This is a genomic window from Sphingomonas quercus (assembly GCF_018863195.1).
Lineage (GTDB): Bacteria > Pseudomonadota > Alphaproteobacteria > Sphingomonadales > Sphingomonadaceae > Solisphingomonas > Solisphingomonas quercus.
This window is the reverse complement of record NZ_JAHKRT010000002.1, coordinates 278,253-333,862: the sequence shown is the minus strand read 5'-3', so window position 1 is coordinate 333,862 and position 55,610 is coordinate 278,253. Positions and strand designations below refer to the sequence as shown.

The window sequence follows — 55,610 nt, the reverse complement described above, 5'->3', positions numbered from 1 at the left end:
CCTCGAACCCGATCGTCTCGCGCACGACATAGATCGGCCGGCCCTTCACCTCGACGAGGATGCGCCCGATATATTCGCCGAGCACACCCAGCGAGATCAGCTGCACCCCGCCGAGGAACAGCACCGCGACCATCAGCGAGGGGTAGCCCGGCATGTCCCGCCCGAACAGCAAGGTACGCAGCACCACCACCCCGGCATAGAGCAGCGCCAGCAGGGCGACGCTCGCCCCAAGATAGCTCCACACCCGCAGCGGCACGGTGGACCCGGAGGTGATGCCGTCGATGGCGAGGCGCCACAGCTTCCAATAGTTGAACTTGGTGGTGCCGACGGTGCGCTCCGCGCGCTCATATTCCACGCCCGACTGGCGGAAGCCGGACCAGGCGAACAGCCCCTTCATGAAGCGGTTGCGCTCCGGCATGCGGCGGATCACCTCCACCACCCGGCGGTCGAGCAGGCGGAAATCGCCGGCATGTTCCGGGATCTTGTCGGCCGAGAGCCAGTTGTGCGCGCGGTAATAAAGATCGGCGGTCAGCCGCTTGGGCAGGCTGTCGCTGCGCCGGTCGCGGCGCACGCCGTAGACGACCTCATGGCCTTCCCGCCAGCGCACCACCATCTCGGCGATCACCTCCGGCGGATCCTGCATGTCGACGTCGATCGGGATGACGGCATCGCCGCGCACATGATCGAGGCCGGCCGACAGAGCCGCCTCCTTGCCGAAATTGCGCGACAGCGAAATGGCGCGCACGCGCGCATCGTCGGCATGAGCGGCGAGGATCGCGGCGAGCGTCGCGTCAGTGCTGCCATCGTCGACGAACAGCACTTCCCAGGCGCTGCCTGCGACGCGATCCAGAATCGGCGCGATGCGTCGCATGAAGGGGGCGATGCCGGCCTCTTCGTCCTTTACCGGGACGATCACGGACAGCACCGGCGGCGCCTCGGCCTCAACCATGTCAATGCGCTGTGTCAGCATCGCCCCCATTTCCTGCCTATTCGCCTAGACGATAGGCTGATCCGCGCCAAGCGGCTTCCGGCGGGGCGATGCTCCCTATAAGGCGTCGGCACGCGGTACAGACGGGCAAGGGAGATGATGATGGATCGGCCGACGGTGATGGTGACGGGCGGCGCCGGCTATATCGGCAGCCATGCCGTGCTGGCGCTGAGGGACGCGGGCTGGCCGGTGGTGGTCGTCGATACGCTGGTCACCGGCTTCCGCGCGGCAGTGCCGGACGACGTGCCGTTCATCCAGGCGGATGTCGGCGACATGACGGCGATGGGCGACGCGATCGCCGCCCATGGCGTCGGCGCGATCATGCATTTCGCGGGATCGGTGGTGGTGCCGGAATCGGTCACCGATCCGCTCAAATATTATCGCAACAACACCGCGGCGAGCCGGGCGCTGATCGAGGCGGCGGTGATCGGCGGGGTGCGCCATTTCATCTTCTCCTCGACCGCCGCCACCTATGGCATCCCGGAGACCAATCCGGTCGCCGAGGGCGCGCCGCAGCGGCCGATCAACCCCTATGGCATGTCCAAGCTGATGACCGAGGCGATGCTGGCCGATGTCGCCGCCGCCCATCCGCTCAACTATTGCGCGCTGCGTTATTTCAACGTGGCCGGCGCCGATCCGCAGGGCCGGGCCGGCCAGTCGACGGCCGGCGCCACCCATCTCATCAAGATCGCCGCCGAGGCCGCCACCGGCAAGCGCGACAGCGTCGCCGTGTTCGGCACCGATTTCGCGACGCCCGATGGCACCGGCGTACGCGATTACATCCACGTCACCGATCTCGCCGCGGCCCATCTGCTGGCGCTGGAGGCGCTGATCGCCGATCCCGCCACCAGCCACCGCCTCAATTGCGGTTATGGCCGCGGCTTCTCCGTGCTCGAAGTGCTGGACGCGGTGGATCGGGTGACCAACATGCCGATCATGCGCCGGCTGGAGGGGCGCCGGGCCGGCGATCCGGATGCGCTGGTTGCCGATTCGGCCGAGATTCGTCGCCGCTTCGGCTGGAGGCCGCAACTCGACGATCTCGACACGATCGTCACCCATGCCCTCGCCTGGGAAAGGCGGCTGGGGCCGCGCTGAGCGCGCCCGCACCGGGCACCGCTCGCGACTTTGGGCGTTGTTTCGGCCATGGACGCGATGGAACTCGTCGCGGCGGTGCGCGAGGCCGCCCGCCGCCACGGCAAGACATGGGAAGCCCTGGTCCCGGATCATTCCGGGATCAACCCGGACCACGAAGCCGCCGAGGAGGCGGCCTATGCCGAGATGGCCGAGGCCAAGCAGGCGCTGCGCGCGCATATCTGCGAGACCTACGGCATCACGCTGCGCGAGCTGTGCAGCCTCGCCTCACCATAAGGCCCGGCAGCCGGCGCTGAGCGGCCTCTGGGCCTGTCGAAGCGGCGTCCCGCAGGGCCCTGCCCGCGGGAGCTGCTGCGACGCGGACCCTGCGTCCCTACGCGGGATGAATTGTGGCGGGCGGCCTCATCGCCGCTCCAGCACGCGGGCGCGCAGATATTGGCCATAGGCGCTCTTGCCCAGACGATCGACGATGCGGGTCAGCTCGGCCTCGCCGATATAGCCCTTGTCGAAAGCCACTTCCTCCGGGCAGCACACCTTGAAGCCCTGGCGCTTTTCCAGCGTGCGGACGAACTCGGCGGCCTCGATCAGGCTGTCCGGCGTGCCGGTATCGAGCCAGGCGAAGCCGCGCCCCATCAGCTCGACGGAAAGGCGGCCGCGCTCCAGATAGGCCTTGTTGACGTCGGTGATCTCCAGCTCGCCACGCGGCGAGGGCTTGAGGTTGGCGGCGATGTCGACCACCTCGGCGTCATAGAAATAGAGGCCGGTCACCGCCCAGTTCGAGCGCGGCGCGGCGGGCTTCTCCTCGATCGAGACGGCGCGCATTCCGGGATCGAACTCGACCACGCCATACCGCTCCGGATCGGTGACGTGATAGGCGAACACCGTCGCCCCCTCCGGCCGCGCGATCGCCGAGGTGAACAGGTCGGTGATGCCATGGCCATAGAAGATATTGTCGCCGAGGATCAGCGCCGACGGGCCGCCGGCCACGAACTCCGCGCCGATATGATAGGCCTGGGCGAGGCCTTCGGGCTTCGCCTGCTCGGCGAACTCGAAGCGGCAGCCCCATTGACTCCCGTCGCCGAGCAGGTCGCGGAACGACGGCAGGTCGCGCGGCGTCGAGATGATCAGGATCTCGCGGATGCCGGCCAGCATCAGCGTCGACAGCGGATAATAGACCATCGGCTTGTCGTAGATCGGCATGAGCTGCTTCGACGTCACCTGCGTCATCGGGTGCAGCCGCGTGCCGGAGCCGCCGGCGAGGATGATGCCCTTCATGCCTGTTCCTTCCAGAAAATCATTCCGCCCGCCTGCCTCCGCCTCCATCCGCCCGGGGTTGGAGGCTGAGCCCGTCCTGAGCCTGTCGAAGGGCTCAATGCCAGCTCAGGGCGAACGGGAGGGGTACCCTCCCTCCAGCTCCGCGACGATCTCCGCCACCGCTGCCTGCCACGGTCGCGGCCGGATGCCATAGTCGCGCGCCAGCTTCGCCGTCGAGAGACGCGAATTGGCCGGCCGCCGCGCGGGCGTCGGATAGTCGGCGGTGGCGATCGCGTCGACCGGCACCCGGCCCGCGACGATCGCCTCGGCGAGGCCATGCCAGCTCGCCTCGCCGGCATTGACGAAATGATAGGTGCCGACCGGCGCGGCCTCGTCCTCGATCAGGCGGAGCGTCACCGTCCTCAGCGTGGCGGCGATGTCGGCTGCGGCGGTCGGGCAGCCGATCTGGTCAGCGACGACGCGCAGCCGCGGATGGCTGCCCGCCAGCCTGAGCATCGTCTTCAGGAAATTGCCGCGATGGGCGGAAAGCACCCAGGCGGTACGCAGGATCAGATGACGCGGATTGCCGGCGCGCACCGCCAGCTCGCCGGCCAGCTTTGAAGCGCCATAGACGCCGAGCGGCGCCACCGGGTCGCTCTCTTCGTAGAAACCCGGCCGGGTGCCGTCGAACACATAGTCGGTGGAGACATGGACCAGCGGGATGCCGGCCGCCCGCGTCGCGTCGGCGAGCAGCGCCGGGCCAAGCGCGTTGGCAGCGAAGGCGGCGCCCGCCTCCCCCTCGGCCTTGTCGACAGCGGTATAGGCGGCGGCGTTGACCACCGCCGCGAACGGCGTCGCGGCGAAACAGGCGGAAACGCTCGCCGCCGAGGTCAGGTCGAGCACATCGCGGGCCGGCGCATGCACCACCACATCATCCGGCCAATCGACGCGGCCGAGCTCGATGCCGACCTGCCCTGCCCCGCCGGTGACGAGGATGTGGCGCGTCACGCCTGGCCCCGGCGGCGAGTGGCATCGCGGCTGTCGAGGATCGCCTGCCACCAGTCCTGATTGTCGAGGAACCAGTCGACGGTGCGGGCGATGCCCTCCTCGAAGCCGAGCGTCGGCTGCCAGCCGAGTTCCGCGCGGATCTTGGCGGCGTCGATCGCATAGCGCTGGTCATGGCCGGGCCGATCGGTGACGAAGCTGATCTGCTCGGCATAGGATTTGCCGTCAGGCCGAGGCCGCCGGGCGTCGAGCGCGGCGCAGATCGCGCGCACCACCTCGATATTCTTGCGCTCCGCATTGCCGCCGACATTATAGGTCTCGCCTGGCTGGCCGCGCTCGAACACGGCGCGCAGCGCGCGCGCATGATCCTCGACGAACAGCCAGTCGCGCACGTTGGAGCCGTCGCCATAGACCGGCAGCGCCTCGCCGTTCAGCGCCTTGATGATGACCAGCGGGATCAGCTTTTCCGGGAAATGATAGGGCCCGTAATTGTTCGAGCAGTTCGTCACCAGCACCGGCAGGCCATAGGTATGGCCCCAGGCGCGGACGAGATGGTCCGACGCCGCTTTGGACGCCGAATAGGGCGAGCGCGGATCATAGGCGGTCGTCTCGGTGAAATAGCCCTCGTCGCCGAGCGAGCCGAACACCTCGTCGGTGGAGATGTGATGGAAGCGGAACGCCGCCTTCTCCGCGCCTTCCAGCCCGCGCCAATAGCCCAGCGCCTGCTGGAGCATGGTGTACGTGCCGACGATATTGGTGTTGATGAACTCGCCCGGGCCGTCGATCGAGCGGTCGACATGGCTCTCGGCGGCGAGATGGGCGACCACCTCGGGCCGAAAGGCGGCGAAGGTGGCCGCGACGACGCCGGCGTCGCAGATGTCGCCCTCGATGAAATGATGGCGGTTGCCGCGCATCGCCGGCGCCAGCGAGGAGAGGTTGCCGGCATAGGTGAGCTTGTCGAAGGTCAGCACTTCATGGTCGCTCTCCGCGACGAGATGCCGGACGAGCGCGGAGCCGATGAAGCCGGCACCGCCGGTGACGAGGATACGCATGGGCGGTCAGGCTCCCTGGACGCCGTCGAGCGGGCGTCCGTCATAGGCGAAGGGACTGTCGAAGTCGGCGAGGCGCGGCAGCACGCCGTCCTTCGCGGACAAGGTCGCGCCCTCGGGCGGCAACGGCCAGTCGATGGCGAGATCGGGATCGCTCCACAACACCCCGCCGTCGCTGTCCGGCGCATAATAGTCGGACACCTTGTAGGCGACGATGCAGTCCGCCTCCAGGGTGACGAAGGCGTGGCCGAAGCCGACCGGGATGAACAGCTGGTCGCCATTCGCGCCTGACAGCTCGGCCACGACATGGCGGCCATAGGTCGGCGAGCCGCGGCGCAGGTCCACCGCATAATCGAGGATGCGGCCGCGCACGCAGCGCACCAGCTTGGCCTGGGCATGAGGCGGGCGCTGGAAGTGGATGCCGCGAATCGTGCCGGTCCGCACCGAATGGGACTCATTGTCCTGCACAAAGCGGACGTCGACACCTGCGGCCGCCCAGCGGGGCTCCACATAGGTCTCGCAGAAGGACCCGCGATCGTCGGCGAAGCGCCGCGTGCGAATCAGGCGTACCGGGCTATCCAAGAACCTGCCCCCCTCGTGCCGGGATCCGGCTGGCGACCCCGGCGCCCGGTTCGCCCGGAAGCGGGCCGAGATCAATCCTTTTTTCGCGGCTGCGAAAGGCAGACCGCCTCACTTCCGAGTCGATTTTGCTCGCAAATGGGACGCTTCTGGCAGATAGGACGATGCAAAGACCGCATCGATGCGGCGCGACAAGGGTATAAACACTTGGCAACGCAGAGCTTCGACCGTCATGAGCCCGACGCCAAGGAAATGGCGCAGCGCATCGCCGGCTACGGCCGCGAAGTGATCGAGACGGAAGCCGCGGCCCTTTCGCTGCTCATCGCCGGACTTGATGATAATTTCGTGTCGGCGGTCGATCATATTCTCGGCGCGCGCGGGCGCATCGTCGTCTCGGGCATGGGCAAATCCGGGCATATCGGCCGCAAGTTCGCCGCCACCCTCGCGTCGACCGGCTCGCCGGCCCTGTTCGTCCACCCGGCCGAGGCCAGCCACGGCGATCTCGGCATGCTGGTGCGTGGCGACCTTCTGATCGTGCTGTCCAATTCGGGCGCCACCATCGAGGTGCGCCCGATCATGCGCCACGCCCGCGGGCTCGGCATCCCGGTGATCGGCATCGGCGCCCAGGAAAATTCGCCGGTGATGCGCGACGCGGACATCCGCCTGCTGCTGCCGCAATCGCGCGAGGCGTGCCCGGCCAATATCGCGCCGACCACCTCCACCGCGCTGATGCTGGCGCTCGGCGACGCGCTGGCCATCGCCGCGATGCGCGAGCGTGGCGTGTCGCGCGACGGGCTCCAGGCGCTGCACCCCGGCGGCAATATCGGCCTGCGGCTCAAGCCGGTATCGACGCTGATGCATCCGGCGCCCGGCCTGCCGCTGGTCAGCCCGACGGCGCCGATGGCGCAGGTCATCGTGACGATCACGGCGGCGAGCTTCGGCATTGCCGGCGTGGTCAATGCCGATGGCCGGCTGCTCGGCGTGATCACCGACGGCGACCTCCGCCGCCACGCCGACCAGCTGCTCAACATGACGGCCGAACAGGTGATGACCTGCCACCCCGTCACCGTGCCGGCCAACGGCTATGCCGAGGATGCGCTGGCGCTGATGAAGGCCCGCCGCATCACCGCGCTGTTCGTCACCGGTGGGCGCACGGGCGAACCGGATGTTCCGGTGGGCCTCGTCCACATCCACGATTTCCTCAGGCTCGACCTTGTCTGACCAGCCCTTTGCGATCGTCATCCCGGCGCGATTCGCCTCCACCCGCTATCCCGGCAAGCCGCTCGTTCCGTTGAACGGCAAGTCGCTGATCCAGCGCAGCTGGGAGGCGGCAATGGCCGTGCCCGGCTGCGCGACGGTGATCATCGCCACCGACGATGAACGCATCGCGCAGGCCGCCCGCGCGTTCGGCGCCACCGTCGCGATGACGCCGGAAGCGTGCGCCAACGGGACCGAGCGCTGCGCCGCCGCGCTCTCGGCCATTGCCGACGACATCGACATCATCGTTAACCTGCAAGGCGATGCGCCGCTCACCCCGCCCTGGTTCATCACCGCGATCGTCGCCCGGCTCGTCGCCGATGCCGCCGCGGCGATGGCGACGCCGGTGGTGCGCGCGACGCCTGCCGTGCATGGCCGGCTGCTCGCCGATCAGGCCGCCGGCCGCGTCGGCGGGACCACCGCTGCGGTCAGCGCCGGCGGCCGCGCCCTTTATTTCTCCAAGGCGGTGATCCCGCATGTGCCGGAAAAGCAGCGCGGCGATCCGGGGCTGCCGGTGTTCCTGCATATCGGCGCCTATGCCTATCGCCGGGCCGGGCTCGCCGCCTATGTCGCGGCGCCGGTCTCGGCGCTGGAGCTGCTCGAGGGGCTGGAGCAACTGCGCTTCCTCGACGCCGATCTTCCCGTCGCCGTTGCCGAGGTGGACCCGCGCGGCCGCGACATGTGGGAGCTGAACAACCCCCAGGATATCGCCCCGATCGAGGCCGCACTCACCGCGCTGGGCATCGCCTGAACCATAAAGCGAACATCATGGCCTTCTCCCTGTTTCGCCGGCGTCGCCTCAAGAGCCCCACGCTGATGGACATCGCCTCGATCGAGCGCGCCACCCGCGCCAGGAACCAGATCGCGATCCGCGGCCTGTGCATGAATGCCTATCTGGGCAACAACTGGGGCCTGTGCCGGGTGCTCGGCCGCTACAAGATGTTCGTCGACACCACCGATCGCGGCCTTTCCACCCACCTGATGCTGGACGGCTTCTGGGAGATATGGGTCACCGAGGCGCTGATCGAGCGCGTCCGGCCCGGCATGATCGCCGTCGATGTCGGCGCCAATCTTGGCTATTATTCGGTGCTGCTCGCCGATCTGGTCGGCGAGACGGGCCATGTCCACGCCTTCGAGCCGAACCCGCCGATCGCCGACCGGCTGCGCGAGAGCTGCCACGTCAACGGCTTCTACTCCAACACCACCATCCATCCCGAGCCGCTGGGCGCCGAGGACGGGCTGCCCGTCGACCTGGTGGTTCCGCACGGCGAGCCCAAGAATGCCCATATCCGCCCGTCGGGCCACATCGCGGCGACCGGCGACGAGGGCATCAGCCACGAAAAGGCGGCCACGCTCACCACCCGCAGGCTGGACAGCTTCCCCGAGCTGCTCGACGCGGACCTCATCAAGATCGACGCGGAGGGGGCGGAGGAGGATATCTGGCGCGGCATGGCCGGCATCTTCGCGCGCAACCGCCCGCTGACCATCATCCTGGAGTTCGCCGCAGCGCGCTACGCCAACCCGGCGGCATTTCTCGACGAGATATTGGCGCACGGCTTCCGCCTCGGCGAAATCGACCTCAGGCAGGGCATCCTGCCCCGCACCCGCGCAGAGATATTGGCCGCACCTGCTCATCTCGACCAGATGCTGATGCTGGAGCGCTAGGCTGCTCTCCCGGGTCGGGGAGAAGCGGTCAGGTCAGGCCGCTGCCCGGATATGCACCGGCCGCAGCTGCAGTTCCTCATGCACGGCGACCGCCTCGTCGATCGTGTCGTAGAAGGTCAGCACGCCGTCGAACAGCACCGCGCCGCGACTGCAATATTCGCGCAGCACGCCGAAATCATGGCTGATCATCACCAGCGTGCCATTGTCGCGGCGCCGGGTCAGCTCCTCCTGACAGCGCTGGCGGAAGCGCGCGTCGCCGGCCGACGTCACCTCGTCGACGAGATAGCAGTCGAAATCGATCGCCAACGACACACCGAAGGCGAGACGCGCCGTCATGCCGGCGGAATAGGTGTTGATCGGCTGGTAGAAATAGGCGCCGAGCTGCGCGAAGTCCTCGACATAGGCGAGCAGCGGCTCGATCGGCATGCCGTAGATGCGGGCGATGAAGCGGCAATTGTCGGCGCCGGTCAGGCTGGACTGGAAGCAGCTGGCATAGCCGATCGGCCAGGACGTGGTCATGTCGCGCGTGACGGTGCCGGTGGTCGGCGTCTCGATGCCGGCGATGAGCCGCATCAGCGTCGACTTGCCGGCGCCATTGCCGCCGCAGATGCCGACGCTCTCGCCCGGCGCGATCCGGAAACTCACATCCTTGAGGACCTGCTTGCTGAAGCGCCGGATGTGGTAGGTCTTCGATACATTCTCGAAGGTTATCATGCGTCGTCCCGATCGGTTCGCAGCCCATGTGGCCTCATTCCAGCCGAAACGCTAGACGGAGACGATGGATGCGGCCCTTTTTCCGGCCGTCCCGTCGCACGGTGATCATGAACTCTCCCTTACTCTGCATTGACGGCCGCATGCTGGGGGTCGCCGCAACGGGCGTGGGCAGCCATGCCGACATGCTGTTCGCCACCCTCGCCGCCGCCGGCCGGCCGCCGCTCGTGCTGCGCGAACAGCCGGGCCGCGCGCCGGGACGGCTCGCCCGGCTGGCCCGCGCCGCGCTTCCGGGCAGGCGCAGGCTGGCGCCGGGGCCCGGGGCGCTGCTTGCTGGCCCCGGCCTGTTCCGCGAGGCGCAGGTCCATCTCGACCTCTATGGCCGGCCGCTTGTGCTCGAGGCGGACGGCCCGCCCGGCATCATGCACTGGACCTATCCGCTGCCGCTGATGCTGGCGGGCTGGCGCAACGTCTATACGGTGCATGACCTCATCCCCCTCGCCCGGCCGGACCTCACGCCGATCTCGCCGCGCCGTCACCGCCGCCTGCTGGACGCGATCCTGCCGCATGCCGACCGGCTGCTCGCCGTCTCCGAGGCGGGGCGCGACGAGATCGTCCGCCTGCTCGGCTGGCCCGAGGCGCAAGTCGGCAATTGCTGGCAGGCGGCCGATCCCCGACCCGGCAACCAGTCGCTGTTCGCGCCGGGCGGCTATCACCTGTTCTGCGGCACGATCGAGCCGCGCAAGAACCTCGCTCGGCTGGCGCAAGCCCATGCCCGGGCCGGCATCGCCCGCCCGCTCGTCCTCGCCGGCCCGACCGGGGACGCGGCGCTGGCCGCGCGGCTGGCGGCGATGCCGGGTGTCGTCCGCCTGCCGTGGCAGGACCGCGCCACGCTCCATGCGCTCATCCGCGACGCCCGCGCCATGCTGTTCCCCAGCCTCGCCGAAGGTTTCGGGCTACCGATCGTCGAGGCGATGATGCTAGGCACGCCGGTGATGACTTCCGAACCTGGGGCAACAGCCGAAGTGGCCGGCGGCGCCGCGCTGCTCGTCGATCCGCTCGACTGCGACGCGATCGCCAACGCCATCCGCCGTCTCGACGGGGACGACGCGCTCCGCGCCGACCTCGCCGCGCGCGGGCGCACACGCGCGCGCTTCTTCACGCCCGCCGCCTATGCGGCGCGGCTCGCGGCGTTCCACGCGGAGGTCGCGGCATGAGCTTCCGGGTCGGCATCGACGGCTACAACCTCGCCATGACCCGCGGCACCGGCGTCGCCACCTACGGCCGCACGCTTGCCCGCGCGGTGCGCGAGGCAGGCCATCCGGTGGACCTGCTGTTCGGGCTGGAGGTGAGCCACAAGGCGCGCGAGGATCTGCGCGAATCGCTGTTCTACGCCCGCCTCTCGGAAGGGGATCCGGCCGGGCAGAAGCTGAAGATGACGGTGCGGCGCGCGCTGATGCGCGCCTTCCAGCCGCCGTTCGCGCGGGACATGGTGCCGATCCCGGTGTCCGGGCGCGTGGTCGCCACCGAATTTCAGGGCAAGCTGCCGGAATTCGACCGGCTGTTCTCGCTCGGCTCGCTGTTCACCAAGTCGGTGCGCCATTTCCGCCGCTACAAGAAGTTCATGACGGTGCGCGTGCCCGATCCGCCCAAGGTGATGCACTGGACCTATCCGGTGCCGGTGCGGCTGGAGGGCGCGGCCAACATCTATACCATCCACGATCTCGTCCCGCTCCGGCTCCCCCACACCAGCCTTGAGGACAAGCGCTATTATGACGCGCTGATCGGCGCCTGCGTCGCCGAGGCGGCGGCGATCTGCACCGTCTCGGAGGCGTCGCGCCGCGACATATTGGAGCTGTTCCCGACCGATCCCGAAAAGGTCGTCAACACCTGGCAGCCGGTCGATATCGCCGATGCCCCGCAGGAGGACGCAGCAGCGCTCAGGCGCCGCCTCGGCCGCCTGTTCGACCTGGAGCCGCAGGGCTATTTCCTGTTCTTCGGCGCGATCGAGCCCAAGAAGAATGTCGGCCGGCTGATCGAGGCCTATCTCTCCGCCGATATCGAGACGCCGCTCGTCATCGTCGGCGCGGGCGGCTGGAAATCGGAGGAGGCGCTGCGCCTGCTCGGCACCGCCCATGGCAAGACGCTGTCGGCCAGCGCCAGGGTGCGCGTCGTCGATTATCTGCCGCGCGGCCTGCTCATCGAGCTGATTCGCGGCGCCCGCGCCGTCACCTTCCCGTCGCTCTACGAGGGCTTCGGCCTGCCGGCGCTGGAGGCGCTGGCGCTGGGCGCGCCGCTCCTCACCAGCAACACCAGCTCGCTGCCCGAGGTGGTCGGCGATGCCGCGCTGATGGTCGATCCCTATGACGTGGCGGCGATCGCGGAGGGGCTGCGCCGGCTCGACGGGGATAGCGCCTTGCGCGCCGAGCTCGCCGCACGCGGCCCGAAACAGGCTGGCAATTTCAGCGCCGCGCGCTACGGGCACGCTATCGAGACTCTTTATCGCGCCGGCCTCGCCCGCGCGGGCATCAGAGACTGAAGGATCCCAGGGAATCATGGTAAAGTCGAACTCCCCGGCACAGCGCATGGTCGCGCTGCTGACGGCCTCGTCGCTTTCCCTCGCCGGTTGCGCCTCGCTGCCGTCGAGCGGCCCCACCGCCAAGCAAGTGGTGCGCGAGACCCAGCCGGACATCAACGCCATGGGCATGCGCATCTTCGACGTCGACGCGGGCACCGTCGCCGGCCTCGAGGCGAGGCCGGTCGAGGACCCGAACACGCCGCTGACGCCGCTCGCCGCGCTCGCGCGGGCGGGCCGGGTCGACGTGATCGGCCCGGGCGACACGCTGCAGGTCTCGATCTTCGAGGTCGGCGCCTCGCTGTTCGCGCCGGGCGCGGGCCTGCAGATTTCGGAATCCGCGATGGATACCGCGGCCGCCCGGCGCGGCGCGGTTTCGGGCATGGCCGTCGACGAGGAAGGCACCATTTCCGTGCCCTATGTCGGCCGCCTCGTCGTGGCGGGAAAGACGCCCAATGAAGCCGCGGCGATGATCGAGGCCGGTCTCAAGGGCAAGTCGCAAAGCCCGCAGGTCGTCGTCTCGCTCGCGCAGAGCCGGGCGAGCACGGTGCTGGTCAGCGGGCAGGCGCGCAACCCGGGCCGCTATCAGCTTTCCGGCGCGCGCGAGACGCTGCTCGACATCGTCGCCGATGCCGGCGGCACCACCGGCGCCACCGCCGGCGGCGGCGACAATCCCGAGGACATCCTCGTCCGCTTCACCCGCGGCACCACCACCGTCCACGCATTGCTCTCGGACATCCGGTCGCATTCCGTGGACGACCTCGTGCTGCTGCCGCGGGATCGTATCGAGCTGATCCGGCAGGAGCGCAGCTACACCGTGTTCGGCGCCGCCGGCCGGCTCGACCAGCGCCCGTTCGGGGCGCCGTCGGTCTCGCTGGCCGAGGCGATCGCGCGCGCCGGCGGCCCGGCAGACAATCTCGCCGATCCCACCGCAGTGTTCCTGTTCCGCTATGCGCCCGGCCAGGATCCGAAGAGCAACCCGATCCCGACCATCTACCGGCTGAACCTGATGAAGCCGTCCAGCTATTTCCTCGCCCAGCGCTTCGCGATGCGCGACAAGGACGTGATCTACGTCGCCAATGCCAGCGCCAATTCAGCGGCGAAGCTGGTGCAGATCATCAACCTGCTGTTCTCGCCGGTCACCGCCGCGGCCGTCACCGTGGCGACCGTCAACCGGAAATAGCCTCCGGCGAGCAGAGCGCGAAAAGGGCGGCCGTCCTTCGGGGCGGCCGCCCTTTTTATCAGGCGGCGTGCTCGCGCATGCCGGCGATGATCAGCCAGCCGATCGCATAGGCCAGCACCAGCGCGAAGAAGATCGTGGCGATCGTCTTGAAGGCCTTGGGGTAGGTGGATTTCACCGGCATGTTCGGCTCCACCACGCGCACCAGGAACAGCTGCTGCTGGCGGGCCTGCTCGCGCGCCTTCTCCAGCGAGGCGGCAGCGGCTTCGTAGCGCTTCTCCGCGAAATCCTTGCGGAGCATCAGCTCCTCATAACCGCCAGCGACCGCGGCGATGGTGTTGCTGCCGCCGGTCAACCGGCCTTCCTGGGCGCCGACCTGGGCTGCGAGCGCCGCCACCTGCTGGCGCGCCACCTCCACCTGCGGGCTGTTGGGTGCCAGCGTCGCGGAGAGGGTGGCCAGCTGGGCACGCGCCTGGGACAGGCGAGCCTGCAGTCCGGTAACCAGCGACACCTGCGCCGCGCCGGTCGCCTTGGGGTCGATGTTGCGGCGGCCCTGGCGATAAGCGGTCACCGCTTGCTGGGCGCGCGTCACGCCGGCCTCGGCCTCGGCAACGCTGCGCTGGGCAGAGGCGAGGCTGCTCTTGTAGGCGCGCTCGTTGAGCTGGTTGACCCGCTGCTCGCCCAGATCCAGCATCGCGTTGATGATCGCGTAGCTGTCGGCGGCGCGGAAGCTCTTGACCTTGACGATCATCAGGCCGGTCTCGGTCTCGTGGGTCACGTCGACCTTGTTCTTGTAGAAATCGAAGAGCTTTTCAGGAGTCGGATGGCTGACCAGCAGCCGGCTCAGCACATCGGCTTCCGGCCGGCGGAACATCGACACCAGATCCAGCCGCTTCTGCAGTGCCGCCACCGCATCGTGCGAATTCAGATAGTCGCCGACGCTGAGCGCATCGCTGTTCGTCGCCCCGGAGCCGCCGACCAGCGACAGCGCCGCGCCGAGCCCGGTCATCGGGCTGGATGGCTGCGACACCGAACGCACGATGAAATGCGCTTCGGATTCATACTGGTTGGCCGCAAACACCGCGTAATAGAGCGTCGCGATCAGCGTCGGCAGCAGCACGACGCCCAGCCACCAGCGGTGATTCCACACCCATGTCGTCACGCGCGGCGCGCGGGCCTGGGCGCCATCGAAATGGCGGCGGAGGGTGTCGGAGGTAATTCCATGCATTGGGCGGGTATCCGGAAAGCTGGCCTACTAGTTCAGATGGATATGGCGACGGACGAGTTTGATCGCGAGAAGGCCGAGCACGCTCAATAGCATGCAACTGCCGATCAGATAAGGGATGCTGAAATAGGTGTCGGGCGCAGCGCGGAACTGGCCGTACCGCGCCATCTCGAAGATATTGGCCATCGGGAACCAGGAGAGCCACGTCCGATAGGGCTCCGGGATCCACCCCACCTGATAGAAGCCGCCCGAGATCGGCATCAGGATGTAGCTGATCGGGTGGACGAAGCGCGCCAGCAGGCGATTGTCGTGGGTGCCCGCGCATACCAGCATCGACAGCGAGAAGGAGAACCACGCCATGAACAACAGGCTGCCCATCAGATATTCGGGCCGATAGGGCAGATGGGTGAGGCCGAGCATGATGCCGAAGAACAGCATCACGATCAGCGTGCAGGTCGTCCCCGCCGCCTCGAGCAGCGCCCGCGAAAGCAGCAGGTCGAACACCGTCACCATGCGGTGATAGAGCAACGGCAGGTTGGCCTCGATCGTGCCCTCGGCCCGGTTGAACATGCCGCGGAACATGATGAACACGCAGTAGCCGAGCGAGAACATCGCCACCGCATTGATGTCCGACACGGTATGGGCCGGCTGGGCGAGATGGATCAGCCCCACCGCCGTCGCCAGCGTCATCGGCTCCAGGATCATCCACAGATAGCCGACATTCTCGCGGCCGTAGCGGGTGTGCAATTCGCGCATCATCAGCGCGCCGATCACATTGCACTGCACTTCCAGCGCGCGGATCAGGCTGCTGCCCGAGGCGGTTCTTTCCGTTGTCATGCCGTCACTCTTGTCGGGCGCCTGGCCACGAAATCCCTGTCGGCGACCTCTTGGACCAGCGCGAGCACCGTGTCGAGATGGCCCGCCCAGCGGGGTGCCGTCCAGCCGCCGATGCGTGCGGCCTGGGCGGCGCGGCGCGGCGACCCTTCACCCGCATAGTCGCGGATCGCGCGCGCCCAGCCGATGCCGTCCAGCGGGTCGAGATAGTCCGGCGCGGCCCCGCCCGCCTCGCGCAGCGCCGGCAGGTCGGAACAGATCACCGGCGTGCCCATCGCCAGCGCCTCGGCCACCGGCATGCCATAGCCTTCGGCGAAGCTCGGCAGCAGCAGCGCCCGCGCGCCGCGGATCAGCCGGCGCACCATCCGGTCCGGCACCGTGCCGCGCTCCTCGACGTGAGGAGCGAGGCCCGGGCAGCGCTCCAGCATGTCGACGACATTCTCATTCTCCCAGCCGCGTCGACCGACCAGCACGAGGCGCGGCACCGGACCGCCCTCGGCGGCGAAGCGCCTCCACAGGTTGAGCAGCAACAGGTGGTTCTTGCGCGGCTCGATCGTGCCGATGCACAGGAAATAGGGGGTGCCGAGATCGGCCGGCGGATCGTCGCGGTCGATGAAATCGTCCGCGCCGAGCAGGGCGACGCGGCGCGCCACCGTCCGCTCACCGAGCCAGGGCTCGATCGAGGCGAGCGTCGCGGCCGAATTGGCGATGATGCCATCGGCATGGGCCGCGATCGTCGCCACCCGCCGGCGGTGCTGGTCGGCGCCGCCGGGCCGGGCATATTCCGGATAGTCGATCGGGATCAGGTCGTGGACGAGCACCGCGAAGCGCGCCTCTTCCCGCGCCAGGATCGCCGCCACCCGTTCCGGCTTGTCGAGATGATGGGGGGAGGATTGCAGATAGACCCGCGGCCCGCGCGCGCGCGGCACGATGCGCGGACGCAGCGCCGCCAGCGTCGCCATAGCGGCCCGTTTCAGCGCGCCGGGGTCGGGCGTGTCGCGCTCCATCCAGCCATGTTCGGTGCGATCGAGGAAACGCAGCACCTCGGACTCGGGCAGCCGCCCGTAAAGCCCGGCCGGATGCAGCGCCGCGAAGGAGAGCCCGGTGCCGTGGGTCCGCGCGATCAGGCCGCGCGCATAGGCCATCTCGACCCGGTCGACGCCGGTCGGGGTGGGATGAAGCACGCGCGAGATCAGGCGCGACAGGTCGAGGATGATTTCCGGCCGGGTCACCGATCGGCTCCGGCGGGACGGGGTTGGCGGCAGATGGGCGTCGCTCCGGTGCCGTCAGGACGCCACGGGCTGGGGGGCGGCCGCCGGCGCGCTGATCCTGAGCGGCAGTTCCACGACCTCGTCGGCGCGCTTGGTGGTGAGGCGCGCCGCCGCATTCTCGACGAGCAGGTCCAGCCCTTCGTCGGAGAGGAAGCCGCCGCGGATCAGGCAGCGATCCAGCAGCACCCGGCAGAAGGCGTCCCACAAGCGCGGATCGGGCCGGCGCGGATTGGCCCAGAATGTGTCGAGCGGGCCCTGATGGGTGATGCCGGCAATGTCGTAGACCGCCTGGCCGAGCACCGCCGTCGGCATGCCCGCGGCGAGCGCCAGCGTGCCGGTGGTGCTGTTGATGGTGACGAGGCCCCGCGCGCCCGAGACGAGCGATTCGATATCGCCGTCCTCGATATAGACGACGCGCTGCGCCACGCCGTGATGGGCGGCGCGCTGGAGGGCATAGCGCCGCCAGTTGATCAGGCCATTGTCGAGCGGATGCTCCTTCAGCACCAGGATCGCATCGGCCGGCGCCCGCCGGCTGAAGCTGGCGACGACATAGTCGATCGCCACCCGCATATTGCCGAACGGCGAGTGGACGCGGATCTGGTGATCGGAATCGAGCTGTAGCGGGAAGACGAAATAGGGCTGGCCGGCGAGGTCGGCGATGATCCGCTGCGAACGCTCCCGCGCCCGCTTGCGGGTCGCGAGGCGGATCAGCCAGCCGAAGCCCTCGCCGATCGCCGAATTGGGGCGGTGCGACCGGTAATGCGGGAAATAGCCGCGCTCCAGCACGCAGGCCTGATAATAATCATAGGCTTCGCGCGCGCGCCGGGCGAAGCTTGCCGCGATCGGCGCCTGCGGCCGGATCGGCGGCAGCGCCCGGGCGGCTTGCAGATACCATTCCGGATCACGCGACAAGGTGGAGTGGCCATTGACCCCGTCCGCCTCCAGCGTCACCCAGTCCGGCCGGATATAGCCTTCCTCGAAGACGTGGATCGACAGCCGGTTGATCGTGGCAAGGCCGTGGGCGGCGCGATGCAACGGCCGGCAATCGCCGAACAGCACGAGATCGGTGACGCCGTGCCTGGTGGTGAATTCCTCGAAGAAGCGCGGCCATTCCTCGGCGGTGCCGCGATAATTGGTGGCGCGGCCCGGCCAGCTGAAGCGGTCGCCGCCGTTGAAATTGATGCGGTGGACACGATGCCCGGCGCCGGCCAGCGCCGCGCCGAGCCGCGCGAAGAAGGGACCGGGCGGCCCCTGGAGGAACAGGAAGACCCGCCGGTCTATCGGTCGATGCTTCATGTCCCTTGCCTCCTGAACCGGTACGCACGCACCAGGCGACCCTGCAACCGTCGCGCCCGCACGAGCATTGTTGTGCTCGGCCGGGCCTGTTCCGCAAATCGCCTGACCAGGACTTCGGCCGGGCAGGGCAGGCCCGTTACCGGGTCCATATACCGTGGATACAGAATTAGCACCCCGGCAATAAGTTGCATTGCGGTCAATCGTCGTGTCCGGCGCGCAACTGAGCCCGCGAGATCGGTGGTCAGCCCCCAGCCCGCGAAGAAGGGCTGACCGTGGGTTGTCACCGGCAGTCCGCGCAGCAGCGCCTCGAACCCGGTCAGCGAGGTCAGCACATGCACCGCATCGACCCGTGCCAGCAAGGCCGGCATCGCCTCGCCGCGCACGATCTCGTCGGCGTGCGCGAGGATCGCGGCATCCGGCACGCGCCCGGGGCGGTGGCCGGCGTCGACATCGGGGTGCGGCTTGAACAGGATGCGCGCGTCCGGCTCGGCGGCGCGGGCGCGGGCGAGCAACTCGACATTGCTCCTGATCCCCGCCCCGCCGAGGCGGACCGACATGTCGTCCTCCACCTGCCCCGGCACCAGCACGACGCGGCGGCCGTCATCATCGGCGGCCGCGCGCGGGGCGGTGGCGCCGCTCACCGCATATTTGCTGATCCCGCCGGCCACGATCGCCTCGGCGAGCGCGCCGGCGCGGGCGAGCAGATCGTCGGTGAATTCGGCCGTCTGGAGAATGGTTTCGAGGTCGCTCGGCCGCGAGGGATCATAATGGATGCCGCTGCGGTCGACGACGATCGAGAAGGGCGGGTGGAGATCGCTGCCGAGCCCGATCGAGCGGATGAAGCCGTCCTCCACCGACACGATCGGCAGCCCCGCCTCGCCGAGCCCGGCCGGGGCGCGCGACGGCCACACCGCCACCGCGCCCTGCCCCGCCGCCGCCCTGGCCGCTGCCGCCGAGCGGACGAAGGCGAGCGGCTCGCCGGACCACAGGAAGCGGGCGATGGCGCGGCGCTTCCACCACGCCATGCCGGCCGCCGCGCGGATGCCGCGATTGGCCTCGATCACCGCGCGCCAATGGCCGAGGATCGCCACCGCCTGCTCGGGCGCGATGGCCTCGCCGCTGAACGGATCGCGATAGGCGGGGCCGAGCAGCGCCTCGGCCAGCCCGTCGGCGCCGGCATCGCCAGCCGCGATCGCCGCGATCAGCCGGGCCTCGCGCGCGTCTGCCGCCGGCTGGTCGCGCCAGAAGCTGCCGGCCACCCCGGTCGCGGCGATGCTGGCGACCAGCGCCTCCAGCCGCCCCGGATCGTCCGCAACGGGCCGCGCGGCGGGGTGGCTGATCGCCGCCACCGCCGGCGCCACGCCGGGAAAGGGCGGCGAGCGGAGCAGCGGCGTCACGAATCCGCGGCCCGCTTGCGACCGACATCGGCCCAGGGCTGGCCGATCCATTTCCGCAGCCGATCGTGCATCGCCCACATCAGCGGCACGCGTCGCTCGGCGATGCCGGGCAGGCTCAGCGGGTCGAGCCCGGTCCACGGCAGGAACGGGTTGCGCCGGCCATAGGCCCAGATCTCGACGCGCGTCGACGGCCGCGCCGACGGCCCGCGCGCGTGGAAGCCATAGGTATCGGCCACGACCAGGGTGTTGGCCGGCACCGCCAGCGCGCGCGGGCCGGGCAGGGCGAGCGCCGCCAGCTCGTCCGCCTGGATGCGCAGCGAGCCGCGCGCCGACAGCCGGTCCAGCTCCCGCGCCCTGAGCGAGCGCGCCCTCTCCCATGCCAGCCGTTCCGGCGTCAGGCGATGCGATCCGGGCACATAGGTGAACGGCCCCTCGTCCTGCGCGACGTCGGTCAGGAACAGCCACGCCTTGACGGTGGGATGGAATGTGTCCGCGTGCAGCGTCTCCTGCGGGTCGGCTGGCGCGTCGTGGCGGTGTGACAGGATCGTCTGGACATAGGTCAGCGGCTCCTGATCGTAGCTGCCGACATAGCGGATCAGCCCCCGCCAGCGCGGATCGGCGAGCAGCGCGCGCGCCGCCGGCATCGCTGCCAGACCCTCCGGATCGAGCGCGATACGGCGGGTGATCGTGTCGCCCTGTACCATCTCGCGCGCCGCCGCCGGGAAAGCGAACACCTGATCCCTCAGCGACGCGAACAGGTCCGGTGACAGGAAGTCGCGGATCGCGACGAAGCCGTCCCGGTCGAACGCCGCCCGGCTCTCCGCATCCACCAGATGGGCGAGCCGCCGCCGGCGCATCCCGGCCATCGCCGAGGCGAGCCAGACTCGCCCGGCATGCAGTCCGGCTTGGTTGAGCAACGGCGATCCGATCAGCGGATTGTCCGAAAATGCCTTGGCCCCGGTGGCCAGCGAAACCAGCCACCACGGGGCGAGCAGATAGCGCGCGGCCTTCATCCTGCCTGTCTTGGCCTTCCCAACCCATGCCGGCAAGACGGAGCCGCTCCATTTCCGCCTTGACCCTTGTCGTCCGCCGCTCTCTTCACCTTCCCGCGTCCGGCGTCTAGATGGGAAGGCAGCCGGTCCGGGGGACGAGACACGCGAATGACCATCCTCGTCACAGGTGCCGCCGGCTTCATCGGTTTCCACGTCGCCCGCGCGCTCGCCCGCCGCGGCGATCGCGTGATCGGTGTCGACAATCTCAACGATTATTATCCCGTCTCGCTGAAACACGCCCGGCTGGCGGCGCTCGCCGCCGGGGCCGGCGACCGTTTCCGCTTCGCGGCCGCCGACATCGCCGACGAGCAGGCCCTCGACGCCGCGCTCGGCGCGACGGAGCTTGCCGGCATCGTCCATCTCGCCGCGCAGGCAGGCGTGCGCTACTCGCTCGAGAACCCGCGCGCCTATGCCCGCTCCAACCTCGTCGGCCACCTAAACATTCTCGAGCTCGCCCGCGCCCGGCGGGTGGCGAGCACCGCCTATGCCTCCTCCTCCTCGGTCTATGGCGGGAACACCACATTGCCGTTCCGTGTCGAGGACCGGGTGGATCACCCTCTCTCCCTCTACGCCGCCACCAAGAAGGCCGACGAGCTGATGAGCGAGACCTACGCCCATCTCTATCGCCTGCCGCTCACGGGCCTGCGCTTCTTCACCGTCTACGGGCCGTGGGGCCGGCCGGACATGGCGATGTGGATCTTCACCCGTGCAATCCTCGCCGGCCAGCCGATCCCGGTGTTCAACCACGGCCGGATGTCGCGCGACTTCACCTATATCGACGATATCGTCGCCGGCGTGATCGCCTGTCTCGACATGCCCCCCGCCGACGACGGCGCCGTCAAGGCCGGCGGCAGCAACACCCCGCACGCGCTCTACAATATCGGCAATCACCGGCCGGAGCAGCTGGAGCGGGTCATCGCCCTCCTTGCCGAGGCCTGCGGGCGCGAGGCGATCATCGATTATCAGCCGATGCAGCCCGGTGACGTGCCGGCGACCTATGCCGATATCGACGCCATCGCGCGCGATCACGGCTATGCGCCGACGACGCCGATCGACATCGGCATCCCCGCCTTCGTCGACTGGTACCGGGATCATCACCGGCCGTGATGCCGCCGCCGCTCGCCCCGCTGGCGCCGCTTGCCCAGCAGCTCGGCACGGTGCTGCCCTGGGCCGACCTCGCCGGCATCGCGGTGTTCGCAGCGTCGGGTGCGCTGCAGGCCGCGCGCCGCGAGCAGACGCTGGTCACCTTCGCCTTCTTCGCGGCGATCACCGGCACCGGCGGGGGCACCACCCGCGATCTGCTGATCGGCGCGCCGATCTTCTGGATCCATGACAATCGTGCCCTGGGCGTGTGCCTGATCATGGCGCTGGTGGTGTGGGTGACGCCGCGCCACTGGTGGCGCGATCGCACGCTGGACTGGCTGGATGCGCTGGGGCTCGCCGCCTATTCGGTGTACGGCGCGTCCAAGGCGCTGGCCTACGGCGTGCCGCCCCTGCCTGCCGCGGTGATGGGCGTGGTCACCGCGTGCATGGGCGGCGTGTTCCGCGACGTGCTCGCGGGCGAGCCCTCGATCATCCTGCGCCCGGAAATCTACGTCACGGCGGCGGCCGTCTCGGCCGGGCTGTTCGTGTTGCTGGGCCTGATCGGCCTGCCCTTCGCGCCGGCCGCCGGCATCGCCGCGGTGGCGGGCTTCACGCTTCGCGCGCTCGCGATCAAGCGGGGACTGGCCCTGCCCGCCTATCGCGGCTAGCGGAGGCCTATGGGGGCAGTGATAGATCAATGGGCGGCGCTCGAGCTGGCGCCCTGGACCGGCTTCGCCGTCGGGCGCGAGGCGCTGGAGGCCGAGTTGCGGGCAGCAGCCGCAGCCGCCCCCTCGATCTTCCTGGTCCACATCGCCGATGGCGCGGTGGCGATCGAGGAGAAGCCTTCCGGCAGCGCCCATGACGCCGTGCTCGCCTACCGCGCCTCCCTTTACGCCGACTTCCTGCGCGATGCTCTGGCGGGCTTCGCCGTCAAGGGACGGGGCGTGCTGGCGCTCGATGTCGAAGATCTCGGCAGGCCGCGCCACTCGGTTCCGGTCTTCACCTTCCAGAAACGGCGCGGAGCCAATACCATCCTGCTGCCGGATGTCGATCTGATCGGGAATCACTGGTACATCCGCGACCCGGCCGATGCCTGCGACTATGACGATCGCCTGCCCGCCGCCGTGTTTGTCGGGGCGACAACCGGTAATCCGATGCTCACCGCCGCCCATGTGCGCGAGGGACGCAATCAGCGCCTCCGCTCGGCGGTATTCTTCAAGAATCACCCGGCTGTGCGGTTCGAGCTGCCGATCATCGTGCAGCATGATACGCCCGAGACGCTCGCGATGATCGAAGCGCTCGGCGTGCAGGGAGAGCCGCGGGATTGGGCCGAGCAAAGCCGCTATCGCTACATGCTTTCGATGGATGGCAACGGCGCGACCTGCTCGCGCGTGTATCGCTCGCTGCTCGGCAGCGGGGTGCTGGTCAAATACAACTCACCCTATCTGCTCTATTATTTCCACGGACTGGAGCCGTGGGTCCATTACCTGCCGGCGATCGACGATGATTGCGTGCTCGCCCTCCTCGACGAGGCCGGCCGACACGATGCGTTGCACCGCGCGATTGCCGCGCGATCAACGCAGTTTGCCCGCGACTACCTCACCCGCCCGCAGATGCTGCGTTACGCGGCCCGGCTGGTCGGCGCCTGGCTGACGCAGTTCGGCGAGGGCGCGAACTGGCCGGAGGCGCCGCCGCTGCTCATCGATGCGCATGCCCATATCGGCGGGACAGGCGATGTCTGGGCCGCGCCGGCGGGCTGGCTCGGCAGTGGCGGCGGTGCGATCGAGGGGCTGGCGCTGGTGCCGGGACGTGAGATCGCGCCGCACGACATCCGACTTTGCGTGGCCGGCCCCGAGGGCGTGCTGTCAAAGCCCGTCGAAGGCCATGTCTTCGCCGGAACGCGCGGCGAAGGCCGGCCGCTCCACGGTGTCCAGATCATGCTGCGGGGCGAGGCGGCGGCGAACTATGAGCTAGCCTATGAGGCGCGCTTCCTCGACGGATCGGTAAGCGGCCTGACGCCCGGCGGATCGCTTGCACTCGGTGCGGCGCCGCTGTCGGGGCTGCGCATCCAGGTCAGGCCGAGCGGCCGACCCTAGCCCGGGCCCAGCCGCGCGAGCAGCAGCGTCGCCAGCCCGTCGGCGCGCAGTGACGGCGCCGGCGCGGGCGTTCCGCATTCGAGGCAGCGTACCTGGATGGTCGGCCCGGCCAGCACGCGCCGCGCCTCGCCGAGCGCGCGGCCGAGCAGCACGTCCGGGCGGACAACGACATGGGCGAAGGGATCGCTCGCCGACGCCGAGGCGTCGTCGTCGCTGCGGCCGATCATGTCGGCGAGCAGGCGGCGGGCATAGGAGGGCTCGCGCTCGATGAACACCGGGTGGACGGCGCCGGGATCGAGCTTCGCGCGCCTCGCCGCCTCGGCGATGGCGTCGTCCAGCCCGCCGAAGCGGTCGACCAGCCCGATCTGGCGGGCGATGCCGCCGGCCCACACCCGACCTTGCGCGATCTCGTCGACGCGTTTCACCGGCAAATGGCGCGACGCGGCGACGATGCCGGTAAAGCGGGCATAGATCTGGTCGACGCCGGCCTGGAGCAGCTTGTCGACCTCCGGGCTGGGCCCGCGCAGCACGTCCGGCTCGCCGGACAGCGGCGTCGTCTTGACCCCGTCTGCCGACAGGCCGAGCTTGGCGAGCGTGGCGCGGAAGGTCGGCAGGATCGCGAACACCCCGATCGATCCGGTGATCGTCGAAGGCTCGGCGAAGATCATGTCCCCCGCGCTCGCCACCCAATAGCCGCCGGACGCCGTCACCGAGCCCATCGACACCACCACCGGCAGGCCGCGCCGCTTGGCCTCCAGCACGGCGGAGCGGATCTGCTCGGACGCGGTCACCGATCCGCCCGGCGAATCGATGCGCACCACCAGCGCCTTGAGCCGGTTGGTGGCCAGCGCGTCGCGCAGCAGCCGGGAAATGGTCTCGCCGCCGGCGGTACCCGGAGGCGCCTTGCCGTCGACGATATCGCCGGCCACCGTCACCACGCCGATCGCATCGCCGGCGGTGCCGGGCTGGGTCTGGGCGATGTAACGGCCGAGCGAGACGGTGGCGAACTCGGCGCCGCCGCCCGCGGCCGGCGCGCCCGCGACCTCGGCGACGCGACGGGCGAATTCGCCGCGATCGCCGACCTTGTCGGCCAGGCCGGCGGCGCGCGCCGCCTCGGCGAAATTGGCGCCGGGCATCTCGCCCCGGGCAGCCGCGGCCAGATAGGCGGCGAGCTTCGCCGTCGGCCGGGCGCGCATCACCTCGCCGCGCCATTCCGACCATAGCGCATCGGCCAGCGCCTGGTTGGCGGCGCGCGCCTCGGGCGACTGGTCGTTGCGGATATAGGGCTCGACCGCGGACTTGAACTGGCCGACCTTGTAGACCCTGGCCTCGATGCCGAGCTTGTCGAGCAACCCCTTGTAATAAAGATGCGAGCCGCCCGGCCCGGTCAGCAGCACCGCGCCGAGCGGGTTGATCCAGACCTCCGAGGCGTGCGCGGCGAGCTGGTAGCTGTCATCGCCATAGCCGGTCGCATAGGCGAACACCGGCTTGCCCGCGCGCCGTACCTCGTCGAGCGCCGCGCCCGCCGAGGCCACCGCCGCCTGGCCGCCGCCGTTGAAACCGTCGAGATCGAGCACCACCGCCTTGATATTGGCGTCGCGCGCCGAGGCGCGGATGGCGCGCACCACGTCGCGCAGACGATATTCGGAGACGCGCGGCGCCCCGGCGCGGGAGATGAGGTCGAGCGGCTCGGCCTCCGCCGGCTGTTCGACCAGCGAGCCGGAGAAATCGAGCAGCAGCGCGCCGGCGCTGGCGACATTGGTCTGCTGCCGCGCCGACAGCACGGCATAGAGAGTGGTGAAGAACAGGATCATGGCGATGAGGACGAGCGCGTCCTTCACCCCGACCAGGAACCGCCAGATACCCTTCAACAGCCGCATCACCCGATCATCCCGCTCGTCGTCATCCCGCCGTCGCCGTGGAGCGCTATCCTACGGCTTGTCCTGAGTAAACGGCGCGCCGGAAAATCTCATCGAGCGGCTTGACCCCCGCCCCGTGCCGCCCATATGGCCAGCGCTGGCACTCGCCACGGCTGAGTGCCAACACCAGTTTCGCATCCACTCAACAAGAGGGTGATACCCATGAACTTCCGTCCGCTGCACGATCGCGTGCTGGTCCGCCGCGTCGAGGCCGAGGAGAAGACTGCCGGTGGCATCATCATCCCCGAGACCGCCAAGGAAAAGCCGCAGGAGGGCGAGGTCGTCGCCGCCGGCTCGGGGCTGAAGAGCGACAAGGGCGAGATCACGCCGCTCGACGTCAAGGCCGGCGATCGCATCCTGTTCGGCAAATGGTCCGGCACCGAGGTGAAGATCAACGGCGAGGATCTGCTGATCATGAAGGAAAGCGACATCCTGGGCATCGTCGGCTGAGGCCGCGACCCTGCGATAGCGTCAACTTCGTCAACTTCCCGATTTTGAAAGGTAGCCAAGATGGCAGCCAAGGACGTGAAATTCTCCCGCGACGCCCGTGAGCGCATCCTGCGCGGCGTCGACATCCTCGCCGACGCGGTCAAGGTGACGCTCGGCCCGAAGGGCCGCAACGTCGTCATCGACAAGAGCTTCGGCGCGCCGCGGATCACCAAGGACGGCGTTTCCGTCGCCAAGGAGATCGAGCTGAAGGACAAGTTCGAGAACATGGGCGCGCAGATGCTGCGCGAGGTGGCGTCGAAGACCAACGACGTCGCCGGCGACGGCACCACCACCGCCACCGTGCTCGCCCAGTCGATCGTGCGCGAGGGCATGAAGTCGGTCGCGGCCGGCATGAACCCGATGGACCTGAAGCGCGGCATCGATCTCGCCGTCGTCAAGGTCGTCGAGGACATCAAGGCCCGCTCCAAGCCGGTCGCCGGCTCCAATGAGGTCGCCCAGGTCGGCATCATCTCCGCCAATGGCGACACCGTCGTCGGCGAGAAGATCGCCGAGGCGATGGACAAGGTCGGCAAGGAAGGCGTCATCACCGTCGAGGAGGCCAAGGGCCTCGAGTTCGAGCTGGACGTCGTCGAGGGCATGCAGTTCGACCGCGGCTATCTGTCGCCCTATTTCATCACCAACCCGGAGAAGATGCAGGTCGAGCTTTCCGACCCGTACATCCTGATCCACGAGAAGAAGCTCTCCAACCTGCAGGCGATGCTGCCGATCCTCGAGGCGGTGGTGCAGACCGGCCGTCCGCTGCTGATCATCGCCGAGGACATCGAGGGCGAGGCGCTGGCCACGCTCGTCGTCAACAAGCTGCGCGGCGGCCTCAAGGTCGCGGCCGTCAAGGCGCCGGGCTTCGGCGATCGCCGCAAGGCGATGCTTGAGGATATCGCCATCCTCACCAAGGGCGAGGTGATCTCCGAGGATCTCGGCATCAAGCTCGAGAGCGTGACGCTGGGCATGCTCGGCACCGCCAAGCGCGTGTCGATCGACAAGGACAACACCACCATCGTCGATGGCGCCGGTGAAGCCGAGGCGATCAAGGGCCGCACCGACGCGATCCGCCAGCAGATCGAGGCGACCACCTCCGACTATGATCGCGAGAAGCTCCAGGAGCGTCTGGCGAAGCTGGCCGGTGGCGTGGCGGTGATCAAGGTCGGCGGCTCGACCGAGGTCGAGGTGAAGGAGCGCAAGGATCGCGTCGACGACGCCCTCCACGCCACCCGCGCAGCGGTCGAGGAAGGCATCGTCCCCGGCGGCGGCACGGCTCTGCTCTACGCCACCAAGGCGCTGGAGGGCCTGAAGGGCGCCAATGACGACCAGACCCGCGGCATCGACATCATCCGTCGCGCGCTGCAGTCCCCGGTCCGTCAGATCGCCCAGAATGCCGGCCATGACGGCGCGGTGATCGCGGGCAAGCTGCTCGAGGGCAATGATCCGACGCTCGGCTTCAACGCCCAGACCGACACCTATGAGAACCTCGTCACCGCCGGCGTGATCGACCCGACCAAGGTCGTGCGCACAGCGCTCCAGGACGCGGCCTCGGTCGCCGGCCTGCTGATCACCACGGAAGCGGCGATCGCCGAACTGCCCGCCGAGGACAAGGCCCCGGCCGGCATGCCCGGCGGCGGCATGGGCGGCATGGGCGGCATGGACTTCTAAGTCCGTCCTCCCGACGCACGAACAGGAAGGGCCGGGGGGCGATCCCCCCGGCCCTTTCCTTTTGCCGGACAAGGATCGCCCTTGTCCGTGCGTTCCCGAGCGGGATCAGCGGCGGGTCTTGTCCGCGGCGCTGCGCATCGCGTCGGCGCTCGCGTCGAGGCCGTTGGCGGTGGCGTTGGACACCGTGTCGCCGGCGGCCGCCGCGCTGTTGCCGGCCGCGTCGATGGCGTTGTCGGCGCTGGCGCCGGCATCGGCCGCCGCGGCGTTGACGTCCGAAACGGCGTTGTCTGCGGTGGCGCTCACGTCATTGCCGATCGAGCTGGCCGCTTCGCTGGTCTCGTTCTGGGACTTTTGCGAGCAGGCGGCGGCCCCCAGGGCCAGGGCAGCGATCAGCGGCAGAGCGATAATCTTGTTCACGGGCATGTCTCCGTTCCCTTTCCACACCGACAGGCGGACCCCGCGGACGCGCGCCCCCGTTCGTCGGCCTCCCCCACAACTATCCGGGGCCGTAACGGGGTGCAATCCCTAGTATCGAACTAGTCTACTTGGGCGGCTCGTTCGCAGTGGGGGCGGGCGGCGGGGGCGGAGGCTCCTGCGGCGCCCCGCGGTCGTCGATTTCCTTGAGCGCGGCGTTGACGGCGGCGTCGTCGCTGTTGCTCACCGCGGCATCGCCGTCGCGATTGGCGATGGCGGCGTCGCGGCGCTGGAAAAAGGCCGAGCGCGCCGTCGCATAGGGATCGGCGCTGGTCTTCAGGAAATCGTCGGCGCCGGCCTCGGCGAGGTCGGAGCGCGCGCTCAGCACTTCCATGACGTTGATGGCGGTGGGCACGCCCTTGGGCAGGAATTCGCAGTCTCGCAGGCAGATCCGGTAGGGATCGATGAACTGCGACGCGACCGAGCCGACGCCGTCACGCACGGTCGACGGCCCGAGAATCGGCAGCACCAGATAGGCCGAGCGCTTGACGCCCCATACCGCCAGCGTCTGGCCGAAATCCTCCGGGGTCGGCTTCAGCCCGATCTTGCTGGCATGATCGGCGAGGCCGCCAATGCCGATCGTGGTGTTGACGACGAACCGGCCCAGCGAATTGAACGCGCGCTTGGCATTGCCCTGCAATAGCGCGTTGATCGCCGAGAAAGGCTCGGACAGGTTGGCGAAGACATGGCTGATGCCGCGCCGCGCCGGCTTGGGCGTGACGGCGCGATAGACGTTGGAGGCGGGCTTCAGCACCACCTTGTCGACGCCCATGTTGAAGCCCCACATCGCGCGGTTGAACTTCTCATAGGGATCGCCCGGCGTCCGCGCACCCGTGGTGGCGCAGCCGGCGAGCAGGACAGCGGCCAGTAGCGGCCCGATTGCGCGCATGAGTCCCCCCTGGCGGCGACCATTGTCGGAAGCGGCGTGCGGTGCCACACGCCCTTGCACGGCACAAGCATCTTGACCGATATAAAGATATCTTTATATCCTTATCCGACCATGCAGCCGGCTCTCGACATCTTCCGCGCGCTCGCGGATCCGACGCGGCTGCGCATCCTCGCCTTGCTGCGGGCGATGGACCTGTCGGTGGGCGAACTCGCTCAGGTGCTCGGGCAGAGCCAGCCGCGCGTCTCGCGCCATGTCAAGATCCTCGCCGACGCCGGCCTTGCCGAACGCCGCAAGGAGGGGAGTTGGGTGTTCCTCGGGCTGGGTCCGCGCGAACGCGTCGCGCCGCTGCTCGCCGCGCTGGACGGCTGGGCGGACGCCGAGGCCGATCATTGGGCGCGTGCCGACATCGCCCGCCTCTCCGCGATCCGTGCCGACCGCGCCGCGGCGGCCGAGCGCTATTTCGCCCAGCATGCCGATCATTGGGATGCGATCCGCTCCCTCCATGTCGCCGAAGCCGAGGTCGAGGCCGCGATCCTCGCCGCGCTGGAGGATCGCCCGGTCGGCCGCCTCGTCGATATCGGCACCGGCACCGGGCGCATGATCGCCCTGCTCGGCCCGTCGGCGGAGAGCGCCACGGGCATTGATCGCAGTCCGGAGATGCTGCGCGTCGCCCGCGCCCGCCTCGCCGAGGCCGGGCTGGACCGCGCCGACCTGCGCCAGGGCGACATGTATGCGCTGCCGCTTGCCAGCGGCGCGACCGACCTCGTGCTGCTCCATCAGGTGCTGCATTATGCCCAGCAGCCTGCCGCCGCGATCGCCGAAGCGGGGCGGCTGCTCGCCCCGGGCGGGCGGCTGCTTATCGTCGACTTCGCGGCACACGACCGCGAGGCGCTGCGCAGCGTCGACGCCCATGCCCGCCTCGGGTTTGACGATGCCCAGATCGCCGGCTGGTTCACCGCCGCCGGCCTCGCCATCGAGCGCATCGCCGCCCTCGACGGCGGCGAACTGACCGTCAAATTGTGGCTCGCCGTGCGCACCGCGGTCGCCGACCAATCACCCGAACCCCTGCTGAAGGCCGTATCATGAGCTTCACCCTGCCCCAGATGGAGGAGGCGCGCCGCGCGCTGGACGCGCCGCTGTTCGCCGATCTTTCCGGCGATTTCGCGCTGTCGTTCGAATTCTTCCCGCCCAAGACGGAGAAGATGGACGCGGTGCTGTGGGAATCGCTCAAGTCGCTGGCGCCGCTGGGGCCGCGCTTCGTCTCCGTCACTTATGGCGCGGGCGGCTCGACTCGCGAGCGGACCCACGCCACCGTCGCCCGCATCGCCCGCGAGACGGAGATCCCGGCCGCCGCCCACCTTACCTGCGTCGATGCCACGCGCGACGAGATCGACGAGATCGCCCGTGAATATTGGGCGGCCGGCGTGCGCCATATCGTCGCGCTGCGCGGCGATCCCCCGCGCGAGGGCGAGCGCTTCCAGTCCCATCCCGGCGGCTACGAGAATGCCGCGGCGCTGGTCGCGGGGCTGAGGAAGGTGGCGCCGTTCGAGATTTCCGTCGCCGCCTATCCGGAATGCCATCCGGATTCCGAAGGGGTCGCGGCCGATCTCGACAATCTGAAGCGCAAAATCGACGCCGGCGCGAACCGGGCGATCACCCAGTTCTTCTTCTCGCCGGAAGCCTTTTTCCGTTTCCGCGACGCCGCCGCCGCTGCCGGCATCGCCGCCGAGATCGTGCCCGGCATATTGCCGGTGTCGAACGTGGCGCAGACGCGCAAGTTCGCCGGCCTGTGCGGCGCGGCCATCCCGGCGTGGATGGACCGGCTGTTCGACGGGCTGGACGATCATCCCGCCGCCCGCCAGCTCGTCGCCGCGACGGTGGCGGCGGAATTGTGCCGCAAGCTCTATGCCGGCGGCGTGCGCCATTTTCATTTCTACACGCTCAACCGCGCGGAACTGGCCTATGCCATCTGCCATCTGCTCGGTAAGCGCCCTGTCGCACAGGCGAAGGAGGCCGCGGCATGACCAAGCTCACCCCATCCCAAGCGGGCCAGCGGCTGCGCGCCGAGGCGGCCAACCGCATCCTCGTCACCGACGGCGCCTTCGGCACGATGATCCAGACCTATCGGCTGGACGAGGCCGCCTATCGCGGCGGCCTCGATCTCGGCCACGATCAGAAGGGCAATAACGACCTGCTGGCGATCACCCGGCCCGAGGTGATCGCCGAGATCACCGAGGCCTATCTGGCGGCGGGCTCGGACATCGTCTCGACCAATACCTTCAACGCCAACCGGATCAGCCAGGCCGATTATGGCGCGGAACATCTGGTGCGCGACATGAACCTCGCCGCCGCCCGGATCGCCCGCGATGCCGCCGATGCGGCAGAGGCGGCGGACGGCCGCCCGCGCTTCGTCGCCGGCGCGATCGGGCCGACCAACAAGACGCTGTCGCTGTCGCCGGACGTCAACGATCCCGGCTTCCGCGCGATCACCTTCGATGAACTGAAGGACGTCTATCGCGATCAGGCCGAAGCGCTGGTCGACGGCGGCGCGGACTTCATCCTCATCGAGACGGTGTTCGACACGCTCAACGCCAAGGCCGGCATCAAGGCGGTGCTGGAAATGGCCGAGGCGCGCGGGCACGAAATCCCGATCATGCTGTCCTTCACCGTCACCGACATGTCCGGGCGCAACCTGTCCGGCCATTCGATTGACAGCTTCTGGGCGAGCGTGCGCCACGCCCGCCCGCTGACCATCGGCATGAACTGCTCGTTCGGCGCGCCGCAGCTGCGCCCGCATGTCGCGACGATCGCGCGCGTCGCGGACACGTTGGTGATGGTCTATCCCAATGCCGGCCTGCCCAACGAGCTCGGCCAGTATGACGAGGAACCGGAGACGACCGGCGGCTTCATCGGCGAATGGGCCGATGCCGGGCTGATCAACGTGGTCGGCGGCTGCTGCGGCACGACCCCGCCGCACATCCATGCGATGGCGCGCGCGGTGGCCGGCAAGCCGCCCCGCGCCATCCCCGCCGGCCAGTCCCGCACCCTCCTCGCCGGCCTCGAGACGATGATCCTCGCCGCGTGATCCCTTCGCTTCCGGAACCAGACGTGACCCAGACCTCCACCGCTACCTTCGTCAATATCGGCGAACGCACCAACGTCACCGGATCGGCGGCGTTCAAGAAGCTGATCATGGCCGGCGATTACGCCAGGGCCGTGGAGGTGGCGCGCAGCCAGGTGGAGAACGGCGCGCAGATCGTCGACGTCAACATGGACGAGGGCCTGCTCGACGCCGAGGCGGCGATGGTCACCTTCCTCAACCTGATCGCCGCCGAGCCCGACATCGCGCGCGTGCCGATCATGATCGACAGCTCCAAATGGAGCGTGATCGAGGCGGGGCTGAAATGCGTCTCGGGCAAGCCGATCGTCAATTCGATCAGCATGAAGGAGGGCATCGAGCCCTTCCTCGAACATGCCCGCAAGGTGCGCGCCTATGGCGCCGCCGTGGTGGTGATGGCCTTCGACGAGGTGGGACAGGCCGACACCAAGGAGCGCAAGATCGAAATCTGCGCGCGCGCCTATGACCTGCTGGTCGCCGACGGCTTTCCGCCCGAGGACATCATCTTCGATCCGAATATCTTCGCGGTGGCGACCGGCATCGACGAGCATCGCCGCTATGCCATCGACTTCATCGAGGCGACGCGCGAGATCCGCGCCCGCTGCCCGGGCTGCCACATTTCGGGCGGCGTCTCCAACCTCAGCTTCTCGTTCCGCGGCAACGAGCCGGTCAGGCGCGCGATGCACAGCGTGTTCCTCTATCATGCCATCCAGGCGGGCATGGACATGGGCATCGTCAATGCCGGCCAGCTCGACGTCTATGACGCCATCGACCCGGAGCTGCGCGAAGCGTGCGAGGACGTCATCTGGGATCGGCGGGACGACGCCACCGAGCGGCTGATCACCCTCGCCGAGCGGTTCCGCGGCGGCAATCCGGAGGCCGAGAAGCAGGCCGAGGAATGGCGCAGCTGGCCGGTCGCCAGGCGGCTGGAGCATGCGCTCGTCAAGGGTCTCGATGCCTTCGTCGTCGAGGATACCGAGGAAGCGCGGCTGCAATTCCCCCGTCCGATCGAGGTGATCGAAGGGCCGCTGATGGACGGCATGAACGTCGTCGGCGACCTGTTCGGGGCGGGCAAGATGTTCCTGCCGCAGGTGGTGAAGTCGGCCCGCGTGATGAAGAAGGCGGTCGCCCACCTCCTGCCCTATATCGAAGCGGAGAAGACGGCCGGACAACGCGCCAAGGGGCGCATCGTCATGGCCACGGTGAAGGGCGACGTCCACGATATCGGCAAGAACATCGTCGGCGTCGTGCTCCAGTGCAACGGCTATGAGGTCATCGACCTCGGCGTGATGGTGCCGTGGACGGACATCCTCAAGGCCGCCAACGAGAATGACGCGGACATGATCGGCCTTTCCGGCCTGATCACGCCGTCTCTGGACGAGATGGTGACGGTGGCGAGCGAGATGGCGCGCGCCGGCATGACCATGCCGCTGCTCATCGGCGGGGCGACCACGTCGAAGGTCCACACCGCGCTGCGCATCGCGCCGGCCTATGAAGGGCCGGTGGTGCATGTGCTCGACGCCAGCCGTGCCGTCGGCGTCGCCTCCGCGCTGATCTCGGACACCCAGCGCGACGGCTTCGTCACCGATACCGCCAGCGACTATGCCGCCATCCGCGCCGCGCGCGAGGGCAAGGGCCAGAACGCGCTCGCGCCGATCGACGAGGCGCGCGCCAACGCCTTTCCCTTCGCCGCCGACCAGATGCCGCCGGCCCCGCGCCTGCCCGGCCGCCATGTCTACGAGGATTGGTCGCTTGCCGATCTGCGCGACTATATCGACTGGACGCCCTTCTTCCGCGCCTGGGAGCTGGCCGGCACCTATCCGGCGATCCTCGACGATCCGGTGGTCGGCGAAAGCGCGCGAGCGCTGTGGGCTGACGCGCAGACGATGCTCGATCAGGTCATCGCCGAGAAATGGCTGACCGCGAAGGGGGTCGCCTGTCTGTGGCCATGCCGTCGGGACGGCGACGACATCCTCGTCGAAGGCGACGCCGGCGAGGTCCGCCTGCCGATGCTCCGCCAGCAGATCAAGAAGCGCGAAGGCCGGGCGAATATGTGCCTCGCCGACTTCATCTCGCCCGACGGCGACTGGATCGGCGGCTTCGCGGTGACGGCGGGGCACGGCATCGAGCCGCATCTCGCCCGCTTCAGGGCCGAGCATGACGATTATCGCGACATCCTGTTGAAGGCCCTGGCCGATCGCCTTGCCGAGGCCTTGGCCGAACGGCTTCACCTCCATGTGCGCACCACGCTCTGGGGCTATGCCGCCGACGAGCAGCTGACCAACGACGCGCTGATCCGCGAGCAATATCGCGGCATCCGCCCCGCGCCCGGCTATCCGGCCTGCCCCGACCACAGCCTGAAGCCGATGCTGTTCGACCTGCTCGACGCCGGGCCGGCGACCGGGATCACGCTGACCGAGCATTTCGCGATGCTGCCGACAGCGGCCGTGTCCGGATTTTATTTCGGCCACCCGGACGCCCAATATTTCGGCGTGGCGCGGATCGGCGAGGATCAGCTGACCGATTATGCCGCGCGTCGCGGGGTCGATCTCGACACGGCGCGGCGCTGGTTGCGCCCGAACCTCGACTAGACGATCCCGATCTCGATCGACAGCCTGCCGGCTGCCTCGTCGCGCTCCAGCGTGGCGCGGAGCTGGCGGGCGAGACCGGTCAGCACGCGGTCGAAGCGTTCGCCATGCTTGCCATCGGCTTCGGTGGCGGCAGCGGTCAGCGCCGGAGAGGCCACGCTCAACGCGGCGCGCGTCGGCGATACCTGCGTGAGGCCGATCGCCACCGTGCCCTTGGGCGCACGCAGCATCGACGCTTCGACCATTTCGGTGATCAGGAACGCCACCGGCACGGCCACGTCCTGCGTCGCGTGCAGCGATTCCAGCTCGAGCAATATCGGCATGGAGACCGCATTGGCCGGCGCCGTGGCGCGCAGGTTGGCGGCAAGCTCGCTGATCAGCGGGCGCAGCGCCACGCCGCGATTTTCCTCCAGTTCGGCATAGTGATTGCGGTGGACGACGGCGAGCGCATCGACCCGCCGCTGGATCGAGGCATAGGCGTCGGCGACCTCGCGGCTCTGCGCGCCGCGCGCGTGCAGGCTGAGCAGCGAGGCGACGACCTGGAGGTTGTTCTTGACCCGGTGATGCACCTCACGCGTCAGCCGCGTCTGGCGGGCAAGCCCCTCCTCCAGGTCGGCCTCGTGGCGGCCGATGGTGTTGGTGACGCTGCGGAAGGCGGAGGCGAGCCGGCGGATTTCGTGCGCCGGCGTGGTGATACGCGGGATGACGAGCGATTTGTCGCCGGCGCGATAGGCGAGCACCGCCGCCTGCAACTGACGCAGCGGACGCAGCATCAGCCGGTCGGTGACGATGAACGCCACCAGCCCCGCCGCCAGCAGCATCACGACAGGCAGCGCGATGCTGAGCATTTCGCTCGCCGTGGCGCGGCGGGTCGGCAGGCTGAGTTCCAGCCGGCCCTGGCCGTCGACCACCGGCACCGCGTTGGTGGTGCCATCCATCGAGATTTCGGGCGTGCCCCCGAGCGCCATCGAGCGATCGCCCTCGCGCAGCACCAGCCGGTACGGGCCTTCCGCCAGACGCGGACGCGCCGTTTCGGCGATCGTGGCGCGCGCGAAGCGTGCCTCGCCGACCAGCCGGTCATTGCCGGCGAAGGTGGTGACGATCAGCGTCTCGCCGTCGGCGCCGATGTGGATGGTGGCGTTGGCGCGGGTCACCACCGGGCGATCGATCGGCTGGTAGCCGGAGGTGGAGCAGATCAGCCGGCCCTCAATGTCGCGGAGGGCGAAATCCACCGCGACCCGGTGTTCCGCGGCGAGCGAGCTCAGCGTGCGCTGGCAGGTCGCCTCGCCGGAGGTGGAGAGCGCCGTTCCCGACGCCCGCAGGGTCAGCGCGGTGCGCGCGACCAGCACGTCGATGGCGCGCGCGCTGTCCGTGGCGATGGCGAGGCTGGCGGATTCGCGCGCCGCGCGGTTGATCCGCGCCGTCTCCGCCGAGGCGAGCACCGCGATGATCATCAACGGCGTCAGCGCCAGGAGCATCAGCAGGATCAGCTTGGCGTTGGTCGGCAGCCCGGTGAACGGGCGCGCCATCGCACTTTCGCCGCCATGGTCTCCGGGCGTGGCGACGCCGGAAGGAGCGATGGCGGGCTGATCTCGCGGAGAAGTCATGTTCGCAGAATTATCGGCGCGCAAAGAAGCTCCGCGCAATCGCGAAACCATATCAGGAAGTCGGGGCCGCTATACCGGGCGGTACGCCTGCGGCGCAGGCGCGCATCGACGCTCAGTCCAGCTTGCCGAGCAGATCGAGCATTTCCTGGGGCACCGTTTCCTTGACCGTCTGGTCGTAGATGGTGCGCAGCACGCTGCCGACGCCCGCCTCCGAAGGACGGCCATTTTTGAACGCGCGGCGCGGCTTGTTCGTTTTCCCGGTCGCTTTGCTGCTGATCTCACTCAAGCCTGTCCGCCCCATCCCCTTTGGCCGCGACCGGCGCACGCCGAACAGGCGCCACCGGCAAAACGCGCCGGAAAATGAACACGCGGCGCCCCCGGGACGTTTCCGCCCGCTGTGCCGCATTCAGACCGCCCGCAAGGGCAAAGCCTGTGCTCGCGTCACCCGGCGGTGTCTCCGTCGCCGGATATCCGCCACTGCCGCATCATCGCATGAAACAAAAGACCTGATCGATTGTTCCGCACCCGGAGCGTCGTTTCGGTCCCACCTTGCATTTTATCCGCAGCGGGAAGCAGCTACGACGTATGAACTACATTCCCGCCCTTCCAAGGGGCCGGGACTCAAGGGAGTCACATCACCCATGTCGCTGGGCCAAGAACTCGCGCCGCACCTTCCGTTTCTCCGGCGCTATGCACGCGCCCTCACGGGCAGCCAGACCCATGGCGACCAATATGTGCGCGCGACGCTGGAGGCGATCGTGGCTGCGCCGGGCGATTTCCCGCGCGACGTGGACGCCAGGCTCGGCCTTTATCGCACCTTTCAGGCGATCTGGTCCTCGGCCAATATCGAGACCGGCCCCGCCGACGACAGCGAGGATGATGGCGATCCCCAGGCGATCGCCCGCGCCCGCCTCGCCCGGGTGACGCCGCTGTCGCGCCAGGCGCTGCTGCTGACCGCGATGGAAGGCTTCACGCCCGAGGATGCCGCCTTCCTCCTCGACGAGGAGCCGGAGGAGATCGAGCGGCTCGTCGCCGACGCGCTGGCCGAGATCGAGCGCCAGACCCATGCGGAGGTGATGATCATCGAGGACGAGCCGATCATCGCCATGGATCTCGAAACGATCGTGCGCGATCTCGGCCATGGTGTGACCGGCGTCGCCGTCACCCGCGACGAGGCGGTGCAACTCGCCATGCAGCGCCGTCCGGGGCTGGTGCTGGCCGACATCCAGCTTGCCGACGACAGCTCGGGCATCGACGCCGTCAAGGACATCCTCGCCCAGTTCTCGGTGCCGGTGATCTTCATCACCGCCTTCCCCGAGCGACTGCTGACCGGCGAGCGGCCGGAACCGACCTTCCTGATCACCAAGCCGTTCCAGCGGTCCACGGTGAAGGCGGCGATCAGCCAGGCCCTGTTCTTCGACAGCGCGACCGTTCCCGCGATGTAACGGAACAAGCTTCCGGCTTCCCTCGTTGGCATGGCCAAGAGACACGTTGGGAGCGTTCCGCCATGGACAACGACATCCATCTTAACCGGACGGAGGCGCGCGCCGGCACCACGCCGCGCGTGACCCGCTATGTGCTTTCGATCTCGCTCGCCGCGGTCGTCATCATCTTCGCCCTCCTGCTGTTCCTGTGGCGCTGACGGAACAACAGGCAGCGGCGCGGCACTGGCGCGGCCATGCCGTCCACCCTACATCCTTGGGTAATCACGGGGGAGTAAAGCTTTTGTCCAAGTCCGGCCCGGCCGCCGATGACAAGACGGACGATCAGGGAAGCGCGAACGCGGAACCGCACGTCGCCCTCCCCGATGACGAGTTCAAGACCCAGCTCGCCCAGGTGATCCCGCATCTGCGTGCGTTCGGGCGCTCGCTGTCCGGCAACCGGGATCTCGCCGATGATCTCGTGCAGGAAACGCTGCTCAAGGCCTGGGCGGCGCGCAAGCGCTTCCAGGCCGGCACCAACATGCGCGCCTGGACCTTCATCATCCTGCGCAATCTGTTCCTCAGCCAGATGCGCCGCGCGCGCTTCAAGGGCGAATGGGACGAGGTGACGGCATCGCGCCTGCTCGCCGCGCCGGCCAGCCAGGATCGCCATGTCGAGCTTGGCGACATGCAGCGCGCGCTGCTCCACCTGCCGCAGCCGCAGCGCGAGGCGCTGATCCTCGTCGGCGCGGGCGGCTTCGCCTATGAGGAAGCGGCGGAGATTTGCGGCTGCGCCGTGGGCACCATCAAGAGCCGCGTCGCCCGTGGCCGCGTGGCACTCGAAGCCTTGCTGACCGAAGGCAAGCTGCCGTCGCGTCATACCCACAAGGCCGATCCCGGTCGCACCGCGCTGCAGACGATCATGAGCGAAGTGGACGATCTCAGCCGCGACCGGTGAGGGCGCGTCACGGGCGGGCGATCCGCCTCCCCCGGACGTGGCATCACCCCGAACATGTTCCAAAGCGTGTCCTGAGCCCGGCGCGGGCTTCAGGCACGACGGGGCGCCCCCGGAGCTAGTGCAGCCGCTCCAGCAACACCGCCAGGTCGCGCGATATCTCGTCGCGTGGCGCCGGATAGGCGGCGTTGAGCGCGCGGCCGACGCCGTCCTGCATCGGCCGGGGCACGGCGATCGGCGTCGCTGCGTCCCGTCGTGCCGACGGCGTGGGATAGGGCGTTCCAGACTTCATATTCCCTCCAACGCATTGCCGCACGGCGAGTTTCGCGCCAAAGGTCGGCGATGGAGGGGGCGTGACATCTTTGACGCAAGCCATTGCGCGCGCCGAGGCGCATGCGCCGTTCCTGCGCGGGCTCATCGCCCGCCGGCCGGAGATCGTGGAGGCGCTGGCGGCAGACGGGCTCGATGCCGCGCTGGCCCTCGCGGCGACGCTCGCCGCCGGGGATGAACCGCCGGGTCGCGCGCTCCGGCGCGAGAAGCAGGGCGTGGCGCTGGCGCTGGCACTGGCCGACCTCGCCGGGATGGCGCCGTTCGAGACAGTGGTCCGCCATCTCTCCGATTTCGCCGATCGCGCGCTCGACCGGGCGATCCGCACCGCCATCGCAGAGCGCACGCCCGACGCCGAGCCGCTTGGCTTCGCCGCCCTCGCCCTCGGCAAGCATGGCAGCCGCGAACTCAATTATTCCTCCGACATCGACCCGATCCTGATCTTCGACCCGGCGACGCTGCCGCGCCGCACGCGCGAGGAGCCCGGCGAGGCGGCAGCGCGCATCGCGCGGCGGGTGGTCGAGCTGATGCAAGCCCGCGACGCGGACGGCTATGTATTCCGCATCGACCTGCGGCTCCGCCCCGCCCCGGAGGCGACGCCGCCGGCTTTGCCCGTGTCGGCGGCGATCAGCTATTATGAATCGAGCGCCTTGCCGTGGGAGCGCGCCGCCTTCATCCGCGCCCGCGCCGCCGCCGGCGATCGCGCGCTGGGCGAGGGGTTTCTCGCCGAAATCCGCCCCTTCGTCTGGCGGCGCGCGCTCGATTATGGCGCGATCCGCGAGATACGCGGCCTGTCGGCGCGCATCCGCGATCATTACGCGCAAGGCCAGAAGCTCGGCCCCGGCTTCGACCTCAAGCGCGGCCGCGGCGGCATTCGCGAAGTGGAGTTCTTCGCCCAGATCCACCAGCTCATCTATGGCGGCCGCGATCCGACGCTGCGCCACCCGGCGACGCTCGACGCGCTCGCCGCGCTGGCCGGCGCCGGCCGCATCGACGCCGGGGATGCCGGGGCGCTGGCCGAGGCCTACCGCCTGTTCCGCACGATCGAGCATCGCCTGCAGATGGTCGACGACCGCCAGACCCATTCCCTGCCGCTCGACCGTGCGGCGCTCGACAATGTCGCCCGGCTGCACGGCCTCGACGACGGCGACGCGCTCGTCGGCATGCTCGCGCCGGCGGTCGCGCGGGTCGGCCTCGTCTATGACGGGCTTGAGCCGGACGATGCGCCAGCCGGCCTGCCCCGCGCGCCGGAAGCGATGGAGGCGGCGCTCGCCCGTGCGGGCTTCGCCGACCCTGCCGCCGCCCGCGCCCGCATCGAGCATCTGCGCGCCGGCGCCTTGCCGTCATTACGCTCCGCCGCAGCTCAGGAGGCGCTGGAGGGCCTGTTGCCCGGCCTCGTCGCCGCCTTCGGGCGCGGCGCCGATCCCGGCCATGCGCTCAACCGCTTCGACGATCTCGTCGCCCGCCTGCCCAGTGCGGTGAACCTGTTCCGCCTGCTCGCCGCGCGCCCGCAGCTGGCGGCGCTGGTCGGCGACATATTGTCGCTCGCCCCCGCGCTTGCCGAGGCGCTGGGCCGGCGGCCGGCGCTGCTCGACGGGCTGATCGACGCCACCGCCCTCCAGCCGGCAGGCAGCACCGAGGAGATCGCCGCCGGCCTCTCCGCCGGCGAGACCGGCGAGGATTATCAGGCGCTGCTCGACCGGGTGCGGGCGGCGGTCGGCGAGCGGCGCTTCGCGCTTGGCGCGCAGCTCGTCGCCGGCACCGCCGATCCGCTGGAAGTTGCCGCCGGCCATTCCCGCCTCGCCGAGGCGGCGATCGCGGTGCTGGTCGCGGCCACCGTTGCCGAGTTCGAGCGCGCCCATGGCCGCGTGCCGGGCGGCGAACTGCTGATCCTCGCGCTCGGGCGCCTCGGCGGCGGGGCGCTGACCCACGCCTCCGATCTCGACCTCGTCTATCTGTTCACCGGCGATCATCTCGCCGAATCGGACGGCCCACGGCCGCTGGGCGCGACCCATTATTTCAACCGCCTCGCCCAGCGCGTCACCGGCGCGCTCACCGTCGCCACCGCCGCCGGGCCGCTCTATCAGGTCGACACCCGGCTTCGCCCCTCGGGCAAGGACGGGCTGCTCGCTGTCACCATCGACAGCTTCGCCCGCTACCAGCGCGAGCAGGCCTGGACCTGGGAGCATATGGCGTTGACCCGCGCCCGCCCGGTGTTCGGATCGGCCGCGGCCCGCGCCGCATTGCAGGCGGTGATCGACGAGGTGCTCGGCCGCCCGCGCGACCGCGAGGCGCTGCTTGCCGACGCGATCAAGATGCGCGACGACATCGCCCGCCACAAGCCGCCGGCCGGGCCCTTCGACGTCAAGCTGGCGGATGGCGGCCTCGTCGATCTGGAATTCGCCGTGCACGTCACCCAGCTGAGCCACCGCGCCGGCCTCTCGCCACGCCTCGGCGAGGCGATCGCCGATCTCGGCGGACAGGGGCTGCTGCCCGCCGCGCTCGGGCCGGCGCATGATCTTCTCACCCGTCTGCTGGTGACACTGCGCCTCGTCTCGCCGGATTCGACGGAACCCGCGCCGGCGACCCATGCGTTGCTCGCACGCGCCTGTGGCATGGTCGACTGGGCGCACCTGCTTGCCGCCTATGCCGACGCGCGGCAGAGCGTGTCCGCGGCATGGGCCGCCGTGAAGGGAGAGGAATGAGATGCTGAACGAAGGCGACACGGCCCCGGACGTCACGCTGGCCACGCCGGAAGGCGGCACGCTGACCCTGTCGGAGCTGCGCGGCAGCCCGCTGGTGCTCTATTTCTATCCGAAGGACGACACCTCCGGCTGCACCGCCGAGGCGCAGGATTTCAGCCGCCTCAAGGCCGCCTTCGACATGGCCAACACCGGCATCCTTGGCGTCTCCAGGAACAGCGCCGCCGACCATTCCAGGTTCATCGCCAAATATGATCTCAAGATCCCGCTCGCGACCGATAGTGACGGCGCGGTGTGCGAGGCGTTCGGCACCTGGGTCGAAAAGTCGATGTACGGGCGCAAATATATGGGCATCGACCGCGCCACCTTCCTGATCGACAAGGACGGCCGCATCGCGCGCATCTGGCGCAAGGTGAAGGTGCCCGGCCACGCCGACGAGGTGCTGCGCGCCGCCGAAACCCTCCAGGCCAGCCTCGGCGAGCCACGCCATAGCTGAGCCGACGCTCGCCGCCGCGGCCCGCGCCGTCCTCGTCACCTCCGATCCCGCCGCCAAGGTGCGCAGGGCGCGGGCGGCGGCGCGGGACTGGCGGCTGGGGCGGCTGGCCCATGTCTTCGACGTGACGATGCCGGACGAGCCCGCACGGCCGGCGCAGCCCGAGCTGCTGCCGCCGAACCGCATGCCCAAGCGCGGGCGGGGGGGATCGACGGAGAATCGCATCGCCCTGATCCACGCGCTCGCCCATATCGAATTCGCCGCGATCGACCTCGCCTTCGATCTCGTCGGCCGCTTCGGAGGGGAATTCCCGCGCGCCTTCGCCGATCAGTGGATGAAGGTCGGGGCCGAGGAGGCGATGCACTTCGCGCTGCTCGACCGGCGGCTGCGCGCGCTCGGCGCGGCTTATGGCGACCTGCCGGCGCATGGCGGGCTGTGGGACGCGGCAGCGATGACCGCGGACGACGCGCTCGCCCGCATCGCCATCGTGCCGATGGTGCTGGAGGCGCGCGGCCTCGACGTCACGCCGGCCACGCTCGCCCGCTTCGAGGCGGCCGGCGACGAGGCCACCGTCCGCATCCTGCGCCGCATCCTCGCCGACGAAATCAACCATGTCCGTGCCGGCACTTATTGGTTCGAATTCGCCTGCTCGGCGCGGCGAGTCGCGCCCGCGGAAACCTGGCGCGGCATCGTTTCAGCGCGATTTCGTGGAAGTTTGAAGGAACCTTTCAACGACTCAGCGCGTGCCGCTGCCGGTCTGACGCGGGACTATTACGCCGGCCTTGCCCCGGCACCCCGAACCCGCCGAGAAGGGGACGACACCGGGGGCGGGGGGACGTAAGTCCACTCAACGGTGACAGAAAATCCGGACCGGCACGAAAGTTCCGGTCCGGAAACGCGAAACCAGGTCACCGAGGATTTTCATGCTCGCAGCATTCCGGTCCCATGTCGTAGCGCGTGCGTTGCTGATCCTTTCCGCCTTCTCCGCCGTTTCCGCCCCTGCTTTCGCCGCCACCACGGATCGGGCGCCTGACGTCAAGTTCCGCTCGCTGTTCGACAGCTGGAAGCGCCTCGATCAGGTCGATACCGCGGCCAACACCATCGCCATCCCCTCGCAAAAGCCGCTCCAGGAAGAGATCAGCCTCTCCTCCAGCTTCGGCGTGCGCTCGGATCCGTTCCGCCACACCGCCGCCATGCATGCCGGCCTCGACATGCCCGGGAAGCTGGGCACGCCGGTCTATGCCACCGCCGACGGCGTCGTCGCCCGCGCGGAATGGGCCAATGGCTATGGCAAGCTGATCGAGATCGACCACGGCAAGGGCATCGCCACCCGCTACGGCCATCTTTCGGAGATCATGGTCGAGCCGAACACCCGCGTCCATCGCGGCGACATGATCGGCCGCATGGGCTCCACCGGGCGCTCCACCGGCAGCCACCTTCACTATGAGGTGCGCATCGACGGCCGCGCCGTCAATCCGATGCCGTTCCTTGAGGGCGACGACTATATGCTGGCGCTGAACCGGCTCGATGCCCAGCCGACCAATGGCCAGGTGGCGCTCGGCGGCCCGGAAGTGGGCGCGCCGGACGATGCAGAGAATGAAGACGTCAACTGATTGATGGGGCGCCGCCGCCTCCCTATCTTGCTCGCATGAGCGACGCCGTCATCGACATCACCCCTGCCGCGGCCGCCCGCGTCTCCGCCATCGCCGCGCGCACCGGCAAGCCGGCGATCCTCAGGCTCGCCGTCGACGGCGGCGGCTGTGCCGGCTTCCAATATGTGTTCGACCTCGCCGAGGCGGTGGAGGCCGACGATGTCGTCGCCGAGCGCGACGGAGTGCGGCTGGTCGTCGATTCGATGAGCCTCGATCTGGTCCGCGGCGGCGCCGTCGATTTCGTCGAATCACTGGGTGGCGCGGCGTTCCGCGTCGAGAATCCCAACGCCGCGTCCGGCTGCGGTTGCGGCTCCAGCTTCTCGGTCTAGCGCCGGCCGCGCCGCGCCGGGCCCCTTCGGCATCCGCTGGTCGCGCCCACGCCGGAGCCCGTAGCGCAGCCAGTTCCTGAAACGGGTGCGGGATGGTGACGCGCATCGCGAGGGCCGGCGCGCTATCCACCGGTCCGATGAAACTCTAAGGCTGGCGTCATGAAAATCGCCACGTTCAACGTCAACGGCATCAACGCCCGCCTCCCCCGCCTGCTCGAATGGCTGGAGGAGGCGCAGCCGGATGCGCTCTGCCTGCAGGAGCTGAAGGCGGACGGGGACAAATTCCCCGAGGCCGCGATCCGCGACGCCGGCTATGGCCTGGTGTGGCACGGGCAGAAGGGTTTCAACGGCGTTGCCATCCTCGCCAGGGGCGAGGACCCGGAGGAAACGCATCGCGGCCTCGCCGGCGACCCCGAGGATGTGCAGAGCCGCTATATCGAGGCGCGGGTCAACGGCGTGGTCATCGCCTCCCTCTATCTTCCTAACGGCAATCCCCAGCCCGGCCCGAAATTCGACTATAAGCTGGCGTGGATGGAGCGCTTCGCCGCCCGCGCCGCCGAGCTGCTCCGCAGCGAGGAGCCGGTGGTGCTGGCCGGCGATTATAACGTCATCCCCACCGCCACCCACGACGACACCTTCTCGGTGCGCGCGATGGCCAATGATGCGCTGATGCAGCCGGAGAGCCAGGCCGCGTTCCGCCGCATCCTCAACCAGGGTTGGACCGACGCCATCCGAACCCGCCAGCCGCACGGCAAGGCCTATACCTTCTGGGATTATCAGGCCGGCGCCTGGGCGCGCGATGCCGGCTTCCGCATCGATCATCTGCTGCTGTCGCCGGCCGCCGCCGACCGGCTCGCCGATGCCGGCATCGACAAGGCGGCGCGCGGCAAGGAGAAGGCGAGCGACCATACGCCGGTGTGGATTCGCCTGCGCGATTAATTACCCGGATGATATTGACGCACGAATTACCCGGGCGTAAATCGCCCCGCATGACCGACCGCACCTTCACCGCCTTCATGGGCGCCGACATCATCGCCTCCGGACCGGAAGCGGAGGTCGCCGCTGCCGTGCGCGAGCTGGGCGCCGCCGCGAGCATCGGCGTCTATGACGACGCCACCGGCCGGCCGGTCGATATCGCCCAGGCCGACGCCCCGGCCGCCTCCAGCGAAGTCCGCGGCCCCGGCAGGCCGAAGCTCGGCGTCGTCGCGCGGGAGGTGACTTTGCTGCCGCGACATTGGGAATGGCTGGCCACCCAGCCCGGCGGCGCCTCGGCGGCGCTGCGGCGGATGGTCGACGCCGCCCGCAAGGAGGACGGCGCCACGCCGCTTCGCGCCGCGCAGGAGGCCGCCTATCGCTTCATGCATGATATGGCCGGCGATCTGCCCGGCTATGAGGAGGCGATCCGCGCTCTGTTCGGCGGCGATCGCGAGGCGATGGCCCGCGAGATCGCGGGCTGGCCGGCGGACGTGCGCGGCTATGCGCTGCGGCTGGCCGAACCGTCCTTCGCCTGATCGGCGAGCGCCGCGGCGGCGGCGTCGAAGCCGTCCCACGCCGCCCTGGCGAGCGCGCTGCCGGTGCTCACCCGCCTGACCCCGATCGCGGCGACGTCGGCGACGGTGAAGGCATCGCCCCACAACAGCACGTTGACCGGCTTGGGCGCCACCGCCTGCACCAGCGCGGCGATGTCACCAAGGTCGCTCATCCCCGGCGCATAAAGGCAATCCGCGCCGGCCTCGGCGAAGGCGGTCATGCGGCGGATCGTCTCGGCGCGATCAGGTCGGCCGACGAGATAGCCTTCGGTGCGCGCGATCAGCATCACCGCCGGGTCGAGCGCCGCGCGCACGGCGCGGATGCGGGCGACGGCGAGATCGAAGTCATAAAGGGTGCCGCCGGTGCGATCCTCGATCGACAGGCCGGCGACGCCGGTGTCGGCGGCGAGCACGGCATTCGCCGCCGCCTGATCCGGCGCGTCGGCGAAGCCCGCCTCGAAATCGGCATTGACCGGCAGCTCCGTCGCCTGGACGAGCATGGCGAGATGGGCGAGCGCCGCGTCGCGGCTGAGCTGGCCGTCGGAAAGCCCCATTGCCACGGCCGCGCCCCAGCTGGTCGAGGCAAGCGCCGGAAAGCCCAGGCCGGCCAGCCGCCGGGCACTGCCGACATCCCACGGGTTGGGGAGCACGAAGCACCCCGTCTCGTGGAGCGCCCGGAAGGCGGCGCGGCGGTCGGCCACCCCCGCCATCACAGCGTCTTCTGATAAATGCGGTAGATTTTGTTGACCTTGCTGTCGATCGTCTCGGCGATCGAGCGCATGCCCTGATTGTCCTCGAGCACCCAGCCGATTTCGCCCCGGCTGGCGCCATAATCCGCGACCGAATCGCGGCGGATATATTCGATCATCATGAAGGCAAGCTGGCTGGCGAGGCGGGTCGCCTGCAGCTTCTGGACCACCCCCATCAGCGGCACGCGCATCGTGCGTACCTGCGGTTTGCCGCCGAACCCGCCATTGAGGCGCCACAACAGCTTGACGAAGCCGAACGGGAAAAGCGAGCCGTCGAGGTCGGCCGTGAACTCGTTGAGGTCGGGCAGCGTGATCATGAACGCCACCGGCTCGCCATCCACCTCGGCGATGCGGATCAGATCCTCGAACACGATCGGCTTCAGCTTCTTGCCGACATAGGCGATCTCGTCGTCGGTAAGCGGCACGAAGCCCCAATTGTCGGCCCAGGCATCGTTGAGGATCGACAGGATCAGCGCCGCTTCCTCGGCGAACTTCTTCTTGTTCACCTTGCGGATGGTGATGCGGTTGTTGCGCTCGCCGGACGCGACGATGCGCTGCACCAGCGGCGGGAACGGCTCGGTGATGTTGAGGTCGTAGGTGTAGAGGTCCTTGGCGGTGGCGTAGCCCGCGCCTTCCACCCAACCCTCATATTCGGCCTTGTTATGGCCCATCATCACCGTCGGGGGATGATCATGGCCCTTCACCAGCAGGCCCGGCTCATCCCAGATCGAGATGGAGAGTGGCGCCAGCACGCGGGTCATGCCCTGGCCACGCAGCCAATTCTCGGCATGGGCGATGAGGGCGGCGGCGGTGGCTTCGTCCTCCGCCTCCAGCATCCCCCAATTGCCGGTGCCCGGCCCCATGCCCTGCTCGACCGGCTGGGCGATGGCGAGATCGTCGATATGGGCGGAGATGCGGCCCGTCACCCGCCCGCCCGCCTCCGCGAGGAACAGCGCGGCACGGCCATGGCCGAACCACGGGTTCTTGCCCGGCGTGATCAGGCCGGCCACCTCGTCCTTCAGCGGCGGCACCCAATTGGGGTCGCCGGCATAAAGTCGGAAGGGCAGGTCGATGAAAGCCTTGCGGTCGGCCTTGCCGGAGACCGGCCGGATCACCGGGGCGCTCACGAACGGGTGTCGGTCTTTGCGGCCGCGCGGGCCTCCGCCTGCGCCTTGCGGATGCGATCCACCGGATGGCCGGTGGCCACCCCGCCGGACAGCTTCGCCACCCACGGATAGCGCGCCGCCACCTCCTCGCTATAGCCGAGGTTGAACACCGTCGGGCTCTTCGGGCGCTCGCTCACCCGATCATAGGTGGTGCCGAGCAGATCGTCCCACAGGAAGTTGGTGATGCCGAAATTGCCGGTCTCGTCATGGAAATGATGGGCCATGTGGCGGCGCTTCATCATCGCCAGCTTCTTGTTCTTCGGCGTGTAGGCGAGATGCTGGATGCAGTGGCAGAATTCGTAGAAGCAGGTGGTGACGAGCCCGGTCGCCAGCGCCGCCATCGCCGCGCCGAAGCCGCCCAGCGCCCAGCCGATCGGCATGGTGGCGAGCGCGATCGTCGGCAGCGTGGTGTGCAGCGCGCCGAACAGCACCTCGAGATGGTTCGGATCCTGATGGTGATCGTAATGGATGCGCTTCCACGTGCCGGCGAGCAGCGGGTATTTCCACATCCAGCGCGAATGCAGCACCCAGCGATGCAGGCAGTACCACACCAGAGGATAGACGAAGAGCGACACCGCGATCGTCGCCAGCGTGGCGATCAGCGGCGCCGGCCGCCATATGGCGAGGCCCGCAGCGATTGCCGCAAGGGCCAGATAGGCGATGATCGCCGGATACTGGAAGTACGCGACCACCAGCTCCCTGAAGGTCATGCGGTCAAGATGGTGCGCGCGCTGCCAGAAGGCGGGCTTCGCGGTCGCGGACAAGGTCTTCACGGGTGCAATGTCTCCGGCGGGCGGATCCTCGAATCCGCTATATGAGGGCGGGGCATGCCGCTGCAATGGGGCGATTTCCGGGCGAAGCCGCGGCAACAGGCCGGAAAGGACGGGAGGGGATCGAAATCAGGGACATGGAAGCCGTCCGCTTCAACGAGAAAGTGAGCCGGCCCCCGCCCGACATTGGGCGGCGCCAGTGGGCTCGCCTGCGGTTCGCAGGAATGTCCCGCTGGTGCGCCAACCGCGTCGATCGCCTTGCCGCTTCATGATTTCGTCGCAGGCGCTCCCGGCCCGGCAGAAACGGCCGCGTCGCCAGAGGGGATTGATCAGACCAGCCTGATCCTCCGCGCCACGCCGCCCAGCGCCAGCCGGTCGTCCCGGCTCAGCCCGAGCCGCAGCGTCGCCCACGTCGCCGCGAGGAACACCGGCACCAGCAACAGCGCGCGCAGCCGCATGCCCAGCGGCTCCAGCATGAACCCGGCCAGCGCCATCGCCGCGATACCCGCCAGCGCCACCGCCAGCCCGGTCCAGCTCTGCCGGTCAAACGCGGAGAGCTGGTCGCTCCAGCGCAGCTCTACCGCCGCCGCCCAGGTGGAGAGCACGGTGCCCACCGATACCGCCACCGCCATGCCGACGCCGCCAAAGCCGGGCACCAGCATCACCGCCAGCATCAGCCATGCCGCCATGCCGAGCAGCGAATTGACCAGCGGCAGCGCCTTGTGCCCGGTCATCTCGACGACCGGGCTCGCCGGCCCGACCACCGCCTCCGCCGCGCGGCCAAGGACGAGGATCACGACCAGCGGCAGCGCCGCCGCCGCCGCCGGCGCGAACGCCGTCAATATGTCTGCGCCGATGAGGATGATGAAGCCGGCAAGCGGCACCACCAGCGCGATCGAGACACGCGTCGCGAAGCGATAGAGCGGCGCGATCGTCGCCCGGTCCCGCGCCGCCGCCGCCGAGGCGAGCGGGGCCAGCACATATTGGAAAGCCTGGCGCACGATCAGCGGAATGGTGCTGATCTTGCGGGCGATGCCAAACAGGCCGGCGGCATCCGCACCGCGCACGCCGGGCAGCATGATGTTGAGGATGACGGGCGGCAGGTCGATGTACAGCCGCCGCGCGATCGACGAGGGCAACACCGACAGGCCGGAGGTGAGCAGATCACGGCGGACGCTGGCGCTGATCGGCGCGGTCAGCACCAGCCGCGCATCATAATAGCGGCCGATCAGCCTGCCGGCGAGCGCCGCGGTCATCGCCAGCGAGGCGAGATGGCCGAGCAACAGGCCGATGCGGTGGAAGCCGATCAGGAAGAAACCGCAGGCGAAGATCAGCCGCGCCACCTGTTCCCAGAAGATGCGCAGGCGGATCTCCGGCCCGAAGGCGCGGCGCGCGCGCACCGCCGACGTCGCCACCTCGACGAAGGTCCAGAGCGGCAGCGCCCAGGCGAACAGCGCGACGGCCAGCGGCAGGTCGACCCGGTCCGCCGGCGCCGCCGAGATCATCGCCGCGATCTGCGGCGCGAAGATGGTTGCGGCGAGCGCGATCGCCGCTGCCGGGCCGACCGACACGATCAGCGCAAAACGCACCGCGGCGTGGGCGCCGGCCTCGTCCTCCACCGGCACGACGCGCTGGAGGGCGGTGGTCATCGACAGGTCGATGAAGTTCTCAGCGATGTTCACGATCGCCCAGAGCACGACGTAGACGCCATAGGTCGGCAGGCCGAACAGCCAGGTGAAGGCCGGCTGCGACACCACTTCGATCACCGCGCCGAGGCGGGACAGCGCCGCCAGCGCCGCGCCGCGCGCCACGTCGCCGCGGGTCACGTCGCCCTGGCCGGGAGGCACCGGCACCGCCGGCCCGCGCGCCACTTCCTCCTCCACCGGCTCGGCGCCCGTGCCGGGGGGGATGGCGGTCATTCCTCGGTGCGGATCAGCACCGCCTCGCCGATCATCAGGAACAGGAGGAACGGCGCCCAGGCGGCGAGGAAGGGCGGATAGGCGCCGAGATTGCCCATGGCGAGCGCGGCGTTGTCGGCGACGAAATAGGCGAAGCCGAGCCCCATGCCGGTGACGACACGCACGAACAACGCCCCCGATCGCGCCAGCCCGAACGCCGCCACCCCGGCGAGCAACGGCATCAGCACCGCCGAAAGCGGGCCGGACATCTTGTGCCACATCCCGGCCTCGAGCGGCCCGGTCGGGCGGCCGGCCGCCTTGAGATAGTCGATATCCTGGCGGAGCTGGGCGAGCGAGCGATCGTCAGCGGAGACGTCGGCGAGGGTGAACTGGTCCGGCCGGACGCCGAGCGGCAGCACCACGCTCGGCCGCGTGGTGAGCTTGCCGGAGGCGACGTCGAAGCGGGTCACGTCGTCGAGCCGCCAGCCGCCCGCCACCTGCTGCCCGGTCTTGCCCGAGACGATCGAGACGAGGCTGCCGCCGGTGCGATCATAGATGATGACGTCGTTGAGCCGGGTCGCCGCCCCTCGGCCCTGGGCCGTGGCGGCATGGACGAGATCGTCGCCCGATCGCACCCAGACGTTGCTGGACACCCCCGTGGCCCTTGGCACCGGCCCCCAGTCCACCGCCTCCCACGCATTGAGGGACGCGGTGGAGCGCGCCACGATCCGCTCGTTGAACATGAAGGAGAACAGGGCGACGCCGATGCTGGCGACGATCAGCGGCGCGATGATCTGGTGCGCGGAGGCGCCGCTCGCCTTCATCGCGATCACCTCGCTGTTCTGGTTGAGCGTGGCGAGCGTGATCAGCGTGCCGAGCAGCACCGCGAACGGCAGGAAGCGGGCCACGATCTGGGGCACGCGCAGCCCGACATAGCGCCAGATCTCAGCCTGGCCGTTGCCGGGATGGGCGAGGATCTGACCGCTTGTCCCGAGCAGGTCTAGCGTCTGGAGCACGAGCACGAGCAGCGCCAGCACCGCGAGGCTGCGCGTCAGGAAGGTGCGCGCCAGATAGAAGGTCAGCTGGCGCGACGGGAAGAAGCGAAGGGCCATCATGCCGGCACGGGCCTTCCGTCGGTATCGCGGCGGCGGCGCAGGTTGAACCAGCGGCGCATGGCGGCGCCGGCCTTGGCCGCCACCCGTTCAAGGGCGCCGATCGGCTGGCCGCCCGGCTTGTGGGCGAGGGTGTGGTACATCCACCAGGTCAGCGCGACGAAGCCGAGGAACGGCGTCCACAAGGCGATGATCGGATCGGCCCTGCCGAGCCCGGCAAAGTCCTGCGCATATTGGTTTATCTTGTGATAGGTGACGATCATCACGATCGACAGGAACACGCCGAGCGCCGAGGTCGATCGCTTCGGCGGCACGGCCAGCGCCAGCGCCAGCATCGGCAGCAGGAACATCGTCGCCACCTCCACCAGCCGGAAATGCACCTCCGCGCGGCGCGCATAGCGGTCGGCCGCCGGCGTGGCGGCGCTGTTGCCGGTGCGCACCAGCTCCGGCAAGGTCAGCTCGTCCTCGCCGGAGCGTTTGCGGAAGCTGTCGATCTTGGGAAGGTCGATCGGCAGGTCGTGGCCGACGAAGCTCAGCACGCGCGGCGTGCGGAAGCCCGGCGCGTCATGCACCAGCACCCCGTTGGACAGGCGGAAGATGATCGTGTCCGGATCGTCGGTAGCCATGAAGGTGCCGTGATCGGCGGTGACGGCCAGCGACTTGCCGTCGTCGCGCGCCGTCATCACGAACACGCCGGACAGGTCACGGCCGCTATTATGGCTGCTCTCGATGCGCAGCGTCATGTTGCGGCCGAGCTTGGTGAACTCGCCGATCTTGATCGAGGCACCGAGCGCGCCGGAGCGCAGCTCATAGCGCAGCCCTTCATAGGCATAGCGCGAATAAGGCTGGACGAAGCCGACGATGGCGAGATTGAGCAGCGCCAGCCCGGCCGCGTACATATAGGGCACGCGCAGCAGCCGGCCATAGCTGTTGCCGGTGGCGCGCAGCACGTCCAGCTCCGAAGACAAGGCCAGCTTGCGGAAGGCGAGGAGGATGCCCAGCATCAGCCCGATCGGGATGCCGAGCGAGAGATATTCCGGGATCAGATTGGCCAGCATCCGCCAGACCACCGAGACCGGGCCGCCCTCCGACACCACGAAGTCGAACAGCCGCAGCATCTTGTCGAGGATGAGCAGCATCGCTGACAGCAGCAGGGTCGAGACCAGCGGCACCAGGACGAGACGGGCAATGTAGCGATCGACGCTGTTGAGCATGTTTTGCGACTTTTGACGCCTCGTCACCACAATTTGGCCGCAACCGCCCCCCATCTCCCCTCACGGAAAGCTGGGCGACGGCCACCATGTCCCGGCCGGGCATGGGGGCGAACCGCCGGGCTATAGCTTCCGGGAGTATCGAGGTCATGTCGAAACTGTGGGGGATGGGAGCAGCAGTGGCGCTTGGCGTCGCGGCACCCGCATCCGCTGCGGTGCTCGGCCCCGATGCGCCGGCCTGCTCGGCCGGCGCCGGCGGCCCCGCGGTGCTCGCGAAAATCGATGGTTTCAAGGCGCATACCGGCAATGTCCGGGTGCAGGTCTATGGCGGCCGGGCGGAGGATTTCCTCGCCAAAGGCCAATATGTGAAGCGCATCGACCTGCCGGTTTCGCCGCACGGCGCGATGGAGGTCTGCGTGGCGCTGCCGGAGCCGGGCAATTATGCCGTCGCCGTGCGCCACGATATCGACGGCTCGGGCAAGTCCGGCTGGAATGACGGCGGCGGCTTTTCCCGCAATCCGGCGCTCAGCCTGCTCAGCCTCAAGCCGCGCTACGAGGATGTGGTGATCGCCGTCGGCCAGACACCCAAGCCGGTCGAGATCATGCTCAACTATCGCCGTGGCCTGTCGATCGGCCCGGTCGGGCGGGGCGGGTGATGGCACCTCCTCGCGTCGCCTTGCTCTCCAACCCCCGGTCCACGGGCAACCGGGCGCTGCTGCCGCGCATCCGCGGCTTCTGCGCGGCGAATGACGACATCTTCCATTACGAGGTGGAGGACGTCGATCAGATCGGCGAGGCGTTACGCACCATCGCCCGAGTCCGCCCGCAGATCCTGATCGTCAACGGCGGCGACGGCACCGTGCAGGCGACGCTGACCGAGCTTTATCATGGCGATCATTTCGGTGATTCGCGGCCGCCGGTCGCGGTGCTGCCCAACGGCAAGACCAACCTGATCGCGCTCGATCTCGGCGCGGTCGGCGATCCGCTGGTCGCCTTGCAGCGAATCATGACGCTGGCCCGCGACGACATCGCCCCGCATATCGTTGCGCGCGAGCTGATCGCCCTGTCCGACGGCGGCGCGAACAGCCGGCCGGTGCTCGGCATGTTCCTCGGCGGGGCGGGGCTCGCCGATTCGATGCTGTTCTGCCGCGACAAGCTTTACCCCACCGGCCTGCCCAATGGGCTGTGCCACGTGCTGACGGCGATCGCGGTGATCTTCACCCTGCTGGTCGGCGTGCGCGCCGCCTTCCTGCCGCCCCGCCCTGGCCAGACCAGCGTATCGCTGATCCGCAAGGGCAAGGTCCAGGGCCGCTTCGCGCTGCTGATCGTCACCACCCTGCAAAGGCTCCTGCTGGGCTCGCGCACGTCGAACATCCACGGGGCCAACGACAATGAGGGCAAGCTCCAGCTCATCCTCGTCGACCATCGGCCGCTGTCGGTGATCCGCGCCATCTGCGCCGGCATCTTCGGCAAGCTCGGCCGCTCCGATCTGTCGGGCGTGCATGTCGCGCGCGGCGACGAAATCCGCATCGAGGGGGAAAATTCCTCCGTCATCCTCGACGGCGAGCTGTTCGAGGCCCGGGCCGGCCAGCCCATCGTGCTGAAGCCGACCGCGCCCGTCCCCTTCCTCCGCCTCGCGCCCGCCGCCTGATCGGGCGAACGGGCGGGCGGGCCGGCCGGCCTCTCTACTGGCAGGTCAGGCGGCCATAGCTGTTGGCGAGATTGCCGGTGCGGCAGGAGCGCATGTCGATGCTGCTTTCGCGGCGATCGCCCCGGCCATTGTCGCACCGCGCCGAGAAGGTGGAGCCGCGCATGCTCGGATTGGAGCAGCTCTGCGCCCAGGAACCGCCGGGCATGCGCCCGCCGCCGCCCCAGCCCGGACCGCCGGGGCCGCCCGGTCCACCGCCCCAGCCGGGACCACCGGGGCCGCCCCCGCCGCCGCCCCAGCCGGGACCACCGGGACCACCGGGGCCGCCTCCGCCCCAGCCCGGCCCGCCGGGCCGGCCCCCGCAGACGAGCTGGCCGTTGTCGTTGCCGATATCGCCACGGCAGCCGCGATAGCGCAACGCGGTCTGGCGATAGCGACCGCGATTGTCGCGGCATTCGGCGGTGAGCGTGTCGCCGCGATCGCGGATCGACCGGCAGGAATCGCGATAACTGCCGCGCGGCGCGGCTGCGTCCGCCGCGGCCGGGACCGAGGCCCCGCTGAGGCCGGTTGCCAAAATGGCCGCCGCGAAGATCAATTTCTTCATGACTCACTCTCCTGCGCGCGAGGCTGTGGGTGCCGCGCCTGCCGCGAAACGCCCGAACCTCGCTTTCAGGCTAATCCAGGCTAAAGAACGAGGCCATGGACGATCTCGCCACATTGGTTGCCGGGGAGCTGGCCGGTCCCGTCGACCCCCACGCCGTGCGCCTTGCCGAGGCGATCGCCGCGCGCCACCCGACGGCGCGCGCGGTGCTGTTCTACGGCTCCTGCCTGCGCAGCCTCTCGCTCGACGGGCTGATGCTCGATTTCTACCTGATCGTCGGCGACTACCGGCAGGCGTTCGGCAAGGCGTGGCTCGCCGCCGCCAACCGGCTGCTGCCGCCCAACGTCTTCCCGTTCGAGGCGGATGGTCTTGCCGCCAAATATGCGGTGCTGAGCGAAACGGATTTCGCCCGGCTGGCCTCGGCGGCGACGCGCGGCGTGTCTGTCTGGGCGCGGTTCGCCCAGCCGGCCCGCCTCGTCTGGGCGGCCGACGACGAGGCCCGCGCCGGTGCCGTTGCCGCAGTCGCCGGGGCCGCGCCCGCGCTGCTCGCCGCCGCCCGCCCGATGCTGCCCGAGCGGGTGGGGATGCTCGACCTGTGGCGCGAGGCGTTCGCGCTCACCTATGCCGCCGAGCTTCGCGCCGAGCGCGGCGGACGCGCGGCCTCGGTCGTCGACGCCGAGCCCGAG

General features: G+C 69.2%; 55 protein-coding genes (2 of these 55 cut by a window edge). 30 read left to right on the top strand and 25 right to left on the bottom strand.

Going from position 1 to position 55,610, the window contains the following annotated elements:
• Nucleotides 1–970: the 5' portion of a glycosyltransferase family 2 protein gene (locus KOF26_RS04745; protein ID WP_253201097.1), read on the bottom strand. Its footprint begins 14 nt before the window's first position; 970 of the gene's 984 nt are visible here — the first part of the coding sequence; its start codon is at nucleotides 968–970; its stop codon lies beyond the left edge, outside the window.
• A 117-nt stretch (nucleotides 971–1,087) separates the two neighbouring features.
• On the opposite strand from KOF26_RS04745, the gene galE reads away from it, so the two are divergent.
• Nucleotides 1,088–2,083 (top strand): UDP-glucose 4-epimerase GalE, encoded by a 996-nt coding sequence (galE, locus tag KOF26_RS04740; protein WP_435876839.1) that lies wholly within the window; start codon nucleotides 1,088–1,090, stop codon nucleotides 2,081–2,083.
• A 48-nt stretch (nucleotides 2,084–2,131) separates the two neighbouring features.
• On the top strand, nucleotides 2,132–2,356 hold the full coding sequence (locus KOF26_RS04735) for a hypothetical protein (protein ID WP_216320905.1): 225 nt from the start codon (nucleotides 2,132–2,134) through the stop codon (nucleotides 2,354–2,356).
• A gap of 126 nt (nucleotides 2,357–2,482) precedes the next feature.
• Here the strand turns inward: KOF26_RS04735 and rfbA are convergent, their stop codons facing one another.
• From rfbA to rfbC, 4 genes are all read right to left on the bottom strand, one after another.
• Nucleotides 2,483–3,355, bottom strand: a complete 873-nt coding sequence (gene rfbA, locus KOF26_RS04730; protein WP_216320902.1) for a glucose-1-phosphate thymidylyltransferase RfbA — start codon at nucleotides 3,353–3,355, stop codon at nucleotides 2,483–2,485.
• A gap of 105 nt (nucleotides 3,356–3,460) precedes the next feature.
• Nucleotides 3,461–4,342: a dTDP-4-dehydrorhamnose reductase gene (gene rfbD / locus KOF26_RS04725; RefSeq protein ID WP_216320900.1), complete on the bottom strand. Its 882-nt coding sequence runs from the start codon at nucleotides 4,340–4,342 to the stop codon at nucleotides 3,461–3,463.
• Nucleotides 4,339–5,391, bottom strand: a complete 1,053-nt coding sequence (gene rfbB / locus KOF26_RS04720; RefSeq protein ID WP_216320897.1) for a dTDP-glucose 4,6-dehydratase — start codon at nucleotides 5,389–5,391, stop codon at nucleotides 4,339–4,341. The genes rfbD and rfbB overlap by 4 nt, the downstream gene beginning before the upstream one ends.
• Before the next feature lie 6 nt (nucleotides 5,392–5,397).
• On the bottom strand, nucleotides 5,398–5,970 hold the full coding sequence (rfbC, locus tag KOF26_RS04715; RefSeq protein WP_216320894.1) for a dTDP-4-dehydrorhamnose 3,5-epimerase: 573 nt from the start codon (nucleotides 5,968–5,970) through the stop codon (nucleotides 5,398–5,400).
• A 204-nt stretch (nucleotides 5,971–6,174) separates the two neighbouring features.
• On the opposite strand from rfbC, the gene KOF26_RS04710 reads away from it, so the two are divergent.
• From KOF26_RS04710 to KOF26_RS04700, 3 genes are read left to right on the top strand one after another with little or no spacing between them, the layout of a single operon-like run.
• The gene (locus KOF26_RS04710) at nucleotides 6,175–7,188 is read left to right on the top strand and encodes a KpsF/GutQ family sugar-phosphate isomerase (RefSeq protein ID WP_253201096.1); all 1,014 of its coding nucleotides are present in this window, start codon (nucleotides 6,175–6,177) and stop codon (nucleotides 7,186–7,188) included.
• Nucleotides 7,181–7,975: a 3-deoxy-manno-octulosonate cytidylyltransferase gene (gene kdsB / locus KOF26_RS04705; protein ID WP_253201095.1), complete on the top strand. Its 795-nt coding sequence runs from the start codon at nucleotides 7,181–7,183 to the stop codon at nucleotides 7,973–7,975. The genes KOF26_RS04710 and kdsB overlap by 8 nt, the downstream gene beginning before the upstream one ends.
• 17 nt (nucleotides 7,976–7,992) lie before the next feature.
• Nucleotides 7,993–8,889 carry an FkbM family methyltransferase gene (locus KOF26_RS04700; protein ID WP_216320888.1) on the top strand — a complete coding sequence of 299 codons (897 nt, stop codon included), beginning with the start codon at nucleotides 7,993–7,995 and terminating at the stop codon, nucleotides 8,887–8,889.
• Between the two features lie 33 nt (nucleotides 8,890–8,922).
• On the opposite strand, the gene KOF26_RS04695 is transcribed toward KOF26_RS04700, so the two are convergent.
• Nucleotides 8,923–9,603 (bottom strand): ABC transporter ATP-binding protein, encoded by a 681-nt coding sequence (locus KOF26_RS04695; protein WP_216320883.1) that lies wholly within the window; start codon nucleotides 9,601–9,603, stop codon nucleotides 8,923–8,925.
• Between the two features lie 140 nt (nucleotides 9,604–9,743).
• On the opposite strand from KOF26_RS04695, the gene KOF26_RS04690 reads away from it, so the two are divergent.
• The 3 genes from KOF26_RS04690 to KOF26_RS04680 are packed head-to-tail and all read left to right on the top strand — an operon-like array spanning nucleotide 9,744 to nucleotide 13,358.
• Complete coding sequence (locus KOF26_RS04690) at nucleotides 9,744–10,817, top strand: glycosyltransferase family 4 protein (RefSeq protein WP_253201094.1); 1,074 nt, start codon at nucleotides 9,744–9,746, stop codon at nucleotides 10,815–10,817.
• A complete protein-coding gene (locus KOF26_RS04685; protein WP_216320877.1) occupies nucleotides 10,814–12,139 on the top strand; it encodes a glycosyltransferase family 4 protein in 1,326 nt (441 codons plus the stop codon). Before KOF26_RS04690 ends, KOF26_RS04685 begins: the two co-directional genes overlap by 4 nt.
• Nucleotides 12,140–12,155: 16 nt before the next feature.
• The gene (locus tag KOF26_RS04680; RefSeq protein WP_216320874.1) at nucleotides 12,156–13,358 is read left to right on the top strand and encodes a polysaccharide biosynthesis/export family protein; all 1,203 of its coding nucleotides are present in this window, start codon (nucleotides 12,156–12,158) and stop codon (nucleotides 13,356–13,358) included.
• 58 nt (nucleotides 13,359–13,416) lie between these two features.
• On the opposite strand, the gene KOF26_RS04675 is transcribed toward KOF26_RS04680, so the two are convergent.
• Genes KOF26_RS04675 through KOF26_RS04650 form a run of 6 tightly spaced genes read right to left on the bottom strand, consistent with a single transcriptional unit; the run spans nucleotide 13,417 to nucleotide 20,391 of the window.
• Entirely contained in the window at nucleotides 13,417–14,583 is a 1,167-nt protein-coding gene (locus KOF26_RS04675) for a KpsE/RkpR family capsule polysaccharide export protein (protein ID WP_216320871.1), read from the bottom strand.
• A 27-nt stretch (nucleotides 14,584–14,610) separates the two neighbouring features.
• The gene (locus tag KOF26_RS04670; protein WP_216320867.1) at nucleotides 14,611–15,417 is read right to left on the bottom strand and encodes an ABC transporter permease; all 807 of its coding nucleotides are present in this window, start codon (nucleotides 15,415–15,417) and stop codon (nucleotides 14,611–14,613) included.
• The gene (locus tag KOF26_RS04665; RefSeq protein WP_363181812.1) at nucleotides 15,414–16,646 is read right to left on the bottom strand and encodes a glycosyltransferase family 4 protein; all 1,233 of its coding nucleotides are present in this window, start codon (nucleotides 16,644–16,646) and stop codon (nucleotides 15,414–15,416) included. Before KOF26_RS04665 ends, KOF26_RS04670 begins: the two co-directional genes overlap by 4 nt.
• Nucleotides 16,647–16,700: 54 nt before the next feature.
• Nucleotides 16,701–17,981 (bottom strand): capsule polysaccharide biogenesis protein, encoded by a 1,281-nt coding sequence (locus KOF26_RS04660; protein WP_216320864.1) that lies wholly within the window; start codon nucleotides 17,979–17,981, stop codon nucleotides 16,701–16,703.
• On the bottom strand, nucleotides 17,978–19,378 hold the full coding sequence (locus KOF26_RS04655; protein WP_363181810.1) for a capsular polysaccharide export protein, LipB/KpsS family: 1,401 nt from the start codon (nucleotides 19,376–19,378) through the stop codon (nucleotides 17,978–17,980). The genes KOF26_RS04660 and KOF26_RS04655 overlap by 4 nt, the downstream gene beginning before the upstream one ends.
• Nucleotides 19,375–20,391: a phytanoyl-CoA dioxygenase family protein gene (locus tag KOF26_RS04650; protein ID WP_216320856.1), complete on the bottom strand. Its 1,017-nt coding sequence runs from the start codon at nucleotides 20,389–20,391 to the stop codon at nucleotides 19,375–19,377. The genes KOF26_RS04655 and KOF26_RS04650 overlap by 4 nt, the downstream gene beginning before the upstream one ends.
• 147 nt (nucleotides 20,392–20,538) lie before the next feature.
• Here KOF26_RS04650 and KOF26_RS04645 point away from each other — a divergent pair, with 147 nt between their 5' ends.
• From KOF26_RS04645 to KOF26_RS04635, 3 genes are read left to right on the top strand one after another with little or no spacing between them, the layout of a single operon-like run.
• Nucleotides 20,539–21,537 carry an SDR family NAD(P)-dependent oxidoreductase gene (locus tag KOF26_RS04645; protein WP_216320854.1) on the top strand — a complete coding sequence of 333 codons (999 nt, stop codon included), beginning with the start codon at nucleotides 20,539–20,541 and terminating at the stop codon, nucleotides 21,535–21,537.
• Nucleotides 21,537–22,181: a trimeric intracellular cation channel family protein gene (locus KOF26_RS04640; RefSeq protein WP_216321709.1), complete on the top strand. Its 645-nt coding sequence runs from the start codon at nucleotides 21,537–21,539 to the stop codon at nucleotides 22,179–22,181. The genes KOF26_RS04645 and KOF26_RS04640 overlap by 1 nt, the downstream gene beginning before the upstream one ends.
• 9 nt (nucleotides 22,182–22,190) lie before the next feature.
• Entirely contained in the window at nucleotides 22,191–23,609 is a 1,419-nt protein-coding gene (locus tag KOF26_RS04635; protein WP_216320851.1) for a glycosyl transferase family 90, read from the top strand.
• Here the strand turns inward: KOF26_RS04635 and sppA are convergent.
• Complete coding sequence (gene sppA, locus KOF26_RS04630) at nucleotides 23,606–25,489, bottom strand: signal peptide peptidase SppA (protein WP_216320848.1); 1,884 nt, start codon at nucleotides 25,487–25,489, stop codon at nucleotides 23,606–23,608. The genes KOF26_RS04635 and sppA overlap by 4 nt on opposite strands.
• 201 nt (nucleotides 25,490–25,690) lie before the next feature.
• On the opposite strand from sppA, the gene groES reads away from it, so the two are divergent.
• The gene (gene groES / locus KOF26_RS04625) at nucleotides 25,691–25,978 is read left to right on the top strand and encodes a co-chaperone GroES (RefSeq protein ID WP_216320845.1); all 288 of its coding nucleotides are present in this window, start codon (nucleotides 25,691–25,693) and stop codon (nucleotides 25,976–25,978) included.
• Nucleotides 25,979–26,038: 60 nt separating this feature from the next.
• A complete protein-coding gene (groL, locus tag KOF26_RS04620) occupies nucleotides 26,039–27,685 on the top strand; it encodes a chaperonin GroEL (RefSeq protein WP_216320842.1) in 1,647 nt (548 codons plus the stop codon).
• 105 nt (nucleotides 27,686–27,790) lie between these two features.
• Here groL and KOF26_RS04615 read toward each other — a convergent pair whose 3' ends face one another.
• Nucleotides 27,791–28,102 carry an entericidin EcnAB gene (locus tag KOF26_RS04615; RefSeq protein ID WP_216320839.1) on the bottom strand — a complete coding sequence of 104 codons (312 nt, stop codon included), beginning with the start codon at nucleotides 28,100–28,102 and terminating at the stop codon, nucleotides 27,791–27,793.
• A 124-nt stretch (nucleotides 28,103–28,226) separates the two neighbouring features.
• Nucleotides 28,227–29,048 carry an MlaA family lipoprotein gene (locus tag KOF26_RS04610; protein WP_216320836.1) on the bottom strand — a complete coding sequence of 274 codons (822 nt, stop codon included), beginning with the start codon at nucleotides 29,046–29,048 and terminating at the stop codon, nucleotides 28,227–28,229.
• 111 nt (nucleotides 29,049–29,159) lie between these two features.
• On the opposite strand from KOF26_RS04610, the gene KOF26_RS04605 reads away from it, so the two are divergent.
• From KOF26_RS04605 to metH, 4 genes are read left to right on the top strand one after another with little or no spacing between them, the layout of a single operon-like run.
• The gene (locus KOF26_RS04605; protein ID WP_216320833.1) at nucleotides 29,160–30,134 is read left to right on the top strand and encodes an ArsR/SmtB family transcription factor; all 975 of its coding nucleotides are present in this window, start codon (nucleotides 29,160–29,162) and stop codon (nucleotides 30,132–30,134) included.
• Entirely contained in the window at nucleotides 30,131–31,072 is a 942-nt protein-coding gene (gene metF / locus KOF26_RS04600) for a methylenetetrahydrofolate reductase [NAD(P)H] (RefSeq protein ID WP_216320830.1), read from the top strand. Before KOF26_RS04605 ends, metF begins: the two co-directional genes overlap by 4 nt.
• Entirely contained in the window at nucleotides 31,069–32,133 is a 1,065-nt protein-coding gene (locus tag KOF26_RS04595; protein ID WP_216320828.1) for a homocysteine S-methyltransferase family protein, read from the top strand. Before metF ends, KOF26_RS04595 begins: the two co-directional genes overlap by 4 nt.
• 23 nt (nucleotides 32,134–32,156) lie before the next feature.
• Entirely contained in the window at nucleotides 32,157–34,757 is a 2,601-nt protein-coding gene (gene metH, locus KOF26_RS04590; protein WP_216320825.1) for a methionine synthase, read from the top strand.
• Here metH and KOF26_RS04585 read toward each other — a convergent pair.
• On the bottom strand, nucleotides 34,754–36,361 hold the full coding sequence (locus tag KOF26_RS04585) for a sensor histidine kinase (RefSeq protein ID WP_216320822.1): 1,608 nt from the start codon (nucleotides 36,359–36,361) through the stop codon (nucleotides 34,754–34,756). The two genes, metH and KOF26_RS04585, sit on opposite strands and share 4 nt — an antisense overlap.
• A gap of 112 nt (nucleotides 36,362–36,473) precedes the next feature.
• Complete coding sequence (locus KOF26_RS04580) at nucleotides 36,474–36,647, bottom strand: NepR family anti-sigma factor (protein ID WP_253201093.1); 174 nt, start codon at nucleotides 36,645–36,647, stop codon at nucleotides 36,474–36,476.
• 355 nt (nucleotides 36,648–37,002) lie between these two features.
• Here KOF26_RS04580 and KOF26_RS04575 point away from each other — a divergent pair, with 355 nt between their 5' ends.
• From KOF26_RS04575 to KOF26_RS04570, 3 genes are all read left to right on the top strand, one after another.
• Nucleotides 37,003–37,806, top strand: coding sequence for a response regulator (locus KOF26_RS04575; protein ID WP_216320817.1), 804 nt, complete (start codon nucleotides 37,003–37,005; stop codon nucleotides 37,804–37,806).
• A gap of 62 nt (nucleotides 37,807–37,868) precedes the next feature.
• Nucleotides 37,869–38,003 carry a hypothetical protein gene (locus tag KOF26_RS17280; protein WP_301183109.1) on the top strand — a complete coding sequence of 45 codons (135 nt, stop codon included), beginning with the start codon at nucleotides 37,869–37,871 and terminating at the stop codon, nucleotides 38,001–38,003.
• Between the two features lie 83 nt (nucleotides 38,004–38,086).
• Complete coding sequence (locus KOF26_RS04570; RefSeq protein ID WP_216320814.1) at nucleotides 38,087–38,740, top strand: sigma-70 family RNA polymerase sigma factor; 654 nt, start codon at nucleotides 38,087–38,089, stop codon at nucleotides 38,738–38,740.
• A gap of 115 nt (nucleotides 38,741–38,855) precedes the next feature.
• Here the strand turns inward: KOF26_RS04570 and KOF26_RS04565 are convergent, their stop codons facing one another.
• On the bottom strand, nucleotides 38,856–39,029 hold the full coding sequence (locus KOF26_RS04565; RefSeq protein ID WP_216320811.1) for a hypothetical protein: 174 nt from the start codon (nucleotides 39,027–39,029) through the stop codon (nucleotides 38,856–38,858).
• A 61-nt stretch (nucleotides 39,030–39,090) separates the two neighbouring features.
• Here KOF26_RS04565 and KOF26_RS04560 point away from each other — a divergent pair, with 61 nt between their 5' ends.
• From KOF26_RS04560 to KOF26_RS04530, 7 genes are all read left to right on the top strand, one after another.
• Nucleotides 39,091–41,769 (top strand): bifunctional [glutamine synthetase] adenylyltransferase/[glutamine synthetase]-adenylyl-L-tyrosine phosphorylase, encoded by a 2,679-nt coding sequence (locus tag KOF26_RS04560; protein WP_216320808.1) that lies wholly within the window; start codon nucleotides 39,091–39,093, stop codon nucleotides 41,767–41,769.
• A 1-nt stretch (nucleotide 41,770) separates the two neighbouring features.
• On the top strand, nucleotides 41,771–42,262 hold the full coding sequence (locus KOF26_RS04555; protein WP_216320806.1) for a peroxiredoxin: 492 nt from the start codon (nucleotides 41,771–41,773) through the stop codon (nucleotides 42,260–42,262).
• Nucleotides 42,255–43,100: a ferritin-like domain-containing protein gene (locus KOF26_RS04550; protein ID WP_216321707.1), complete on the top strand. Its 846-nt coding sequence runs from the start codon at nucleotides 42,255–42,257 to the stop codon at nucleotides 43,098–43,100. Before KOF26_RS04555 ends, KOF26_RS04550 begins: the two co-directional genes overlap by 8 nt.
• Before the next feature lie 82 nt (nucleotides 43,101–43,182).
• Nucleotides 43,183–43,872 carry a M23 family metallopeptidase gene (locus tag KOF26_RS04545; RefSeq protein ID WP_216320803.1) on the top strand — a complete coding sequence of 230 codons (690 nt, stop codon included), beginning with the start codon at nucleotides 43,183–43,185 and terminating at the stop codon, nucleotides 43,870–43,872.
• Nucleotides 43,873–43,907: 35 nt separating this feature from the next.
• On the top strand, nucleotides 43,908–44,240 hold the full coding sequence (gene erpA, locus KOF26_RS04540; RefSeq protein WP_216320800.1) for an iron-sulfur cluster insertion protein ErpA: 333 nt from the start codon (nucleotides 43,908–43,910) through the stop codon (nucleotides 44,238–44,240).
• 159 nt (nucleotides 44,241–44,399) lie between these two features.
• Entirely contained in the window at nucleotides 44,400–45,179 is a 780-nt protein-coding gene (xth, locus tag KOF26_RS04535) for an exodeoxyribonuclease III (protein ID WP_216320796.1), read from the top strand.
• A 50-nt stretch (nucleotides 45,180–45,229) separates the two neighbouring features.
• On the top strand, nucleotides 45,230–45,751 hold the full coding sequence (locus KOF26_RS04530) for a DUF2239 family protein (RefSeq protein WP_216320793.1): 522 nt from the start codon (nucleotides 45,230–45,232) through the stop codon (nucleotides 45,749–45,751).
• Here the strand turns inward: KOF26_RS04530 and KOF26_RS04525 are convergent.
• From KOF26_RS04525 to lptF, 6 genes are all read right to left on the bottom strand, one after another.
• Nucleotides 45,715–46,479, bottom strand: a complete 765-nt coding sequence (locus KOF26_RS04525; RefSeq protein WP_216320790.1) for an isocitrate lyase/PEP mutase family protein — start codon at nucleotides 46,477–46,479, stop codon at nucleotides 45,715–45,717. The two genes, KOF26_RS04530 and KOF26_RS04525, sit on opposite strands and share 37 nt — an antisense overlap.
• The gene (locus tag KOF26_RS04520; protein WP_216320787.1) at nucleotides 46,479–47,645 is read right to left on the bottom strand and encodes an N-acetyltransferase; all 1,167 of its coding nucleotides are present in this window, start codon (nucleotides 47,643–47,645) and stop codon (nucleotides 46,479–46,481) included. Before KOF26_RS04520 ends, KOF26_RS04525 begins: the two co-directional genes overlap by 1 nt.
• Entirely contained in the window at nucleotides 47,642–48,394 is a 753-nt protein-coding gene (locus tag KOF26_RS04515) for a sterol desaturase family protein (RefSeq protein ID WP_216321705.1), read from the bottom strand. The genes KOF26_RS04520 and KOF26_RS04515 overlap by 4 nt, the downstream gene beginning before the upstream one ends.
• A 389-nt stretch (nucleotides 48,395–48,783) precedes the next feature.
• Nucleotides 48,784–50,373, bottom strand: coding sequence for a lipopolysaccharide biosynthesis protein (locus tag KOF26_RS04510; RefSeq protein ID WP_216320784.1), 1,590 nt, complete (start codon nucleotides 50,371–50,373; stop codon nucleotides 48,784–48,786).
• Nucleotides 50,370–51,464, bottom strand: coding sequence for an LPS export ABC transporter permease LptG (lptG, locus tag KOF26_RS04505; protein ID WP_216321703.1), 1,095 nt, complete (start codon nucleotides 51,462–51,464; stop codon nucleotides 50,370–50,372). The genes KOF26_RS04510 and lptG overlap by 4 nt, the downstream gene beginning before the upstream one ends.
• Nucleotides 51,464–52,678: an LPS export ABC transporter permease LptF gene (lptF, locus tag KOF26_RS04500; protein ID WP_216321700.1), complete on the bottom strand. Its 1,215-nt coding sequence runs from the start codon at nucleotides 52,676–52,678 to the stop codon at nucleotides 51,464–51,466. The genes lptG and lptF overlap by 1 nt, the downstream gene beginning before the upstream one ends.
• A gap of 146 nt (nucleotides 52,679–52,824) precedes the next feature.
• Between lptF and KOF26_RS04495 the strand changes: the two genes are divergently transcribed.
• Both KOF26_RS04495 and KOF26_RS04490 read left to right on the top strand, forming a co-directional pair.
• A complete protein-coding gene (locus KOF26_RS04495) occupies nucleotides 52,825–53,331 on the top strand; it encodes a DUF2141 domain-containing protein (protein WP_216320781.1) in 507 nt (168 codons plus the stop codon).
• Nucleotides 53,331–54,326, top strand: coding sequence for a diacylglycerol/lipid kinase family protein (locus KOF26_RS04490; RefSeq protein WP_216320778.1), 996 nt, complete (start codon nucleotides 53,331–53,333; stop codon nucleotides 54,324–54,326). Before KOF26_RS04495 ends, KOF26_RS04490 begins: the two co-directional genes overlap by 1 nt.
• A gap of 34 nt (nucleotides 54,327–54,360) precedes the next feature.
• Here the strand turns inward: KOF26_RS04490 and KOF26_RS04485 are convergent, their stop codons facing one another.
• The gene (locus tag KOF26_RS04485) at nucleotides 54,361–54,927 is read right to left on the bottom strand and encodes a CVNH domain-containing protein (protein ID WP_216320775.1); all 567 of its coding nucleotides are present in this window, start codon (nucleotides 54,925–54,927) and stop codon (nucleotides 54,361–54,363) included.
• A gap of 95 nt (nucleotides 54,928–55,022) precedes the next feature.
• Here KOF26_RS04485 and KOF26_RS04480 point away from each other — a divergent pair, with 95 nt between their 5' ends.
• On the top strand, nucleotides 55,023–55,610 hold the 5' portion of the coding sequence (locus tag KOF26_RS04480; RefSeq protein WP_216320772.1) for a hypothetical protein. It continues 336 nt past the right edge of the window; 588 of the gene's 924 nt are visible here — the first part of the coding sequence; its start codon is at nucleotides 55,023–55,025; its stop codon lies beyond the right edge, outside the window.

Bases quoted from the DNA above. Each gene is read 5' to 3' on its own strand.
- rfbB (WP_216320897.1), bottom strand. From the start codon at position 5,391: ATGCGTATCCTCGTCACCGGCGGTGCCGGCTTCATCGGCTCCGCGCTC.
- groES (WP_216320845.1), top strand. From the start codon at position 25,691: ATGAACTTCCGTCCGCTGCACGATCGCGTGCTGGTCCGCCGCGTCGAG.
- KOF26_RS04735 (WP_216320905.1), top strand. From the start codon at position 2,132: ATGGACGCGATGGAACTCGTCGCGGCGGTGCGCGAGGCCGCCCGCCGC.
- KOF26_RS04650 (WP_216320856.1), bottom strand. From the start codon at position 20,391: ATGAAGGCCGCGCGCTATCTGCTCGCCCCGTGGTGGCTGGTTTCGCTG.
- KOF26_RS04525 (WP_216320790.1), bottom strand. From the start codon at position 46,479: ATGGCGGGGGTGGCCGACCGCCGCGCCGCCTTCCGGGCGCTCCACGAG.
- galE (WP_435876839.1), top strand. From the start codon at position 1,088: ATGATGGATCGGCCGACGGTGATGGTGACGGGCGGCGCCGGCTATATC.
- KOF26_RS04700 (WP_216320888.1), top strand. From the start codon at position 7,993: ATGGCCTTCTCCCTGTTTCGCCGGCGTCGCCTCAAGAGCCCCACGCTG.
- KOF26_RS04680 (WP_216320874.1), top strand. From the start codon at position 12,156: ATGGTAAAGTCGAACTCCCCGGCACAGCGCATGGTCGCGCTGCTGACG.
- KOF26_RS04605 (WP_216320833.1), top strand. From the start codon at position 29,160: ATGCAGCCGGCTCTCGACATCTTCCGCGCGCTCGCGGATCCGACGCGG.
- lptF (WP_216321700.1), bottom strand. From the start codon at position 52,678: ATGCTCAACAGCGTCGATCGCTACATTGCCCGTCTCGTCCTGGTGCCG.
- KOF26_RS04575 (WP_216320817.1), top strand. From the start codon at position 37,003: ATGTCGCTGGGCCAAGAACTCGCGCCGCACCTTCCGTTTCTCCGGCGC.
- sppA (WP_216320848.1), bottom strand. From the start codon at position 25,489: ATGCGGCTGTTGAAGGGTATCTGGCGGTTCCTGGTCGGGGTGAAGGAC.
- KOF26_RS04675 (WP_216320871.1), bottom strand. From the start codon at position 14,583: ATGCATGGAATTACCTCCGACACCCTCCGCCGCCATTTCGATGGCGCC.
- xth (WP_216320796.1), top strand. From the start codon at position 44,400: ATGAAAATCGCCACGTTCAACGTCAACGGCATCAACGCCCGCCTCCCC.
- KOF26_RS04610 (WP_216320836.1), bottom strand. From the start codon at position 29,048: ATGCGCGCAATCGGGCCGCTACTGGCCGCTGTCCTGCTCGCCGGCTGC.
- KOF26_RS17280 (WP_301183109.1), top strand. From the start codon at position 37,869: ATGGACAACGACATCCATCTTAACCGGACGGAGGCGCGCGCCGGCACC.
- KOF26_RS04695 (WP_216320883.1), bottom strand. From the start codon at position 9,603: ATGATAACCTTCGAGAATGTATCGAAGACCTACCACATCCGGCGCTTC.
- KOF26_RS04635 (WP_216320851.1), top strand. From the start codon at position 22,191: ATGGGGGCAGTGATAGATCAATGGGCGGCGCTCGAGCTGGCGCCCTGG.
- KOF26_RS04510 (WP_216320784.1), bottom strand. From the start codon at position 50,373: ATGACCGCCATCCCCCCCGGCACGGGCGCCGAGCCGGTGGAGGAGGAA.
- KOF26_RS04690 (WP_253201094.1), top strand. From the start codon at position 9,744: ATGCTGGGGGTCGCCGCAACGGGCGTGGGCAGCCATGCCGACATGCTG.
- KOF26_RS04555 (WP_216320806.1), top strand. From the start codon at position 41,771: ATGCTGAACGAAGGCGACACGGCCCCGGACGTCACGCTGGCCACGCCG.
- KOF26_RS04490 (WP_216320778.1), top strand. From the start codon at position 53,331: ATGGCACCTCCTCGCGTCGCCTTGCTCTCCAACCCCCGGTCCACGGGC.
- groL (WP_216320842.1), top strand. From the start codon at position 26,039: ATGGCAGCCAAGGACGTGAAATTCTCCCGCGACGCCCGTGAGCGCATC.
- KOF26_RS04545 (WP_216320803.1), top strand. From the start codon at position 43,183: ATGCTCGCAGCATTCCGGTCCCATGTCGTAGCGCGTGCGTTGCTGATC.
- KOF26_RS04660 (WP_216320864.1), bottom strand. From the start codon at position 17,981: ATGAAGCATCGACCGATAGACCGGCGGGTCTTCCTGTTCCTCCAGGGG.
- KOF26_RS04585 (WP_216320822.1), bottom strand. From the start codon at position 36,361: ATGACTTCTCCGCGAGATCAGCCCGCCATCGCTCCTTCCGGCGTCGCC.
- KOF26_RS04595 (WP_216320828.1), top strand. From the start codon at position 31,069: ATGACCAAGCTCACCCCATCCCAAGCGGGCCAGCGGCTGCGCGCCGAG.
- KOF26_RS04485 (WP_216320775.1), bottom strand. From the start codon at position 54,927: ATGAAGAAATTGATCTTCGCGGCGGCCATTTTGGCAACCGGCCTCAGC.
- KOF26_RS04670 (WP_216320867.1), bottom strand. From the start codon at position 15,417: ATGACAACGGAAAGAACCGCCTCGGGCAGCAGCCTGATCCGCGCGCTG.
- KOF26_RS04515 (WP_216321705.1), bottom strand. From the start codon at position 48,394: ATGACCTTCAGGGAGCTGGTGGTCGCGTACTTCCAGTATCCGGCGATC.
- KOF26_RS04640 (WP_216321709.1), top strand. From the start codon at position 21,537: ATGCCGCCGCCGCTCGCCCCGCTGGCGCCGCTTGCCCAGCAGCTCGGC.
- KOF26_RS04645 (WP_216320854.1), top strand. From the start codon at position 20,539: ATGACCATCCTCGTCACAGGTGCCGCCGGCTTCATCGGTTTCCACGTC.
- KOF26_RS04495 (WP_216320781.1), top strand. From the start codon at position 52,825: ATGTCGAAACTGTGGGGGATGGGAGCAGCAGTGGCGCTTGGCGTCGCG.
- lptG (WP_216321703.1), bottom strand. From the start codon at position 51,464: ATGGCCCTTCGCTTCTTCCCGTCGCGCCAGCTGACCTTCTATCTGGCG.
- erpA (WP_216320800.1), top strand. From the start codon at position 43,908: ATGAGCGACGCCGTCATCGACATCACCCCTGCCGCGGCCGCCCGCGTC.
- metF (WP_216320830.1), top strand. From the start codon at position 30,131: ATGAGCTTCACCCTGCCCCAGATGGAGGAGGCGCGCCGCGCGCTGGAC.
- KOF26_RS04530 (WP_216320793.1), top strand. From the start codon at position 45,230: ATGACCGACCGCACCTTCACCGCCTTCATGGGCGCCGACATCATCGCC.
- rfbA (WP_216320902.1), bottom strand. From the start codon at position 3,355: ATGAAGGGCATCATCCTCGCCGGCGGCTCCGGCACGCGGCTGCACCCG.
- KOF26_RS04565 (WP_216320811.1), bottom strand. From the start codon at position 39,029: ATGAAGTCTGGAACGCCCTATCCCACGCCGTCGGCACGACGGGACGCA.
- KOF26_RS04685 (WP_216320877.1), top strand. From the start codon at position 10,814: ATGAGCTTCCGGGTCGGCATCGACGGCTACAACCTCGCCATGACCCGC.